Here is a 54,031-nt window from a genome sequence, read left to right on the forward strand (position 1 = left end):
GGGTCGGACGACCGGGCCATGGCACAGCCGGTCGCCGCCGGCTACGGCGAATACCCGGTCGGCGACGAGCCGCGGGGTTGGCCGCCGTTGCCGTCGGGGCGGCTCTGGCCTGCGTCGGAGTCTCAGCTCTGGAAACGGGCCCCGGGGAGGCGCCGGAACGCGTGGACCGAGGCAGTCTGCCGGTTCACCCCGGCTCCGGCCGAGCGGCGTCCTCCGAAAGCCGGACGCCCGCAGCGCCGATCCGCATCCGCATACCCGCCATCTCGCTCGACCAGCCACTGACCGGCCTGCGCGTCCAGCAGGACGGCCGCCTCGGCGTTCCTGACGAACCGGGAAACATAGGCTGGTGGAGCGACGGCCCCCGCCCGGGCGGCCCCGGCGCGACGGTCGTCGTCGGCCACGTGGACTCCACCACCGGCCCCGGAGCCTTCCACGGACTCTCCACGCTCGACCCGGGCGACGAAGTCACCATGGTCCAGGAAGACCGGTCCACCCTGACCTTCACCATCCGGGCACTACGCCAGTACGGGAAGCACGCCTTCCCCGACAGCCAGGTCTACACGACCACCGGACCGCCCGCCCTGCACCTGATCACCTGCTCGGGCGCATACGACCGCGGCCGCCGCGAGTACCGGGACAACCTCGTCGTCTACGCCACCCTCAACGGCGCGGGCGTGCCGAAAGGATGAACGCGAGTCCGACACCAGGGCCGGCAGCGGGCGGATCGGCTGGATCCGATCGCCCTGGGACCAATCCACCACGCGTTCTGTGGCGAATGCCCATTGTGCGGTCGCTCGGAAGGTAGGCCGCGCACTGCGGCACCATCGATGATGGACGCCGCGCCTGTTCCCCGCGGTGACGGCCTGTGAGGAACAGCTGCTGCGGGGCGCCACTCCTGGGGCGCCCCGCAGCAGCGATCGCCCTCCCACCCCGACAGCGAAGCGCGTCAGCTCTGGTCGGGAGGAAGGGACACGTCGGTGACCTGCGCGCGGAGGGCTGTCCATCTCTCAGGAGGGGGAAGACAGGTCGCCCCAGTCGAGGCGGAGCACGGCCAGGTCGTCGGAGTGCCGTCCGGCGTTCAGCCGGTGGGTTTCCTGGATGAGCCGGTCCACATGGGCGGCCGGGTCCGCCGGTGGCAGGCTCCCGATCAGTGTGAGGAGACCTTCCACGCCGAGTCGTTCATGGTCCGCGCCGCTGTGGCCTTCGGTCAGGCCGTCCGTATAGAGGGTGAGGGCTCCGTTGGGCGGTAGCGGGACGGTGGTGGAGGGCCAGGAGCGAAGCCCTGGGACGATCCCGAGCGCGATGCCGTGTGCCGCGGTCACTTCATGAGTCCCGTCCACCGTGGTCAGCAGGGGCTCGTGGTGGCCGGCCAGGTGGAGGGTGACCGTGGCGGCGCGCTGGTCCAGTGCGAGGAGGGTGCACGTGGCGAACAGGGAGTGGCTGCCTCGCTCGGCGATCAGGATGCGCTCCATCAGGTGGAGCAGATCCTCGCCGCGATGTCCGCCGAACACGAGAGAGCGCCAGGCGATCCGCAGGAAGACACCGAGCGCGGCGGCGTCGGGGCCGTGACCGCTCACATCGCCCACGACCGCGTGGAGCAGGCCGTCGTCGCCCTCCACCACGTCGAGGAAGTCCCCGCCCAGCAGTGCCATGGCGGCTCCGGGCAGGTAGCGGGAGGTCACGTGCACCGAGGAGGTGTCGAGGATGGGCTGCGGGAGCAGGCCGCGTTCCAGGCGGGCGTTCTCCTCCGCGCGCTGCCGGGCTGCCTGGGCTTCGGCGTTCGCGCGTTCGGTCTGGCTGCGGTAGACGGCGTAGCGCACCGTGCGGTGCAGGAGGTCCGCTTCGACCTTGCCTTTGACGAGGTAGTCCTGGGCGCCCGCAGCCATCGCCTCGGTGCCCGCCCGGGCTTCGGAGAGCCCGGTCAGGACGATCACGGCGGTGTGCGGGGCCAGCGCTCGAACGGCGGTGAGCGCGGCGATGCCCGACACGTCCGGCAGGTGCAGGTCGAGGAGGATGCAATCGGCCGGGCTGGTGGCCAGTTCGGCGCGGGCTTCGGCCAGGGTGGTGCGGGTGGTCAGCTCGAAGCGCAGCCCGGTGTCGTGGAGGAGTTCCTCGACGAGCAGAGCATCGCCCAGGTCGTCCTCGATGAGGAGGATGCGGTAGTGGGGCGGGCCCGAGGGTACGTCAGGAGTGTGCTCCACGGCTGCGGTCACAGCGTCGCCTCCGCGTTCGCGCGAGTGGCCTCCGGAAGTACGGACGGGACGGGACTCTCCGGCGGTTCGGGAGCCAGGGTGAACGTCATACGGGTGCCGTTGCGGTAGTCCGGGTCGACGGCGATGGTGCCGCCGTGGAATTCGACGATCTTCTTGCACATCGCCAGGCCGATGCCGCTGCCGCTGTAGGTGTCCTTGGTGTGCAGCCGCTGGAAGATGACGAAGATCTTCTCGGCGTACTCGGGAGGGATGCCGATGCCGTTGTCGGTGACGGTGAAACGCCACAGCCCGGGCTCCCGGGCCACGGTGATGTGAATCCTCGGGATCTCGCCCGGGCGACGGAACTTGACGGCGTTGCCGATCAGGTTCTGCCAGAGCATGACCATCTGGCTGGGGTCGGCGACCAGGTTGGGCAGGGGGTCGTGCGTGATCGTCGCCCCGGTCTCCTCGACGGCCACGCTGAGCGCCGACAGTGTCTCTTCCAGCACCGTGTCCAGGTCGATGCTCTGTTGGGCGTTGTGGACCCTGCCCACGCGGGAGAAGTTGAGCAGGTCGCTGATGAGGGTCTGCATGCGGTTCGCCCCGTCGACGGCGAAGTCGATGTACTGGTCCGCTCGTTCGTCGAGCTGACCTCCGTACCGCCGCTGGAGGAGCTGGGTGAAGCTGGACACCTTGCGCAGCGGTTCCTGGAGGTCGTGGGAGGCCACGTAGGCGAACTGCTCCAGTTCGGCGTTGGAGCGCTGGAGGTCCGCGGCCTGCGCGTCCAGCCGCAGCCGCGCCTCCTCGGTGAAGGCCAGTTCCCGTACCAGGCGTCGGCGCATGAAATCGATCTCCGCGCTCAGACGCCGCAGGTCGGCCGGGCCGGTCGGGGTGATGGGATGGCCGAAGTCACCCGCCGCGATGGTGCGGGCGTCGGTGCCCAGACGGTCCAGGGGCCGGTTGATGCCGCGGCGCAGCCCCTCGAAGACAAGAGCGGCGAGAGCGATCATGAGCAGCGCGATGGCGCCGAACACCCAGTTGCGCAGGGTCACCGTGGACTGCAGCTCCGCTCTGGCCTGAACGCGGTCCGCGCGCAGTCTCTCCTGCTGGCTCTCCAGGGCGACGCGAATTTCATCGAAGGCGGCTTTGCCCTCGGCCACCTGTTCCGCGGTCAGCGTGGGGGGCGAGCCGGGCGGTACGGCGGCGATCGGCCGGGCGGTCCTCTCCTGCCACCTGTCCACAGCGTCCCGTACCGCCCCCAGGTCCGTCAGCCGGGCGGAGTCGCCGCGGAGCAGCTCCTCCAGCGACCGGGTATGTGCCTTCTGGTCCGCGAGCCCCTGCCGGTAGGGGGCCAGGAAGTCCGGCATGCCGGTCAGGCCGTACCCGCGGATACCGGTCTCCTGGTTGACCAGGGCCGTTTCCAGCCGGAACGCGGTGGACAGGGAGGGGGACCGTACGTCCGTGAGGTTGTTGCTGATCGACTGGGTCCGCCCCATGACCAGGGCTCCCGCCACCCCGAGCAGGGTCAGCACCACCAGGGACGCGGCCACTCCCACGCGAAGCCAGCGCCGGGTCGTCCATGTGGACAGTCTCCGTGGGCGCGGTTGCCGTTCGTCGCCGGTCATCCTGGGAGCTCCTCGCTGTAGCAGCCGCCTTCGGTCGGCTGCGGCCAGCACACTCTAGACCCACCCGACAACGGATGTTGTCGCTGGGCCGTTCGGGGGCCTACAGTGCCGGGTATGCCAGGCAAGAACTTCGCATTGCGGACCACCCCCCAGGAGACAGCCGCCATCGCGGACGCGAGGATCAGCGATCTCGCGGAGCGCCTTGCCCACCAGCTGCGGGAGGACCCGGCATCTCCCGCATCCGGCGACCCGACCTATCCGCTGACCCTGCTCCACGTACTGGACCAGTTGCAGCAGGCCACTGAGAGGCTTCAGCGGCAAGCGGCCATGGACGCCGCCCGCGCGGGTGCCGGCTACCCGCAGATCGGCGCCGCCTGCGACATGACCCGCCAAGGCGCCCGGCGCCGCTGGCCGGGGCTCTTCCACCACTCGAACGAAAAACCCACGGAGCACCCGACGATGACCACTCCCGCCCGCCCCTTCGACGTTCTGCTCGTCGAGGACGACATCGCCGACGCCATGCTCATCGAAGAAGCCCTCTCCGAGCGAGGGACCCGCAACCTGGTCCAGGTCACCGACGGAGTCGCCGCTCTGGAGCACCTTCGCGCGCCCGACTCGGTCCGGCCCGACCTCATCGTCCTCGACCTGAACATGCCCCGCATGAACGGCCACGACCTGCTGAAGGTCCTCAAGACCGATGACGACCTGCAGAGCATCCCCGTCGTCGTTCTCACCACGTCGACCGCCCCGGACGACGTCACCGGCGCGTACACCAGCCACGCCAACGCCTACGTGACCAAGCCGGTCAACCTGGACGCCTTCGAGCAGGCCGTCCAGAGCATCGACGCCTTCTATCTCGACACCGCGACCCGGCCGCGCCCCTAGCCCGTAACCCACCGCATTCCTGCCGCAGTGGCTGACCTGGCCGGTCACCACGAGCCGCCGGGACCGGCGTAGCGAAGTTCCCGGGCGGGCGCCGTGACGGCGTGCCCGGGAACTCCGGCCGCCCGCCCGGGGCAAAACTTGTCGTGATCAGACCAATCCTTCCCGTCGATGGCGTCGAACCCATGACATCAGCGACTGCACGCGGATCCGGTCCCGATCGGAATCGCCGGAAGGGGATGTGTTCTTGTGATAGCCCGCCGTACAACTCGCCTGGCCGCACTGCTCGTTCTGCCCGCCGCACTCACCCTCGGGGTGTCCGTGCCCGCCCTGGCTCACGAAGGCCATCCCGCCTCCACCACGGACGCGGCCGACGGCGACACGTACCAGATCGACCTGGAGCAGCTGAACGACTCCGGCGCCAGTGGTGCCGCCCTGGTCAGCCTGGAGGGCGACAAGCTGACCGTGAAGATCGACGCGCAGGGTCTGGTGCCCGGTCAGCCGCACGCCCAGCACATCCACGGCTCCACGGACGGCCACGACTTCCGCTGCCCCGACAAGAGCGCCGACAAGGACGGCGACGGCATCGTCACCACCGCCGAGGGCCTGCCGCAGTACGGGGACATCAACATCTCCCTGACCACCAAGGGCGACACCTCCAAGGACAGCGGCCTCGCGGTGGACCGGATGCCTGTCGCGGACAAGGACGGCAAGCTGACGTACTCCCGCACGATCACCGTCTCCCAGGACGTGGCAGACCACCTCAAGGACCTGCACGTCGTGCAGCACGGCATCGACAAGAACGACGACGGGAAGTACGACTTCGGCGTGGGCAAGAGCGAGCTCGACCCGAAGCTGCCCCAGGAGGCCACCGCCCCGGCCAACTGCGGCATGGTCAAGGGCGCGGCCGTCGGCTCCATGCCGGCGGGCGGCGTCGAGACCGGCGGCGGAACCGCGGAGGGCGTCGAGTCGCCGGGCCTCCTCGCCGCGGGCGGCGCGGCCGTCCTGGCGGGCGGCGGGCTGTTCGCCGTACGCCGCCGCACGCGGACCTCGGACGTCCGGCACGAGAGCTGACGTCCGTTCCGGCACCGGGACGACTCGACAGCTCATCACGGCCGAACCGCAGGGACAGGTGAAGCGATGAACTCGACACCCGACACAGACGAGCCCCGCAGGGCGCTGCGGCCGCGGTACGTCACGCTCGTCGCAGCCACCGCCCTTCTGCTGACCGGTGGGCTGCTGCTGGCTCTGGGAACCAGCCGGCAGCAGCCCACCCCTGCGTCGGCGGCGGACAAGGGCGGGCCGGCCGCCACCGCCCCGGCCCAGCCCCCGACCGAACCGCCCTCTGCCGCACCGCACGCCGCCGCGCTCCCGCCTTCTCGGCCCGTCAGCGTCACGATCCCGTCCCTCAAGATCACCTCGGAACTCGAGGAACTCGGGCTCGGGAGAAAACGCGCGATGGAGACGCCGAAGGATCCGGCGAAGGCCGGCTGGTACCGCCCCGGCACCTCCCCCGGCGCGATCGGCCCCTCGGTGATCGCAGGACACGTCACCTGGGACGGAGTACCTGCCGTCTTCTTCAAACTCACCGAACTCGACCCCGGCGACCGCATCGACGTCCGACGCGCGGACGGCCGCACCGCCGAGTTCACCGTCGACCGGACCGCCGTCTACCCGAAGGACGAGTTCCCCACGGTCGAGGTCTACCGCAACCTCGATCACGCGGGCCTCCGCCTGATCACCTGCGGCGGCGACTACTCCGAGGCCGACCGCCGGTACGCCGACAATGTCGTCGTCTATGCGCGGCTGACCGGACAGGGCGCCTGATGGCGTGTTGTCCCACCCGTTGAGAAGCGGCTGTCCGCCCGGGGCGCTGGCTCAGCTCCGACGGAACGCTCCGAGCACGCCACGGGCAGGCCGGACGTCTGCAAGGACGTCAAGGACGTCAAGACCGACGACTGTGCCGGGATCGTCGTGGCCGTCGCCGCCGAGGTGGAGGGCTGGTTCGACGAGAACGGGGACGGAGCCCGCAGCTCCTCCCGTCTCCCCACGGAGGGCTTGGCGGCGGCCGGCGCGGTAGGCGATCCAGGCGGCGAGGATCATGGCGAGTACGGTGACGCCGGCCCAAGAACCTGCTCAGGTGCCTCCCTCCGGGTCGCAGGCCGGCGAGCAGCATGCCCCCATGAGCACGGGAGGCTCCTTCCGGGCTCTTGCCGCACGCCACCTTCGCGCCACATCACATCGATACCCTTCGAACGATGTCACTATTGCGGCGTGCGGCGCCGTCGTTCTGCTGGCTTGAGGCCCTGCTGGGCAGCGAAAGCACGGCCAGAAGACCACTGAACTTTGACTTTCTTCCCTTCCTGTCGCCGGTCTTCCGATTTCATTCGGAAGCATGTCAGCATGCAGCCAGCGCGAGTCCCACCCATGTGGCTTCAAGTGATGCCGTTTGATCACTCAGGTTTCGGTCACATCGCGCACTCGGACGGAAAAGACATGAAGTGGAGTGACATGAGCAAGGTTCGCACGATGTCGATGGCCCTCTGCGCGGGTGTGCTGCTGGTGCCCGCCGCTGTGGCGGTCGTCGGTTCCACGGCGGCGGCGGACACCACCGAGAAGCTGCACGTGGACTACGAGAGCGGAACCCTGGACTCGGGGGTGGACGGCCTGAGCACCAGCGCTGCGACAGCCCCGGATGCCTCCGTCGTCGCGCGGCCCGGGCACGAGGGCTCGTACGCGGTCCAGCACAAGGTGACGCTCGGCGACCCGGGCTACGAGTCCAACGGCGCGCCGCGCAGCGAGAGCGCGACCGATCTGCTTCCGGCCGGGCGGTTCGACGTGGGGGACGAGCAGCGCTACGAGTTCAGCGTGCTGCTCAAGGACTGGAAGACGTACGCGCCGGGAGACAGCGAAGCGGGCGACATCGTCTTCCAGGGCAAGCACTCGGGCGGCAACCCACCGGCGTTCTACCTCATGGCGCAGCGCAACGCGATCGCGTTCCGGTCTCCGCACCTCGACCGCCAGTCGACGGTCGTGGAGGACCTCCGTCCGTACGTGAACAGGTGGCTGAGCTTCCGCGTGGACGCGCGCTGGACGACTGACGGGACCGGCTACTTCAAGGTCTCCGTACGGCTTCCGGGACAGTCCGACTACCAGCCCGCCGTCGTGTACGAGGACGTGCCCACCTATCAGCCGGAGAATCCGGCCGAGCACGGCTACGTCAAGTGGGGGCTGTACCGCCCCTCGCAGTCGATCGAGAACGGCGACGAACTCACGCGGATCGTGCAGCACGACGACATCCGCGTGTCCGACCTGCCCTGACACTGCTCCGCGCACCCGACACCCGACACTCTCCAGGAGTACAGATGACCGACTCTCTTTCCCTGAGCAGGCGCCGACTGCTCCAGGCCGGCGGCGCGCTCGGGCTGGCCACGGCCACGGGTTCCGTTCTCGCCGCAGAGGCCGGCGCGGCGCCCGGTGCGACGCCCAAGACGACGGTGACGGACCTGGGTCCCGGCCTGGTCCAGTTCTCGCTGATGAGCGGGCTGCTGGTCGGTGACACCGTCTACATCGGCTCACGCAACATGAACCCCGCCAGCGTGATCGGGTTCCATCTGCCGAGCCGGAAGGTGGTGTCCGTGACCACCCTCGACGCGGGGCCCGAGCCGTCCATTCAGGCGCTCGCGGCCGACCCCACCGGCCGCTACCTCTACATCGGCCTGCTGGTGAAGGCCGACCAGGGCAAGCCGAATCTCTTCCGGTGGGACCTGACGACGTTCGACCGGCCCGCCGTGGCCATCGGCAGGACCGGGGACCGCGACATCCGTGATCTGGCGGTCGCCCCCGACGGGACGGTCTTCGCCGTGGGCGGCGTCCCGGCGAAGCCGCCCGTGCTGTGGCAGTACGACCCCGGCACCGGCGCCGTGACCGACCTGGGCGCCCCCGACCCGAAAGCGACGCTGGCCAGGGCGGTCGCGGCCACCGACACCACCGTCTTCTTCGGGGCGGGCAGCGTCCTGTCCGGCGGGAGCGGCGCGAGCAAGGCGTCCCTGTTCGCCTACGACCGGCAGAGCCGTGCGTTCACCTCGATCGTGCCCAAGGAGATGGAGAAGGACCCCAGCCTCCGGGAACTCGCCGTCCTGGACGGGAAGTTGATCGTCGGCACCTCGGGCGCGGTCGATCCCGCGAAACTCGCCGTGATCGATCTGGAGGACTTCTCCTCGTACACCGTGGTGAACAGCGAGGGGACGGTCATCAAGTCGTTCGCCGCCGACGCGGAGCGGATCTACTTCGCCTCCGAGTCGGGCGTGGAGGCCTACACGAAGGCGGACGGGACCATCTCCCCCGTGGAGTTCACCGGACCGGATCTCGGTGAGATCTGGGGCGTGGACCACAACGACGGGAAGCTGACGGTCGTCTCGGCCTACGGCTTCGTCGCCGAGATCGATGTGGCGGCCCGTACGTCGGTCGTCACCAACCTGCAGGAAGCGGGAGCGAAGGCGGGTCCGCAAGCGGGCATGGGGATCGCCGCCGGCCGCGGATACGTCTACCTCGGCGGCAACGGCGCCATCTCCCGGCGCGATCTGAAGACCGGCGAGGTCGTCAACCTGCTGGCGCCCGGCGAGGCCAAGGACGCCGAAGTGATCGGGGGTGTCCTGTACACCGGCCAGTACAACGCGCAGGGCATCTGGCGGTACGACCCCTCCCGGCGACGGCAGCCGCAGCAGGCCGCGAAGTTTCCCGGCGAGCAGAACCGCCCGCTGGACACCTCGTGGGATCCGGACAACAAGCTGCTCCTCGTCGGCGTGCAGTCCGACACCGAGGGCGGCGGCGCCCTGTGGACGTACTCCCCGAAGACCGGGAAGTCGGCCTCCTACGTCAATCCGATCGACGACGTCCAGCTCGTGCGGGCCGTAGCCAACCGCGACGGCATCGCCTATCTGGGCGGCGACAACGCGTCGAAGGAGGGGCCGCGCGCCACCGTCGTCGCCGTCGATCCCGTCGACGGCAAGGAGCGGTGGCGCGTCGATCCGGAGCAGGCGGCGGGCGTGGCGGCGCTGGCTGTGCAGGGCCGGAACCTCTACGGACTCACCACGAAGGGTGGTCTGTTCGTCGTCGACGTGCGGACCCGGAAGGTGGTGCACACCGCCGACGTCAGCGCTGTCAGCAGGGGCTTCGCCGCCCTGGTCAGCAACCGGGGCGCGGTCTACGGCGTCTCGGACACCACGCTCTTCCGCTTCCACCCGAAGACGTTCGCCGTCAGCACGGTCGTCGCCGACATCGACGGCTCCTGGTACAGCGGCCCGCACGTCAACGTGCACGACGGATTGCTCTATACGCTTCGCGGCTCCCACCTCGTCGCGGTCGACGACCGGCCGTCGCGCTGACGCGAGGGCTCTGAGATCAGGTGTCCCCGGCCAACGCCGACCTTTGATTGATATCTTTCGGTTGTCGAGTGAAAGTTGGTGAATCACTCGCTACTGAGAGGGGACCGGAAGGTGTTGGCAGACGAGCGCCGGGAAGCGATCCTGCGTGCTGTGGAGCGCCAGGGTTCGATCACCGTGAAGGCACTGGCCGAGGAGATGGGCGTCTCCGCCGTGACCTTGCGCCAGGACGTACGGGAGCTGGCCGGTCAGGGGCTGCTGACCAGGGTGCACGGCGGTGCCAGGGCCCTGGCACCGGGCCGGGCCCCGGCCGATAACGCTCCGGCCGAGGCGCCGGTCGCCTCCGCCCCGCCCGCGGCGCAGCCGCACGCCGTCGGTCTGGTGGTGCCTCCGGGCGGCTATTACTACGCGGAGGTGATCCGCGGCGTCCAGAACGCGGCCCGCTCGCGCGGGGTCCGCGTCGTGCTCGCCGTCTCCGGGGAGTCGCTGGCGGAGCATCAGGAACAGGTCCGCCAGCTCATGGCCGACGGTATCGACAGCCTGCTCCTGATGCTGCACCCCGGCCTGCGCCCGGCGGAGGAAACCGAGCAGTGGCTGAGCACCCTCGATGTGCCGACCGTGCTGGTGGAGCGCAGGGCGGGGATACGGGCCGGCCGGCTGGAGCAGGTGGCCTCCGACCACGCCTACGGGGCGGCCCTGGCGGTGCGGCACTTCGCCGGGCTCGGGTACGACCGGGTGGCGCTGGTGGCCCGGGTCGAGAGCCCCAACACGGCGCTGCTCAGCGCTGGTTACGCCGATGCCGTGGAGGCGTTGGGCCTCACGCCGGGGCCGGAGTACCCCATCGTGACCACGGGGGACGCCGCGCAGGCCGACGCACGCTTCGACGAGGTCGTCCAGGCCGTGGAGGCCGGTGAGATCCGGGCGGCGCTGGTGCACAACGACATCGATGCCATCGCCCTCGTCGGCATCCTGCAGACGCGGGGGCTGCGGGTGCCGGAGGACCTGGCCCTGGTCACGTACGACGACGAGGTCGCCGAGATGAGCAAGGTTCCCCTCACGGCGGTGGCTCCGCCCAAGCAGGCGGTCGGGGCCTGGGCCCTCGACCTCGCGGTCCGCAGACTGTCCGACCCCGCAACGCCGCTGGCGGAGATCCTGCTGCGCCCGGAACTGCGGGTCCGCGCCTCGTGCGGCGCCGCGCGCCCCGGGGCCGCCTGACCTCCCAACGTCATATGCTTTCGTTTTCCAAAATGTGAAAGCATATGCATTGACTCGCTGTCGTACGTAACGAATGATTACGGTGACACCCCAGTAAACGATCGGTGGCCCATCATGTTTCGTAGACGTCTGACAGCGCTGGTCTGTACCGTCGCAGGACTCAGCCTGCTCGCCACGGGATGCGGAGACTCCGACAGCGAGGGCTCCACGGCGGAGAAGGCGACCGGAGAGGTCACCTTCTGGTCCTTCGTCAAGGGCTCCGACGAGGTGGCCGAGGCTTTCAACCGGTCCCACCCCGACATCAAGGTGACCTTCGAGGCGGTGCCCTCGGGCCAGGAGTACTACTCCAAGCTCACCAACGCCGTGAAGGCCGGAACCGTCCCGGACGTCGCGGTCGCCGAGTTCGCCCAACTGCCCGAGTTCGCCGCTCAAGGCAAGCTGGAAGGTCTGGGAGATGAACTCGGGACCCTGGTCGAGGACCATTTCCCGCAGGCCACCAGGCAGTTGGTCGAACTGGGCGGCGAAACGTGGGGCGTCCCCCGCGACGCCGCGCCGCTGATGCTCTTCTACCGGAACGACTTCTTCAAGGACCACGGCATCGACGTCCCCACGACCTGGGACGATTACCGGGACATGACCGGCCAGGTGAAGAAGGCGGACCCGAAAGCCCGCGGCGGGGTCATGTACACCGATAACCCGGGACTGCTGAGCGCCCTTGCCTGGCAGGGCGGATCGCGGTGGTTCGGCACCGAGAAGGACGCCTGGAAGGTGTCGCTGACCGACGGTCCCTCCCGGAAGGTCGCCGACTACTGGGGAGACCTCGCCCGCGAGGACCTGGTCCACTCGCTCAGTTCGCTCGACCCGTTCTGGACGAGCGTCCAGCAGAACCGGACCGTCGCCTACGTCTGCGCGAGCTGGTGCGCGGGAGCCCAGCAGGCGACCGTCGCCGACCAGAAGGGCACGTGGTCGGTGGCCCCGGTCCCGACCTGGGACGGCAAGCCGGCCTCCGCCATGTACGGCGGCTCGTCCTTCGTCATTCCGAAGGGCGCCAGGAACAGCGCGGCAGCGGCCGAGTTCATCAAGTGGATCACCACGGACCCCGACGGCATGAAGGCGTGGGTCTCCTCCGGCACCAGCAGCATGTTCCCCGCCGATCCCCGGCTCGTGCCGGTCACCAAGGCCGCTTTCCCCACCGACTACTTCGGTGGTCAGGACGTGTACGCCGTGGGCAGCGAGTCGTACAAGGCGATCCGGCAGGGCTGGACGTGGGGGCCGGTCATGGGAACGACGAACACCGCGATCGTCGACCTGCTTCCGAAGGTCGCCGAGGGCACGGTGAAGCTGTCCGACGTCCTCACCGGCGCGCAGGAGGCCACCGTCAAGGACATGGAGCGTCGAGGAATGAAGGTGGCCCCCTAGTACGCGCCCGCCGGGTGTCCGATGCCCGCCCGTCGGGGCCGGCGTCGGCTCCTCCCCCTCAGTATTCCTTTCCCGCTCTCATCGAGAAAGGCCCGGTGTGACCAGCCCGTCAGCCCGCGCCCAGCGCCGCATATCCGTGCTGCTCCTGGCACCGTTCTTCATCACCTTCGCCGCCGTCACCATCGCCCCGCTGATCTACGCGGGCTGGATGAGCCTGTTCACCACCCGCACCTCCGGGCTCGGCTTCGGCGGCACGCAAGAGGTCTTCGCGGGACTCGACAACTACGTACAGGCCTTGTCGGATCCGGCCTTCCGCGACGGATTCCTCACCATCGCCGCGTACGTCGCCATCTACATCCCCGTGATGATCGGCGGCGCACTAGCCCTGGCCCTCCTGCTGGACACGGCGCTCGCCAAGGCGCGGGCCTTCTTCCAGCTGGCCCTGTTCCTCCCCCACGCGGTGCCCGGTCTCATCGCGGCCCTCATCTGGGTCTATCTGTACACGCCGGGGCTCAGTCCGGTGATCGGCTTCCTGCGCTCCGGCGGCCTCGACATCGACTTCCTGTCGGCGGGCAACGCGGTGTTCTCCGCGGCGAACATCGCCGTCTGGGAGTGGATCGGCTACAACATGGTCATCTTCTACGCCGCGCTCCAGGCGGTGCCCGGCGAGACGCTCGACGCGGCGAAGATCGACGGCGCGGGCGGTATGCGTACCGCGTTGTCCATCAAGGTGCCGATGATCCGCCCGGCCATCGCGCTCGCCGTGCTGTTCACCGTCATCGGATCGGTCCAGCTCTTCACCGAACCGAAGGTCATCTACAGCGCCTCCACCTCGATCGGCAGCAGTTGGACGCCCAACATGTTCGTCCAGACCGCCGCCTTCACCCACAACAACTTCGGCCTCGCGGCCGCCGCCTCGCTGCTTATCGCGGTGTTCGCCGCGGCCCTGTCCTTCCTCGTCACCCGTCTTTCGCGCAGCAGGAGCAAGCCGTGACCCAGACCACGACGCGCACGGTCCCGGCTGCCGCCACGGCCCCGGAGAAGAAGAACGGGGGCAGGCAGGCCCGGCGCAGGCCGGGGAACCGTCCCTCCGTGCTGCTGTCCAAGGCCGGCGTGACCGGGATGCTGGGCCTCGCCGCCCTCTACACCCTGCTGCCGATGCTCTGGCTGGTCCTGTCGTCCACCAAGAGCCGTCAGGACCTCTTCGCCACGAACGGCTTCGCACCGGGCGAGGACTTCGCGCTCTTCGACAACCTTCAGTACCTGTTCGAGGTCGACGACGGCATCTTCCTGCGCTGGTTGCTCAACACGATCCTGTACGCGGGCTTCGGCGCGCTGCTGGCCACGATCTTCAGCGTGGCCGCCGGTTACGCGTTCGACAAGCTGGACTTCCCCGGCAAGGAGAAGCTCTTCTCCCTCGTCCTGCTCGGCGTGATGGTGCCCGGAACCGCGATGGCGATCCCGCTGTATCTGATCGCGGCCGAGCTGGGGCTGGTGAACAGCTTCTGGGGCGTGTTCGTCCCCGGTCTCGTGTTCCCCTTCGGGGTGTATCTGGCCCGCGTCTTCAGCGCGTCCTACGTACCGGACGAGGTCCTCGAAGCGGCCCGGATGGACGGGGCCGGCGAGTTCACCACCTTCTGCCGGATCGCCCTGCCCATGGTCGCGCCCGGCTTCGTGACCATCTTCCTCTTCCAGTTCACCCAGATCTGGAACAGCTTCTTCCTGCCTCTGGTGATGCTGTCCGACAAGGAGCTCTTCCCCGTCAACCTAGGTCTGTACGTCTGGTACTCCTCCGCGCTCTCCCAGGGGCACCCGCAGGACTACCTCCTGGCGATCGTCGGATCGCTGGTGTCCGTGGCTCCCCTTGTCGTCCTCTTCCTGATGCTCCAGCGATTCTGGAAGTCCGGCATGACCGCCGGCGCCGTCAAGTAGGCCATCTCCGTGAGGATCCCCATGTCACCCGCACCTTCCCGCCCGCGCGCCCTGTTCGCCATGGGACGCCGGCACCGGGACGCCCTGTTCCCGCCGACCGTGACCGATCGGCTGACCCGGCACGTCGACATCGACCCGCTGGTCGTCGCCGAGTCCTTCCACCGGGTTCCGGGCCTGGCGGCCGTCGAAATCCTGATCACGTCCTGGGGCTGCCCGCCGCTCGACGACGCCGTTCTGGACCGGATGCCCGCGCTGAAGGCGGTCGTGCACGCGGCTGGGAGCGTCAAACACCATGTGACGGAGGCGTGCTGGGACCGCGGGCTCCTCATCTCCACCGCGGCCGCCGCCAACGCCGTGCCCGTCGCCGAGTACACGCTCGCCGCCATCCTCTTCGCCAACAAGCGGGTCCTGGAGATCGGCGGCCTCTACCGCGAACACCGCGGCGCCCTGGACTGGGCGGCGCACTACCCCGGCTTGGGCAACTACCGCAGGACGGTCGGTCTGGTGGGCGCGTCCCTCGTGGGGCGCCGAGTGCTGGAACTGCTGCGCCCCCACGACTTCGACGTCCTGCTGAGCGATCCCCACCTCGACGAGGCGGCGGCGCGTTCGATGGGCGCCCGGCTCGTGGAGCTCGACGATATGCTGGCCGTCTCCGACGTCGTCTCGCTCCACGCCCCCGCCCTGCCGGAGACCCACCATCTGCTGGATGCCCGCAGGCTGTCGCTCCTCCGGGACGGCGCCACCCTCGTCAATACGGGACGGGGCTCGCTCATCGACACCGAGGCGCTCACCGCCGAGGCACAGTCAGGACGTATCCACGCCGTCCTCGACGTCACCGAGCCCGAGGTGCTTCCGGCGGCGTCGCCGCTGTACTCGCTGCCGAATGTGCTTCTGACCCCGCACATCGCGGGATCGCTCGGCGGTGAGCTCGAGCGCATCACCCGCAGCGCTCTGGACGAGGTCGAACGCTACTGCGCCGGGCGGGAGTTCGCGTATCCCGTGACCCGCGCGGCCCTGACCACCTCGGCCTGAGCGCCTCGACCCGAGGGCCGATCACTGCGCCCGCCCCGCGCGTCGCAGATCCTGTGAAAACTCCCTCACGCCAAGAGCGCCCGCCGTACGGGGCGCGTGACGCCAGGCCGAATGAGTATCACCAGAAGGTCCACGCGGCCGGCGGAGCAGCTCAGCCGGCCGCACCCACCGCCGTCCTCACCAGTTCCCGGACCTGGCGCACGATGTCCGCGCGGTTGCGCTCGAAGTCCGGGTCGGTGACCGCGCCCGTCTGCGGGTTCGTGTTGTCCGTGCCGAACTGGAGGATCGGGGTGTGCAGATGGCCGCCCGGCAGCTTCGGCAGCCCCAGCCGGTCGCGCAGCAGGGTGACCCGGTAGGCGATCTCGTTGGAGAGGTAGTCGCCGCCGCCGCCGGCCCGCGACGCCGAGCCGGGTGTCGGGCCGTCGGGCCTGGTCACGGGCTGGGTGCCGCCCGCCGGGACCTCGGTGACCTCGGTGTTGTCGTACACCGGGAACCGGCCGGTCTCCGCTTCGGTGAGCTGCCGGTACGGGAGGGTGGTGGACGTCCACTGCGGCTGTGTGCCGGGGTCGGTGACCGGGACGAGTCCGGTGCTCGCCGCGTTCTCGTTGTCGGGGAAGCCGCCGCGCCAGGCGCCGTTGGTGCGCTCCACGTCGAAGCGGCCCTGGCGGCCCTGGCTGATGGTGGTGAACAGGTCGACGTGCGGCAGCTGCCGGGCGAGGGCCCGCTCGACGGTCCCCTCGGCGAAGTCCGCCCAGCGCACCGGGAAGACGACCGTCTCGATCCGGGCCGGCCCGTCGGCGGTCCGGACCAGGGTGCCGTCCAGGGCGAGCGCGCTCGCGCCCGAGGGGTTGCCGATCCGGACGTCCCTGTCCAGCGTGAACGGGTCGAAGCCGGTCACGAGGACCCGCTTCGTGCGGTGGCCCGGGTAGTGGATGTCGCTCTGGCCGCGCGAGGCGGTCTCCAGGGCGGTGTGCAGAGCCTTGCGCTGCTCGTCGTCGAGCTCGAACCGGGGTGTCCACGCGCGCAGTTCGCGGCTGAGCGCGAGCCGGGCCCAGTACAGCGGGCGGTCGTCGCCCCGGCTCAGGTCGCCGGTGGCGGGTCCATGTCCCTGGGCGCGGGCCACGGCACGCTTCCACAGCTCCGAGGCGTGGCGGGTCACCGTGCGTTCCGCCCGCGCGTAGCTGCGGGAACCGTGCAGGGCACGCTCGAAGCGCGGGGCGAAGGTGTCGAATCCGCTGCGCCGCAGGATCTCCTGCGGGGCGGCCCGGTCGAGGCGCTGCTCCTCCACGGTCGCCGCCGTGGGGGTGCGGGCGCTGTCCGCGGGGGCCGCGGTGGCGGGCAGGGTGGGGCCCGCAAGGACGAGCAGGAGCGCCATGCCGCCGAGACCGAGCCGGGCCGTTGCGGGGAGTTGGGGGGTCACACGGGTCCCTTTCGTTTCACCGGGTGGTCCCGCAGTATCGCCGCACCGCCCCGGGCGATGCCAGAGGGCGGGGGCTGCGCGATCCGCCCCTGCCCGGGCCCCGACCGGCCTGTACGCTGCGATCATGCAGCCGTCCGCCCCCTCTTCCCCGTCGGGGTCCGCGCGGCCGGGTCCGGTCGCGGACCCCGCCCGGCGCGGGCTCCTGACCGAGCGCATCGCCCGTGAGCTGGAGCACGACATCCGCTCCGGCGAGATCGCCGTCGGGACGAAGCTCCCCTCCGAGCGGGAGCTCGCCGCCCAGTTCGGCGCCAGCAGGAACGTCGTGCGTGAGGTGCTGCGGCGGCTGGAGGCCCAGCACCTGATCGAAGTGGCGCCGGGGCGTGGTTCCTTCGTCCGCGAGCAGTCCTCGGGGCAGGCCCGGGGGTACGACGCGCTGTACCGGGCGGGCCGGCCCACCGTGCGGCAGCTGATCGAGGCGCGGATCCCGCTGGAGGTCGAGATGGTCCGGCTGGCGACCGAGCGGGCCACGGACGAGGACATCGCGGCGATGCGGACCGCCCGGGACGCCCTGGAGTCGGCAACCGACGTCGTCGTCAAGGCTCAGGCGGACATGGACTTCCACGACGCCATCGCCGTGGCCAGCAAGAACCCGGTGCTGAGGATCATGCTGTCCTCGATCAGCGGGATGATGTTCGAGATGATGCTCCGCTCGAACTCCGACCCGTCGATCGGCGAGCCCGGCGTGCCGCACCACCCGGAGATCTTCGAGGCGGTCGAGGCGCGGGACGTGGACCTCGCCTGCGCGCGGATGCGGGAGCACCTGATGCTGGGCCTGCGGACGTACGGGGCCGATCTCGACGTCCAGGTCGACACGATGGCGCGCAATCACATCGAGACGCTGCTGGACCAGGCCGAGGGCCGCCGGACGTCTCCGGGGCGGTAGCCCCCGCCGAAACCGGGCCTCGGGCGGAGTGTGTCCGTCCGGCCCTCCCCCGGTCGGCCGCGTCGCGCCGGAACCGATCCGTCCGGTCCGTGGAATCTTCGCTTCAGGGTCTGGTCGGGGAGGTTTCCCTGCTGTTACGGTCCCGCGTAGACCAACTGGTCCTACCAGTTGGACCAGGTTGGTCGGCCCGGTCCGCCGGGGTCGGCAGGACCCGCCCGCGACACGTACGTACCGCAGAGAAACGAGGACGAGGATGTCCACGAGCAGCCAGCCCCTGAGCCGGCGTGCCTTCGGCAGGCTCGCCGCAGGGGCCGCGGTGGCCGCCGGGGCGGGCGCGCTGAGCGCCTGTTCGGGCGGGGGCGGCAAGCCCTCGGCCGACGCGCCCTTGAGGATCATGGCGATCAACCACGTCTGGTCCCAGGCGATCAAGCGCCGCACCGCGGAGTTCGAGGAGCGGATCGGCCGGCGGGTCTCCATGACGCTGCTCACCGCCGACCAGCTCGCCAGCAGCTACAACGTCAAGCTCAACGCGTCGGGCACCGATGTGGACGTGATGATGGTCCGCGCGCTCCAGGAGCAGTTGCTCTTCGGCCACAACGGCTGGCTCGCGGACCTCGGCGACCGGGTCGCGGACGACGCCCGGTTCGCCTGGGACGACTTCCAGGAGGCCCCGCGCCAGGCGTCGGTCACGGCCGGCAAGGTGCTGAGCGTCCCGGTGGTGACCGAGCGCCCCGCCCTCTACTACCGCAAGGACCTGGTGGAGGACCTGGGCGGCCCGCCGCGCACCCTGGAGGCCCTGATGGAGGGCGCACGGGAGCTGACCCGGCGGAAGGACGGCTTCTACGGGTACGTCGGCCGGGGCCAGCGCAGCGGCGCGGTCTCCCAGTGGTCGAGCTTCCTCTACTCGTACGGCGGCGACTTCGTCGTGGACGGGAAGTCCGGGATCGGCAGTGCCGAGGCCGTCGCCGCCTACGAGTACTACGGCCGCCTGCTGGCCGGTTCCGGGCCGCCCGGGGCCACCAACATGAGCCTCGAACAGGCGATGCCCATCTTCGCGCAGGGCAAGGCCGCCTTCTTCGTCGACGCCGACGCGATCTACAGCAGCTTCCTCGACCCGAAGGTGTCGCGCGTGCGCGAGACCGTCGGCTTCGCGCCCTTCCCCGCGGGGCCGGCCGGGGCGAAGCCGCACAACATCCCGTCGTGGAGCCTCGGTATCAACACCTTCTCCCGACTGCGCGACGACGCCTGGGAGTTCATCCGGTGGGCGGCCGGTCCCGAGATGTCGGCCGCGCTCCAGTCGGAGGGCATACCGGGGGCCCGCTCCTCGGTGTGGTCCGACCCGAAGACGCTGTCCGCCTTCCCGCCTGAGCTGGCCGGGGCCATGCGGCTCAACGCGGAGCGCGGCGTGGGCTACGACCGGCCGCGCGTCCTCCAGGTCGGGCGGGCCCGGGACATCGTCGGCCGCCCGCTGGTCGCGGGCATCCTCGGCCAGTCCGTCCGACCGGTCGTGCGCGACGCGGACGCGGAGTTCGCCGATTTCCTCGTCCGCGACAACCGCCACAAGGAGTCCTGATGCCCGCCATGGAGACCACAGAGGCCGGCGGGGTCGCGACGGCCGATCGGGGCGCCACCCCTCGTACGCGGGGCCCGAAGCCGCTCCGGGCCGGGCGGCGGCAGCGGACCTTCGAGCAGGCCAACCGGCGGCTCAAGTGGGCGATGCTCGCCCCGGCCGTGCTCTTCGTCGGCCTGATGATCGTCTTTCCGCTGGTCTTCACGCTCGACCTCAGCCTCACCGACGCCTTCGGCGCGGTGAACGCCGACAGCGCCCACGTCGGGCTGCGCAACTTCACCGACGCGCTGGGCGACACCCGCCGGTTCTGGCCCGCCGCCCGCCGCACCCTGGTCTTCACGGTCGGCGCGGTGGTGCTGGAGACGGTGCTCGGGCTCGCCCTGGCGATGCTGATGCGCAAACCGTTCCGGGGGATGCGCTGGGTGCGGACCGTGCTCATCGTTCCGCTGCTCGCCACGCCGGTCGCGATCGGCATCCTGTGGCTGCTGATCCTCGACCCCACCAACGGCATAGCCAACCACCTCCTGGAAGCGGTCGGCGTGCCCCGGCAGGAGTTCCTGGGATCGGTCGGGCAGTCGCTGCCGACGCTGATGCTGATCGACGTGTGGCAGTGGACGCCGATGATGACGCTGCTGCTCCTCGCGGGGCTGACCACGCTGCCCGAGGAGCCGGAGGAAGCCGCCCTGGTGGACGGGGCGAACGCCTGGCAGCGCTTCCGGTACGTCGTCCTGCCGATGCTCGGGCCGACGCTCGCCACCGCGCTGGTGCTGCGCGCCGTCGACGCGCTCAAGACCTTCGACATCCTCTACGCCACCAAGGGCGCGGGCGGCGGTTCGGACTTCGAGGTGGAGACCCTCAACGTCTATGCCTACGGGCTCACCTTCGACTACCAGGAGTACGGCCTGGCCGCCGCCGTCCTGGTCCTGTTCACGCTGTTCATCATCGGTGTCGTGGTGCTGCTGCGCCGCCGGGGCGGAAGGAAGAACGCATGAGTGCCACCCTCTCCCCCGCTCGGACCCGGCGCGGCCGGCGTTACGGTTCCTGGCTGCGGGGCGTCGCCATCACGCTCGTGACACTGGTCTTCGCGCTGCCGGTGGTGTGGATGTTCGCCGCCGCCTTCAAGACCAATGTGCAGGTCACCGATCCCTCGGTCGGGCTGTGGTTCACACCCACGCTGGACAACTTCCGCGCCGTCGTCGAGGCCGGGCAGATCGTGCGCTCGATGGGCAACTCCCTGCTGGTCGGGGTGGTTTCGACGCTGCTCTCCGCGGTGATCGCGGTGCCGGCCGCCTGGGCGGTGGGCCGGTTCTCCATGCACCGCACCGGCTCCGTGATCCTGGTCGCGCGCATCGTCCCGGCGATCTCGCTGCTGGTGCCCTGGTACTACCTGTTCGCGCGGATGGGTCTGGTCGGCTCCTACACGGTGCTGATCCTCAGCCATATGTTCGTCTCGGTCCCGCTGATCATGTGGATCATGATCAGCTTCTTCGCCGGGCTGCCGGTCGAGCTGGAGGAGGCCGCCCGTACCGACGGACTGAGCGCCTTCGGCGCGTTCTGGCGGATCTCGCTGCCGCTGGCCGCCCCCGGGACCGCGACCGCGTCGCTGCTGGCCTTCGTCTTCAGCTGGAACAACTTCATGTTCGCGCTGGTCTTCTCCGACGACCGGACCCAGACCGTGCCGGTCACCCTGTTCAACTTCATCTCCTACGCCAGCACGGACTGGGGCGGTCTGATGGCCGCCGCCTCCCTCATCACCGTGCCTGTCGTCCTGGCCGCCGTCCTCGGCCAGAAGTACCTGGTGGCCGGGTTGACCTCCGGCGCCTCCAAGGGCTGAACCCCACTCACCCGACCTCCGACCCCCACCCGCGGAAAGAGCACACACGCATGAAGATCGTCGACGCGAAGGTCGTCGTCACCAGCCCCGGCCGCAACTTCGTCACCCTGAAGCTGACGACCGACGAAGGGCTCACCGGCCTCGGCGACGCGACCCTCAACGGGCGGGAGCTGGCCGTCGTCAGCTATCTCACCGACCATGTCGCCCCGCTGCTGATCGGGCTCGACCCGCATCGCATCGAGGACACCTGGCAGTCGCTGTACCGGGGCGCGTACTGGCGGCGCGGCCCGGTGACGATGGCCGCCATCGCCGCCGTCGACGTGGCGCTGTGGGACATCAAGGCGAAGGCCGCCGGGCTGCCGCTGTACCAACTGCTGGGCGGCGCGAGCCGGGAGCGGATCGCGACGTACGGTCACGCGAACGGCCGGGACATACCCGAGCTGCTCGACTCCGTACGGGCCCGGCTCGCCGAGGGCTACCCCGCCGTCCGCGTCCAGTCCGGCATCCCCGGGCTCAAGGCGGTGTACGGGGTGTCGGACACCGACGACACCGGTGCGCCGGTCCTCCACCAGCAGGCCCGCCCCCTCGTGGAGGACTGGGACACGGCGGCGTATCTGCGCCACGTCCCGGCCGTGTTCGAGGCGGTGCGCGCGGAGTTCGGCGCCGAACTGCCGCTGCTCCACGACTCCCACCACCGTCTCACCCCGATCCAGGCCGGCCGGCTCGGGAAGGACCTGGAGCCCTACCGGCCGTTCTGGCTGGAGGACTGCACCCCGGCCGAGAACCAGGAGGCGCTGCGCCTGGTCCGCCGGTCCACCACCACGCCGTTGGCCGTGGGCGAGGTGTTCAACACGGTGTACGACTACCAGGCCCTGATCACCGAGCAGTTGATCGACTACGTGCGCTCGGCGGTGACCCACTTCGGCGGCGTCACCCCGCTGCGCAAGCTCTTCGACTTCGCCGCGCAGTACCAGATCAAGAGCGCCGTCCACGGCCCCGAGGACATCTCCCCGGTCGGGATGGCCGCCGCCGTCCATCTGGACCTGGCCGTGCACAACTTCGGCATCCAGGAGTACTCCGGCCACACCGCGCTCACCGACGAGGTGTTCCGGCACGCCTACACCTTCACCGACGGCCATCTGCACCCGGGCGAGGCACCCGGCATCGGGGTGGAGCTGGACGAGGAACTGGCCGCCGCCCACCCCTACGCGCCCGCGTATCTGCCGGTCAACCGGCTCCACGACGGGACCGTGCACGACTGGTGACCCCCGGTCCGGGGTCCGGCTCCGGCCGGGCCCCGTCCCACGGGCCGGGTGCCCACAGCGCACAGGCCGCCCGCGCACACGGCCCGCCCGCGTCAGGCCGAGGTCGCCCGGCCGGCCGGAGTCTCGCAGGCCACCGTCTCGCTGGTGCTGGGGGCCCGGAAGCAGGGCGTCATGGTCTCGGATGAGACCCGGCGGAAGGTGCTCGACGCGCTATGGGCCGGACCATGTACGGATCCGGCCGCCAGCCGGCTCGCGGCCGCTTCCGCGCAGGGCCGCCGCCGAGCAGATCGCGGTGCTGCGGCGGGCCTTCGGCGCCGACCCGGGCGGGCCTACCATCTGACGTCGAGCCGCCGCGGGCTGCGGGAGGTCGTCCCGGTCCGCCACGCGACGGCGTCCATCGGGGCGGCCAGGCGCAGGTCCGGGAGGCGGGCGGCCAGGCGGTGCAGGGCAAGCTGGAGTTCCGTACGGGCCAGCCAGGCGCCGAGGCAGTAGTGGGGTCCGGCGCCGAAGGAGAGCGTGGGGGCCGCCAGCGGGGCGAACAGGTCGTGGAGGGTGGCGGGCGGGAAGACCTCCGGGTCGCGGTTGGCCATCCCGCAGTCGGCGAGCACGATCGCCCCGGCCGGGATCGTCACCCCGCCGACCTCGACGTCCGTGGCGGCATGCCGGGTACTGCCCCGGTCGTCGCCCAGCGGGACGAGGTGGACGAGCCGGTCCGCGACACGCCCCGCTGCCTCCTCGTCGGCGCCGATGCGGGGCCAGGTCTCACGGCGCTCGCCCAGGAGGTAGAGCAAGGCGTTGCCGAGCATGGTCATGGTGCTGTCGTGGCCGCCGACGACCAGGCCGCACACCAGGCTCACCAACTGCGCCTCGGGGACACCGCCTTCGTCGTCGGCCGCCGCGACGAGACCGCTGATCAGGTCCTCGCCCGGGGCCCGGCGGCGCTTCGCGAGCAGGTCCGCGCCGAACGCGCTGAACTCCTTGCGGGCCGATGCCACCTGTTCGCCCGCGTGGGTGCCGTCGGAGAAGGCGTGTTCGCTCCAGTGCCGCAGCCGGTCCCACGCGGACTCGTCGAGTCCCATCAGCCGGCTGATCACCGCCACCGGCAGCGGGAGGGCGAACTCCGCTACCACGTCAGCTGGTTGCGGTAGCGACTCCAGCCGGTCGAGGAGTTCCTCGACGATCACGGCGATCCACGGCCGCCAGCGGCGAACGGCCCTCGGGGTGAACGCGCGCCGCAGGGTGCGGCGCAGCCGCAGATGGTCGGGGCCGTCCTGGTTGAACATCAGGTCGGGGTCGTTCACGAGATCCGGTACGCCGGAGAGCGACGGGGCCTCGGGGGCGTACAGCCCTGCCCGGCCGAAGCGGGGGTCGGAGAGCACCTGGCGGACGTCGGCGTACCGGCTGACCAGCCAGGCCGGGGCGCCGCCCGGCAGTTCGGCGGGACGGGGCGGCCCGGGTGTGTCGAAGTGCAGGCGGTGCATCGGGACCGGGTCGGGGTCCGTGGGATCGGTGGTGGTCAACGTGTCTCCTGGGGTTGGCTGTTCTGACACTTCCGGCGCCGCGGGTCAGAGTTTGACGAGGACCTTGCCGCGGTTGGCCGCCCGGTCGCCGTAGAGGCTGCCGTAGGCGGCGGGGATGCTGTCGAAGCCGTGGTGCAGGGTGTGGTCGCAGACGACCTCGCCGCGCCGGACCCGGCCGCCCAGCTCGGTGTGGAGGTCCTGCCAGTTCCGTTCGGTGAACCATTCCAGGGAGAAGATCCCGCGGACGGTGGCGCGCGGGAACATCAGGTACGGCAGGAGCCGGGGGCCGGTGTCCTCGCTGCCGACCTGGGTCGCCCACTGCCAGCACACCGCCACCTGGCTGCCGATGTTGAGCAGGGAGAACACCGCGTCGGTGACCGTGCCGCCGAGGTTGTCGAAGTACCGGTCGACGCCGTCGGGGGCGGCCCGGGCCAGCGCCTCGCGCACCGTGTCCGCGCGGTCCCCGTGGCGGTAGACGATCACCGCGTCGAAGCCGAGCCCGGTGAGGTAGTCCGCCTTCTCCGGAGACGAGGTGGTGCCGACGACCCTGGCCCCGGCGAGCGCGGCGAGCTGGCCGACGAGGCCGCCCACCGCGCCGGAGGCCCCGCTGATGACGAGGGTCTCGCCGGGGCTGATGGTCATGTACTTGGAGAGGGTCCCCCAGGCGGTCATGCCCGGTCCGCCCATCACGCTGAGGGCGGTCGGCAGGGGGAGCGCGTCGTCGTACCACCGGGGGTCGAGCCTGCGATAGGCGGGGAAGACCATGGGGAACGTGCCGGTCCGCCAGAGTTCGGCCGCGCCGGTGGAGACCACATGGGTGCGCCAGCCGCCGAAGCCCTGGACGAGGTCGCCGACGCGGTGGGCGGCGCGCGGCCCCGCCTCCACCACCTCCATGATCGAGTCGGCGCCCATGTGCCGGCCGATGGGGGTGTCGAGGGCGATGCCCTGGAGGTAGGGATCGACGGAGACGTACAGGGTGCGCAGGAGCATCTCGTCGGGGGCCAAGGTGACGTTGACGTTCTCGACGACCTTCTCGTAGACGCGGTCCACGTCGGGGACGCCCTCGATGTGTTCGCGGACCACCCATTGCGCGATCTTCATGGCTTCCTCTTCTGAGTCGGTGCGGTGCGGCGTACGGGCACGGGGATGACCCGGTGGGTCGGTGGGGGTGCGGTGAGGTCGAGCGACGCGGTGAAGGGCTTCCCGTCGTCGCGGCAGACGAACTGCATGACGTGGCGTCCGGAGGCGGCGGCCCGGATGAGGCCGCCGGTGGTGGCCCAGACGCCGGACTGGTAGAAGTCGCGCAGCCCGGGGAGGCCGGGGCCGTGCTTCTTGATCAGCTCTTCGAGCCGCTCCCCGCTCTCCACGAAGGGCTGCCAGCCCAGGACGGTCCCGTCGTGGTTGCCGGTGTACCGGACCTGGGTGAGGGGGCTGGAGACGTCCCGGACGACGATCGCGTCCCGCAGGCCGGGGTGGCGTTGGTCCAGGAATCCGATGAGCGCCTCGCGTGCCCGCCGTTTCGCCGCGTAGTAGCCGCGTCCGTGCCGTACGGGGAGGGTGTGCAGCTCCTGGCCGCCCCGGGTGCGGGTGACCTGTTCGGGGCCCTCGTCGAGGGCGCGCCAGGGGGCGATGTCGCTGAAGTAGGTGGCGTAGACGACGGTGGTGCCGTCCGGGGACAGCTCGGGGTAGTGGCGGCTGCGGAACTGGACGTTGACGCTGGGGTGGCGGATGCCGGTCAGCTCGGCCGCCAAGGACGCGTCGATGAGGTGCGTCGTGCACGGGTCGCCCTCGGGGAAGGGGCGGGAGAGGCCGAGGAACAGGGTGAAGTAGCCGGGGAAGACCATGCCGGGTTCGTGGATGGTCTCGGTGTAGAGCTTGCGGTAGTCCTCGCCCAGGTACGCGCCCTTCAGGAACTTCATGGTGGTGGTGTAGCCGTCGCAGGCCGATACGACGATGTCGGCGCGGAGTTCGCCGCCGTCGCTGAGCCGGACGCCGACCGCCCGGTCGTCCTCGACGATCACCGACTCGACCTTCGTGTTGTACGCGACCTCGCCGCCGAGCCGCCGGTAGCGGGCCTCGATGGACTCGGCGAGGCCGAGGGACCCGCCCTCGGGGACGCCGGCGGAGAGGTTGGCGTGCGAGGCGAGCTGGAAGTGGAACGGGAGGACGGGGAAGGCCGGGTGCTTCTCGTACAGGATGAAGTTGAACGCCTCCTGGAGGAGGGGGTCCTTGAACTTCTGGGAGAAGTCGGCCATCAGGACGGTGATCGTGGTGCGGACGGCGTTGAGGTACGGCAGGAACGAGGCGAGCATCCGCCAGCGCTCCCGGCGTCCCATCAGTCCGACGGGCTTGAGGAAGGGGTAGACGGCCAGCGCCTTGCGGAAGCTGCGCAGTTGCCCGCAGAACTTCCGTACGAGGCGGGCGTCGGCGGGTGAGATGTCGATGAGGTGGGCTTCGAGCCGGTCCGGGTCGGAGTAGAAGTGGACGGCCCGACCGTCGGTGCCGCACACGATGTTGAAGACGTCGAAGTGGCGGATCTCCTTGCCCTGAAGGGCGCCGAGCTCCAGCCAGATCTGGTGCATCTCGTTGCCGGGGCCGCTGCCGAGGAGCCAGCTGACGCAGGCGTCCAGGGTGAAGCCGCCGCGCTCCCAGGCGGTGCAGCAGCCGCCGGGGATCTCGTGCATCTCCAGGACGCGGGTGCGGTAGCCGTTCATCTGGGCGTAGCAGCCGGTGGAGAGGCCGCCGAGCCCGGCCCCGATGATGATCATCGTCTCGCGGGGCCGGGTGGGGCCCGGCCGGGTCCCCTTGCCGTGTCGGCTCATGTGCCCTCGCCCTCCCGTGCCGACCACCGGTCGAGCTGGGGCAGATGTCCCAGCTTCCCGGGGTGCCAGGGTTCGGCGCCCTTGCTCTCCCAGGCCCGGAACTCCAGGCCGAGTTCGCGGCAGAGGTACTGGACGGCGAAACGGCCGGTGGAGGCGGCGCGGATCAGGCCGCCCATGCCGACCCACTGCCCGGCCATGGAGAAGCCGCTCAGCCCGGGCAGCCGCATCCGGTCCTTGCCGACCAGGCGGGCCGCGACGTCGTCGGCGTCGGAGAAGGCCTTCCAGGCGAGGATGGAGCCGCCCAGGTTGCCGGTGTAGCGGTGGGTCGTGGCGGGTGTGGCGACCTCGACGATCTCGATGCGATCGGCGATGCCGGGGGTGCGGCGCTCCAGGAAGTCCCGGACGAAGTCGGCCACTTCACGCTTGCGCCGGCGATAGTCCTTGCGGTCCCTGGTGCGGAGGTCCTTCCAGTGGGCGTAGTCGCTGAAGTAGGTGCAGTGCAGCACCGAGCAGCCAGGGGGTGCGAAGCCTCCCGAGTAACGGGAGCGGGCCTGCACGACGAGGCTGTCCTGGAGTGCGCCGGGGAGGTGGGCCGCGTCGTCCGGGGCGAGGAGGTGCGTGGTGCTGTGCGCCTCGTCGGGGTCCAGGTCGCCGCGCAGACCGACGAAGGCGGAGACGACGGCGGGGAACAGGGTGCCGGGCCGGTGGAGGAGGTCGGTGTACAGCTTGTCGATGCGGGGTCCGGTGTACCGGCCGCCCAGAAGCCCGTAGACGGTGGTGTGGCCGTCGCAGGCGGAGACCACGTGTTCGGCGAAATACCGTCTGCCGTCGCGCAGTTCGATGCCGATCGCCCGGTCGTCCTCGACCAGGATCCGTTGGGTACGGGCCCGGTAGGTGACCGTGCCGCCGAGGCTCCGGTAGCGCTCCTCGATCGAGCGGGCGAGGCCGAGCGAACCGCCCTGCGGGAAGCCGGCGTTGCCGTGGTGGGCGGCGGCCATGTTGAAGAGGTAGGGCAGCAGCGGGAAGCCTCCCGGGTCCTGGAAGAAGATGTTGCGGAACGCCGTGCGCAGCAGCGGGTCCTGGAAGCGGTCGGCGAACACGTGCATCGGGGTGGCGGCGGTCCGCCAGAAGAGCCGGAAGGCGGGCAGCACCGTGCGCAGGGTCCGGGCTCTCTCCCGTACGGTCCGCAGGGCGGGCGCGGTCAGGAACGGGTACAGCTCGATGTCGATGAACCGCCGCAGGTCCCGGGTGAAGGCGCGGATGTGCGGGGCGTCGGCGGGTGAGAGGTCCAGGAGATGGGCCTCCAGGCGGTCGGGGTCGTTGTAGAACGTCACCGACCGGCCGTGTTCGTCCTCGACCTTGTTGAACAGCGCGAAGTTGGTGACGGTCTTGCCGTCGAACGCGCCGAGTTCGCTCCACACCCGGTGGGCGTCGTTGCCCGGGGCGGTGCCGACGAGCCATTCGATGCAGTAGTCGAAGAGGTATCCGTCGCGGGACCAGGCGGTGCAGCAGCCGCCGGGCAGGACGTGCTTCTCGAAGATGCGGGTCCTGGCCCCGCTCATCTGCGCGTAGCAGCCGGTGGAGAGGCCCGCCACGCCCGCGCCGACGACGATGACGCGGGGCGGGGCGCCCGGGGCGCGTTCCCTGGTGGTCCAGTCGGTGGAGTCGGTGGAGTCGTCATCCGCCATGGGACGCCTCCTCGGTGATGGTCGCTCGCACCAACTGGGCGTTGCGCGGCAGGTGTTTGGGGTCGAGCATGTCGGCGTGGACGCCGGAGCCGCGCAGGACGGCGGTGACGCCGGTGGAGCTGCCGTGCCAGGTGCCGTGCTCCCCGGCGGCGTAGAGCGCGGCCTTCTCCTCGTCGGTGATGACGGTGACCGTCGCGGCGACGGTGCCGGTGTTGGGGGTGCGCCCGCAGAACGCGAGGTATTCGGCGGCGTGCGCGAGGGTCTCTCGGGTGACGGCGTCGGATCCGGTGTGCTTGCTTACGTGGTCGGCGAGTTCGGCCTCGAAGGCGGCGATGCCGGACGCGTCGGGTTCATAGGCGGCGAGGATGCGCCGGGAGTCGAGGATGACGACGTGGGCGACGCGGCGCCCGCGCCGCTCCAGCTCCTTGGCCGTCTCGAAGGCCAGGTTGCCGCCGAGGGAGTAGCCGAGGAGCAGGCAGGGGCCGTCGGGCCGGTCGGCCTCGACCAGATCGGCGTACCGGGCAATCTTGTCGTCGCCGGGCAGGTAGTTGAAACCGATGACGGTGTGGTCGGGAAGCTGGGCGGCCAGGCCCCGGTAGACGAGCCCGTGGCCGCCGGCGGGCGGGAAGCAGAAGAGGGCGGGGGCCTGTCCGGCGTTGAAGGTCAGGCTGGGCAGCTCATCGGCGCTCGCCCCGAGGAGGATGTCCTCGACGGTGGCGGCCATCCCGTGCAGGGTGGTGACCTGGTAGAGCCGGCTGACGGGGAGGCCGACGCCGAACTCGGTGCGCAGGTGGTGGAGCAGTTCGATGAGCTTGATCGAGCTGCCGCCGAGTTCGAAGAAGTCGTCCTCCAGGCCGACCTGTTCGCGTCCCAGGAGCGTCTTCCAGTGCCGGGCGACGCTGATCTCGTACAGCGTCACGGGCTCCTCGTGCGGCCGGTCGCCGGCCTCGGCCCGGGGGGCGGGCAGCGCCGCCGTGTCGACCTTGCCGTTGGCGGTCAGCGGCAGGGCGGGCAGTTCGGTGAAGTGGGACGGGATCATGTACGAGGGCAGGGAGCGGGCCAGGTGGCGGCGCAGGGCCCGGACGTCGAGGGTCGCTCCGGCCTCCGGTACGCAGTAGGCGCAGAGGGCCGCGTCTCCCCCGGTGTCGGTGCGTACGGTGACGACGGCGCGGGCGAGCGGGGGCCACTGGGCGAGGTGGGCCTCGATCTCGCCGATCTCGATGCGGTGGCCGCGCAGTTTGACCTGGCCGTCGGTGCGGCCGAGCAGGTGGACCCGGCCATGCGCGTCCCAGCGGGCGATGTCGCCGGTGCGGTAGAGGCGTTCGGGGCGGGCGTCGGCGGCCCTGGAAAGCGTACGGGTCACGAAGCGCTCCTCGGTCTGCTCGGGGTCTCCGGCGTAGCCGAGGGCGACGCCCCGGCCGCCGATCCAGAGTTCGCCGGGCACGCCGGGCGGGACGGGTTCGCCGTGGGCGTCGAGGACGTGGAGGGTGCTGCCCGGCAGGGGCCGGCCGATCGGGACCATCGCGCCGGGTTCCAGGTCGTCGACGGGCCCTTCGAAGTACGCGCTGTCGATGGTGGCCTCGGTGAGGCCGTAGGAGTTGACGAGGCGGGTGCCGGGTCCGCACAGCTCGGCCAGCCTGCTGTACTCCCCCACGCTCCAGGCGTCCGAGCCGACCACCAGCAGCCGCAGGAAGTCCAGCCGCAGGCTTTCCCGTTCGCAGTGGTCCATCAGGCCGCGTACGACGGCGGGAACGAACTCGGCGCAGTCGACACGTTCCTGACGCATCGTGCGGTAGAGCCGGGTCGTGTCGAAGAGGAGGTCGCGGTCGGCCAGGACGAGCGTGCCGCCCGAGCACAGGGCGCGGACCAGGTCGCCGGTGAACACGTCGAAGGAGGGTTCGGCCATCTGGAGGTGCGTCGTCACGTCGGTCTCCAGCCGGTACGCCTGCCGCCACGCGGCCTGGGCGGAGGCGAGGTTGCGGTGGCTGACGCGGACGGCCTTGGGGCGGCCGGTGGAGCCGGAGGTGGTGATGATGTAGGCGGGCGCGTCCGGGGCGGTTTCGCCGGGCGTGCCGTCGGGGTGCGGTGCGGTGGCGGCGAGAGCGGCGAGGGTGAGTGTCGGGACGGCCAGGGCCCCGGTCCGCTCGGGCCGGGCGTCGTCCGCGACGATGACGAGTTCCGCGCCGGTGGCCGATACGAGGTGGGCGAGCCGGTCGGCGGGCTGGTCGGGCCGGAGCGGGAGGTAGGCGGCGCCGGCCCTGAGCACGGCCAGCAGGGCGACGATCAGCTCGGGCGACTTGTCCAGGCTCAGCACGACCACCGAGCCCTGGTCGACGCCGAGCGTACGCAGCCGGGCGGCGGTGGCGTCGGCGCGCCGGTCCAGCTCCGCGTAGGTCAGCCGGTGCGCCTCACCGTACGGGGAGGGCGTGGTGACGGCGACGGCGGCGGGGTGTTCGGCGGCGATGCGGGCGATCAGCGCGTGGACCGGGGTGAACGGTTCGTCGTCCTGGCGGCCGGGGGACGGCAGGGCCGGGCGGCTCCACTCCCCCACCAGCCGCTCCCGCTCCCGGTCGCCGATCATCTCCAGCCGGGATACGGGCTGTTCGCCGGGTTGGCGGGTCATCCGGTCGAGGAGGCGGGTGTAGTGGCCGGCCATGCGGCGCATGGTCTCGGGGAGGAAGAGGTCGGTGTTGTACTTGAACACGCAGTGGAAGCGTCCCTCCGCCTCGTCCTCGTAGGCGGACAGCGTTATGTCGAACTGCCCCTCTTCCTCCGGTAGTTCGATGTACTCCAGCCGGTAGCCGTACTGCTCGGCCGCCACCTTGTGGGTGAGGAGGATGAACATCGCCTGGAAGACGGCGGATCGGCTGGGATCGTGCTGGAGGCCCAGCTCCTCGACGAGGAGGACGAAGGGGTACTCCTGGTTGTCCAGGCCGCCGAGCACGGTGCGGCGGACCTGTCGCAGCAGTTCGGCGACGGTCGGGTCCTCGGACAGGTCGGCGTGCAGGGGCAGCGGGTTGACGAAGTAGCCGTAGACGGAGGCGAAGTCCTGCCGGGTGCGGCCGGTCACCGGGCTGCCGACGATGATGTGGTCCTGCCCGGAGTACCGGTGCAGCAGGAGGTAGTAGGCGCTGAGCAGCACCATGAACGGGGTGACGCCGTGCGCCCGGGCCAGGGCGTGGACGCGGGCGCTCAGCGCGTCGTCGAGGACGAAGAACTCCGAGGCCCCGTTGTGCGTCTGGACCGCCGGGCGCGGTTTGTCGACGGGCAGGTCCAGGAGGGGGACCTCGGCCGGCAGATGGGACCGCCAGTAGGCGAGCATGCCGGCCGCCCCGGGCCCGGCCAGGAAGGCGTTCTGCTGGTTGAGGAAGTCGAGGTAGCGGGCCTCGACCGGTGGCAGCTGGGGTTCCCGGTTGCGGCGCGACGCCTCGTAGATGCTGAGGAGTTCCTCGATGAAGGTGAACGTGGAGATGGCGTCGGAGACGATGTGGTGGACGGCCTTCATGATGATCCAGCGGTCCGGGCCCCGTTTGAAGAGGCGGAAGCGGACCAGGGGGTCGTGGGCGAGGTCGTAGGGCTTGCGGTACTCCTGGACGATCGTGGCGTGGACGGTCTCCCAGTCCTCGCCCTGGACGTCGAAGAGGGCGAGATCGGTCCTGGCGTCCTCGGAGACCCGCTGCACGGCCTGCCCGTCCGCCAGGAGGAAGTTGGTGCGCAGCGCCGGGTGGCGGGCGATGAGCCGGCGGACGGCCTCGAACATCAGGTCCGGTTCGAGGGCGACGTTCACCTCGACGGCCCCGCCGATGTTGTACGCGTAGCCGTCGGGGTTGAGGTGCTTGAGGAACCAGAGCGCTTTCTGGTTCTGTGTCAGCGGGTACTGCCTTTCGTCGGTGTGGAGTTCGACCGCGCCCGCCGCCCTGTCGCCTTCCTCCACCGAGGCCAGGGCGGTGAGGCCGTCGTGGAGCCGGGCGGTGAGCTCTCCGGCCGGGGTGCCGCTGAGCAGGGCGACCACGGGCAGGACGACGCCGAGTTCGGCGTGGATGCGGGCCCGTAGCTCCATGGCGAGGAGCGAGTCGAGCCCGAGTTCGCCGAGCCCGGTGGCGGTGTCGACGCGGTCGGCTCCGGTGCGCAGCACGGTGGCGGCGAGCGCGGCGAACCGCTCGGCGACCAGGGTGCGCCGGGTCTCCTCGTCGGCGGCGCGGAAGGTGTCGAGGAATCCGTTGCCGGAGGCGGTGTCCGTGGGCGGCGGCGCGGCCTCTGCGGCGAGGTCGGCGACCAGCGGCGGCGGGGACGGGTACCAGGCGAGGAAGACGGGCCAGTCGACGACGGTGGCGACGACGAGCTGCGCGTGGTCCTGGCCGATGACGCGTTCCAGGACGGCCATGCCCGCGTCCGGGGAGAGCGAGCTCATGCCCCGGCTGTGCAGGTAGTGCTCGGCCAGGCCGAGTTCCTCGATCATGCCGGTGGCCCAGGGACCCCAGTCCAGGCTGAGCGCGGGCAGGCCCCGGGCGCGGCGGTGGTGGGCCAGGGCGTCCAGGAAGGCGTTCCCGGCCGCGTAGTTGGTCTGGCCCGCCGTGGTCAGCAGCGAGGCGATCGAGGCGAAGAGCACGAAGTGGTCGAGGGGTTCGTCCCGCAGGTGCCGGTGCAGGAGGTGGGCGCCGACGGTCTTGGGGTCGTGGACGGCGTCGAAGGCGGCCCGGTCGAGGTCGGCGACGAGGGTGTCGCGGACCTGGCCGGCGAGATGGAACACCCCGCGTACGGGCGGCGCTCCGCTGCGCCGGTGGGCGTCGAGCCAGCCGGTCAGGGCATCCTCGTCGGTGATGTCGAGGGTCGCCGGGACGGGCTGTGCGCCGAGCGTCTCCAGTTCGCGGATCAGGGCCACGGCCCGGCCCTCGGCGGTGGCGGGGTCGGTCCCGGCCCATTTCTCCCTGGCCGGGACGGGGGTGCGCCCGACCAGGAGGATCCGGCGTGCTCCCCGGCGTACGAGGGTGCGGCACAGCAGTCGGCCGAGCGCGCCGAACGCTCCGGTGACCAGGTAGCTTCCGTCGGGCCGCAGGCGCAGCGGCAACGGCCGGGTCAGGTCCTCGGCGGGGCGGAGGCGGCTGGTGCGGCGGCCGCCGTCGCGCAGGGCGATCTCGTCCTCGTCGTCGCTCAGCGCCTCGGCCAGGAGCGCCGCGGCCTCGGTGCGGTCGCCGTCGGGGCCGGGCTGTCGGCGGGGGTCGAGGTCGATGAGCTTGCCGGGGTGTTCGGTCAGTTCCTGGTGCCGCAGCACGCGGCCGATGCCCCAGGCGGGTGCTCCGAGAGGTTCGGGGCCCTCGCCGGGCAGGGCGGGCTGGGCGCCTCGGGTGACGATGTGGAGGCGGCCGCCTCCGCCCCTGGCGGCCAGGAGGCGGGCGAGGGCGATCAGGGAGTACGCGCCCGCGCCGGTGTGGTCGTGGAGGGCGGCCCGGTCGCAGTCGGCGAGGGCGGGGGCGTCGAGGTTCCACAGGTGCAGGACGGTTCCCCGGAAGGGTCCGCCGTCGCGGTCGAGGTCGGCGAAGAGGCGCCGCAGGTCGGTGTCGGACGCGGGGTCGACCGTGTACGTCCGGCCGTCGGCGGAGGCGGTGCGGGCCGCGCCCCGGCGGACCAGTCGGCAGCGTTCGCCGCGGGCCGTGACCAGGGTGGCGAAAGCGTCCGCGACGCCTCCGGCGTCGGCGAGGAGGAGCCAGTCGTGGTCGCGTGCGGGGGCCGTGGGTCGCGGATCGCCCCCGCTCACCACCGGTTTTCCGGGTGTGACGGTGGTGCTCACGTCCCCCGGCAGGGCTCCGGCATCATCGACCGGCAGCGGAGGGCAGTCGGTCCAGACGGGTTCGGCGAGCCAGGAGTCGATCGTGGTGCGGGCGACGGCGGTGGCCGACTTCTCCACGTCGGCGGCGCAAAAGCCCTGGACGCGGCCGAGCGGTGTGCCGTCGTCGGCGTGCAGGGCGATGTTCCCGAGGGTGGTGTCGTCGTCGCCGGGGAGCAGGGTGGCATGGGCCCAGAACGGCTGGTCGCCGATGGGTTCGAGGGCGACCTCGTCGAGGGAGAGCGGCAGCCTGATCCCGGTGTCCGGTGCCCGGCCTTCGGGGTTCAGCGGGATCAGCGGAGTCAGGAGGGTCTGGAAGCAGGCGTCGAGGAGGACGGGGTGGAGGTGGTGGCCGGCGGCGTCGTCGCCGATCGCCCGGGGCGGGCGGATCCGGGCGAGGACCTCTCCGGCGCCGATCCAGACCTCCTCGATGGCCTGGAAGGCGGGGCCGTAGTGGTAGCCGAGGGCGGCCAGCGCGGTGTAGCAGTCGGGTCCTTCGAGGTGGCGGAGGGACCTGGCCCGGATCGCGGAGGCGTCGAGCGGCTGGGCGGTACGGCGGCGCTGGCCGGTGCGGACGATCCCGCTCGCGTGGACGGCCCGTTCGCCGTCCTCCCCCGTCGGCGAGGCGATGGTGAAGGCTGCGGTCTCCAGGGAGAGCGACACCTCCACGGTGCGGTCCTCGCCGTCGGGCAGGAAGAGCGCCTTGCGCAGGTCGATGTCGGCGAGGACGGCGGTGGTGCCGCCGGTGAGCCGCCGGACGGCCTGGGCGGCCATCTCCAGGTAGCCGGCGGCGGGGAAGACCACGGTGCCCTGGATGCGGTGGTCGGCGAGGTAGGGCAGGTCCTCGGTGTCCAGGCGGGCCTGCCAGGTGGGTTCGGTGGCCTCTGTGCGGCGGCCGAGGAGCGGGTGGTCGCGGTGGCCGAGCCGGACCTGGGCGACCGGTCGGGGCTCGGTCCAGTGGCGGTCGCGTCGGAAGGGGTGGCGGGGCAGGGTGACGGGCCGGCCGGTGGGCTGGAGCAGATCCCAGTCGATGGGGACGCCGAGGGTGTGGAGCGCGCCGAGGGAGGCGGCGAAGCGCTCGGTCTCGTTCTCCCGGCGGCGGATCGAGGGCAGGGTGTGCCCGGACGTCCCGGCGGCGTCGAGGCATTCGCGGATCGCGTGGCCGAGGACCGGGTGCGGGCCGATCTCCAGGAAGAGGTGGTGGCCGTCGTCGGCGATGCGGTCGATCGCCGACCGGAAGCGCACCCGGTCGCGGACGTTCTTCCACCAGTAGGCGGCGTCGAGTTCCTCGCCCCGGGCGGTTCCCTCGACACCCGTGAGATAGAGCGGCACCTGTGCCGGGCGAGGCTCCAACGGGGCCAGCTCCGCCAGCAGTTCGTCCTTGATTCGTTCCATGCCGACGCTGTGGTAGGGCACTTCGACGGTGAGGAACTTCGCGAACTGCTGCTCGGCCCGCAGTTCCTCGGCCAGCAGGGTCAGGGCCGCCTCGTCCCCGGCCAGGGTGATCGCGGTGGGGCTGTTGACGGCGGCGATGGAGACCCGGTCGCGGTAGGGGCGCACCCGGCGCTCCGCCTCGTCCTCGGACAGGCTGACGGCGAGCATGGTGCCCGTGCCGGCCAGGCTCTGCTGGAGGCGGCTGCGGTGCACGACGATCCTGGCCGCGTCCCGCAGGGAGTAGACGCCCGCCGCGTGGAAGGCGGCGATCTCCCCGGTGCTGTGACCGACCACGGCGTCGGGGCGCACCCCGTGGGACCGCCACAGGGCGGCGAGCCCGACCTGCACGGCGAAGTTCGCGGGCTGGGCGAGCCAGGTCTCGCTCATCCGGGAATCGGGCTCGTCGGCGGCCATCTCCTCGATGAGGGACCAGTCGGCGAACTCCCGGAGCGCTTGGTCGCACGCGGCGACGGCGTCGCGGAACACCGGTTCCTCCGAGAGCAGTTGGCGGCCCATGCCCCACCACTGGGGGCCCATGCCGGTGAAGACCTGGACCAGCTTCCGGTCGGCGGCGTCCCGGGCTCGGCCGTGGACGACGCGGGGGTGGGGCTCGCCGCGCTCGTGGGCGGCCAGGGCCTCGTCGAGGGAGGCGCGCGAGGAGTGGACGACGGACAGCCTCTCGGGCAGGTGCTGGCGGCGGTGGGCCAGGGTGTGGCCGAGGTCGTCGAGGGCCACGGCCGGGCCGTTGTCGCCGGCCAGTTCGGCCCGGATGCCTGCCGCCATTTCCCCCAAGGCGTCCGCGTTGCGGGCGCTGAGCGGCAGGAGGCTCCAGCGCCGTCCGGCGGATGCGGCGTTCCCGCGGTCCGCCGGATCCGGCGGGGCTTCCTCCAGGACGATGTGGGCGTTGGTGCCGCCGAACCCGAAGGAGTTGACGCCGGCGCGGGCAGGCCCTTCGTGGGCGGGCCAGGCGGTGGGCCGGGTGGGGATCTCGTAGGGCAGGGTCGCCGGGTCGATGGCGGGGTTGAGGTTCTCCAGGTTGATGTGCGGCGGGATGGTGCGGTGCTCGATGCTCAGGACGGTCTTGATCAGCCCGGCGATCCCGGCGGCGGATTCGGTGTGGCCGATGTTCGTCTTGACCGAGCCGACGTAGGCGCGGGCGCCCGGGGCCCGTCCGATGGCCAGCGCGCGGGCCAGGGCGTTCGCCTCGATCGGGTCGCCGACGGGGGTCGAGGTGCCGTGCGCCTCCATGTACTGGAGGTCTCCCGGGGTGATGCCCGCCTCGGCGCAGACCCGGCGGATGAGGTCGACCTGGGCGTCGCCGTTGGGCACGGTGATGCCGTTGGTGTGGCCGTCCTGGTTGACGCCGCTGCCGAGGACCACCGCGTGGATCCGGTCCCCGTCGCGTACGGCGTCCTCCAGCCGCTTCAGCGCGACCAGGCCGACGCCTTCGGCCCGTACGTAGCCGTCGGCGGCGGCGTCGAACGTACGGGAGCGGCCCTCGGGCGACAGGAAGCCGCCCTTCGTCTCGGCGACGGTGTACTGCGGGGCCATATGCAGCAGGGTGCCGCCGGCCAGCGCGAGATCACTCTCCCCGTTCCGCAGCGCCTGGCACGCGAGGTGGACGGCGACCAGGGAGGAGCTGCACGCGGTGTCGATGGACAGGCTGGGGCCCCGGAAGTCGAAGCAGTACGAGATGCGGTTCGAGACCATCGTCATCATGGTCCCGGTCGCGGTGTGGGCGGCCAGCGAGGTGAAGCCCAGGTCGGCGAACTGCAGGATCTTGTAGTCGAGGGTGAACGCGCCGACGTAGACGGCGACGTTCCCGCCGGCGAGGTCGGCGGGGCGCTGGCCACCGTCCTCCAGCGCCTCCCAGGCCACTTCGAGAAGCTTCCGCTGCTGCGGGTCCATGTGGTCGGCCTCGCGCGGGCTGATGCCGAAGAACGCGGGGTCGAACTCGTCGAAGCCGTCGATGTATCCGCCGCGGCCGCCGACGAGGCGCCCCGGTTTGCCGCGGAACCGGCTGCCGAGCGTACGGACGTCGTACCGGTCGGGCGGTGTGGGCGTGATGCAGTCCTTGCCCGCCACCAGATTGCGCCAGTACGTGCGGTGGTCCGAGGCGCCGCCGGGCAGGCGGCAGCCCATCCCGATGATCGCCACCTTGTTCCGTAACGCCCGGCTGTTCGCGTCGGCCATGTCGAACTCCTCAAGTCGTGGTGCGGCGAGTCGTGGTGCGGCGTCGGGGAGGGAGACCGGCGGCGGTCACTCCGGGTCGGGGGCCGGCGCGGGTCTGCGGCGCCAGGGGTGCAGGAGGGCGGCGAGGATCTCGCCGGTGCCGGGGAAGGAGGTGGGGTCCTGGAGGCCCACTGCGGCGGGTTCGCGGCCGGGGCGCCAGGTGAAGCTGCCGAAGAGGTGGTCCCAGCACGACAGATCGGAGCCGTAGTGGCCGGCTTCGGACAGCTCGGTGCTGTGGTGGAGACGGTGCTGCTCCGGGCCGGCCACCAGATGGTTGAGCGGCCCGATGCGGACGTCGATGTTGGCGTGGACGAAGTAGCCCTGCGCGGCGACGAAGAGTCCGACCACCAGCACCGCGGGGCGGGAGAAGCCGACGAGGGCCAGGGTCAGCTGGACGAGGCTCTGCGCCAGGACGATGTCCAGCACGTGGTTGACGCCGTTGTTGGCGACGTTGACCTTCTCCGGTACGTGGTGCACCCCGTGCAGCCGCCAGAGCAGGGCGTTGCGGTGGCCCAGTCGGTGCACGAGGTAGCTGACGAGCGATCCGGCAAGCAGGGCGCCCGGGATCTCGATCCCGAGGGGATACGTCGGCTCCTGCGGCGAGATCAGGCCGACGGCCAGCGCGACCAGCAGTTGCGCCAGTCCGCTTCCGGCCATGGTGAGCAGGAAGTAGATGCCGTACCAGCGCCATTCGTCCTTTCCGGGATGCCAGTTCCGGTCGTACGGAATCAGCCGCTCCAGGAGAGCCAGATAGGCGATGGCGCCGACCAGGAAAAGCGGGCTGACCCATGCCGGATCCCACCGCAGCCGCAATGCGGACACGCCCACGCACACGACCGCGAGGAGGAGAACGGGATAGGCGGCGGCACGAAGAATACGGGCAGCGCAATTCCCTCCCGCCCTCTTCCGGGAATCCGAATAGTCGGCCGAATGAATTTCGCCATCGGCGGCGCTCGCGCGCTCGTCCATAGGTGACCCCCACAAGGGAAACAACCGGGAGGTTGAAGCCAACTCTTCTCCATCAGCTCAGGCCGGAAGGGCTCTGGGAGTCTCGGTGAACTCTGGGGCGACCGTGGCCCCGCGCTGACGTCTTTCAGACACCCGGCTTCGATGAAATTCGGCCGTGGCGTGAACTGATGCCCCCGATCCCATCAGCCCAGATCATTTATTTCCCGATCGCGCGGCTTTAATCACGCCCGACTCGCAGAAATCGCCCGATGCCTTTATCCATGGGGCAATAGTTTGCGAGAGGAATCGCACAACCGAGGCGAGGTCATTTGTGCGAGCAATTCCTTCGTAGGATCATCTCGATGCCGGGGGACGGCGTATCCCCCTGCGCCGGGAGGCTATTTCCTGCGCTCAGGCGCACGTCCGGGCGGGGATCCGTGCGCCCCCGCGTAAACAGCGTGTGCGCGTGCTCCCCGAAAGCGCCTGCGGAGAGGCAGGACCGGGACGTCTTCCGCCGGAGGACACCGCCCTGCGATGATCGCGGCGAGATCCGGCAGCCCGTCCGAGATCCGGCAGCCCATCAGCGAATCGAGGATTCTCCTTGTCGTACGACGTCGGCGCGGTCCGCGCGCAGTTCCCCGCCCTGCGGTCCGGTACGGCGCATTTCGACGGTCCGGGCGGCACACAGACCCCGGCCTCCGTCGTGGCGGCGATCGGCGAGGCGATGAGCCGGCCCCTGTCGATCCGGGGCGCCGCCCTGCCCGGGGAGGTGAACGCGGAGGAGATCGTCCAGGGATTCCGGCAGGCGATGGCGGATCTGCTGGGCGCGGATCCGGGCGGGATCGTGTTCGGCCGGAGCGCCACCCAGCTCACCTACGATTTCTCGCGCACCCTGGCCGGGACCTGGAGCCCGGGGGACGAGGTCGTGGTGAGCCGGCTGGACCACGACGCCAACATCCGCCCGTGGGTGCGGGCGGCCGAGCGGGCGGGGGCGGTGGTGCGGTGGGCCGACTTCGACCCGGCGACCGGCGAGCTGCCCCCGGAGGCCGTCGGCGCGCGGATCACCGCCCGGACCCGGCTGGTCGCCGTGACCGGCGCTTCCAATCTGCTCGGCACCCGGCCCGACATCCCGGCCATCGCCGAACTCGCCCACCGGGCCGGCGCGCTACTGTACGTGGACGCGGTCCATCTCGCCGCGCACCACCCGGTGGACCTGGAGCGGCTCGGGGCGGACTTCCTCGTCTGCTCCCCGTACAAGTTCTTCGGCCCCCATCACGGTGTGCTCGCCGCCCGGCCGGAACGGCTCGACGCCCTCCGCCCGGACAAGCTGGCGCCGTCCACCGACGCCGTACCGGAACGCTTCGAACTCGGCACGCTGCCGTACGAGTTGATGGCCGGGACCCGCGCGGCGGTGGACTTCATCGCAACCCTGGGCACCGAGGCAGGCACCGAGGCGGTGAACGGGCGCGGCGGACGTCGCGAGCGGCTGGCGTCGGCGTACGCGGCGATCGACGCCCACGAGAGCGCGCTGCGGGAGAGCATCGAGAAGGGGCTGCGCGAACTGGACGGGGTGACAGTGCGCTCACGGGCCGCCGAGCGCACCCCCACCCTGCTGCTCACCTTCGAGGGCCGGGACGCGGCGGACGCCTACCGCGCCCTCGCCCGCTCCGGGGTGCACGCGCCCGCCGGGTCCTTCTACGCCCTGGAGGCCTCCCGGCACCTCGGGCTCGGCGAGAGCGGAGGCCTGCGCGTCGGGCTGTCCGCGTACAACGACGCGGACGACGTGGAGCGGCTCCTGACGGGACTGGCGGACTTCCTGCGGTGACGGCGAGGGGCCCGGGAGCCGGGAGGGCGCACCGAGCCCCGGCGTCAGGCGTACGGCGATGACGTACGGCGTCGGGCCACGTGTCCGGGCTAGAGCGTGGCCAGGGTGTCCACCGCGTCCGCCAGCCCGGACAGGTGCCGGATCCCCGTCGGCAGCCGCCCGGCCCAGCCGGGTCCGGCCACGCAGACGACGGGACGTCTGCGCGCACCCCGTACCCCCCACTCGATCGCGTCCAACCGGGCCACGAGCGAGCCGCTCGCCGTGGCGCGGGACTGCGCCCAGATCACCACCGCGGCGGGGCCGGTACGCCGTACCGCGTCCTCCAGCGCCGTGGCGGGCACGGCAGCGCCGAACATGCGGACCGGGAGCGACTGTTGGACGAGGGTCGCGGCGAGCGCCTCGAGGGCCAGCGAATGGGTCTCGCCGGGCGCACAGGCCAGCAGGGCGAGGCCCGCATCCGGATCGGGGGGCCGCTCGGCCGAGACCCCGCGCAGTGCGCCGGAGACGTGCCACGACAGCAGGTGCTCGACCTCGATGTACCGCTCCCCCGCCGTCTCCCACTTGCGCCCCACCACGTGGAGCGCCGGCATCATCACCTCGTCCCAGGCGGCCGGAAGCCCGTAACGGTCGAGCACGGTCGCGAGCAGCTCGTCCATGGCCGGCGCGTCCAGCCGAATCGCGGCCCGGGCCAGGCCACGGCACTCCTGGCGGGCCCGGCCGAGCGGAAGCGCCCCGGCGGCCCGGGGAGCGTGCCCGGACCGTGGCCGGTGCGCGGCGCCGCTCGCTTCGGCACGGGCCGCTCCGGTCCCGGTCGCTCCGCCACGAGGCGCTCCGGCCAGGACGGTGCGAGCGGCCTCGGCCGGGGGCAGGCCGGCGCTCGTCAGAGCGCACATGTTCCGCAGAGCGGCGATGTCCGCCTCCGTCCAGCGGCGATGCCGGCCGTCCTGACGTGCGGCCGGGCCGATGCCGTAGCGGCGGTCCCACGAACGCAGTGTCGTCGGCGCGACACCCAGGAGGCGGGCCACCGCACCCGTGGTCAGGCCGCCCTCGGCCGGGGCGCACGACGCCAGATCGACGGATACATCCATAAACTCACCATACGACGCAAAAACGATGCATGTTGCCCGGCGGATACACGCACGGTTCTCTTTTGATCACGGGGCGGCGAACGGCCGTGCGGCGTGAGGGAACAGGAGGCGGTCATGAAACTGAGCGACGAGTTGCCCACCGATCACCGGCTGGCGACGATCTACCGGATCGGCGCGGGCCTCTGCGGGGCGATCCTGGTGGTCTTCGGATCGCTGGGCTTCGCGGATCAGCTGAGCTTCTTCAACACCAGCGGCAGCCAGATCGCCGGGTTGTCGTCCAACGGACTTCTCAGCCTGATCTCCCTGCTCGTCGGAGCGCTGCTGATCGCCGGCGCGGCGGTGGGCGGCAATGTCGCCTCCACGGTGAACATGACCGTCGGCTCACTCTTCCTGATCAGCGGCTTCATCCACCTCTTCATCCTGGACCGGGCCGCGAACATCCTGGACTTCAGCATGCCGAACGTGATCTTCAGCTTCGTGATGGGGCTGCTGATCCTCACGTTCGGGATGTACGGGCGGGTGACCGGCGGTCTGCCGCACGACAACCCGTACTGGCGTCGCCGCCACCCGGAGCAGGCCGCGCGCGAAGCCGCCGCCCACAGCAGGGCGGCGGCGGGCGGCCAGCTGCCGGACGGGTCTGCTCAGACCTTGCGGTAGCGGGCGTTGAACCAGGAGAACACGCCGAAGGCGACCAGTCCGAGGGCGATCAGCACCAGCAGCCACGGGCCGACCGGAGTGTCGGCGAAGGAGCGCAGGGTGTCGTCCATCCCCTTGGACTTGTCGGGCTCGTGCTGGACGGCGGCGGCCAGGGCGAACGCGCCCGCCGCGGCGAAGACGCTGCCGCGCGCCGCCCCGCCGAACACACCCGTGACGTCGACGGCGCGGCGCACCCGGCGCGTCATCTGCGACATCTTCAGGTGCTTGTGGTACCTGCGCATGATGGCCCGGACCGCGATCCAGACGCCGGCGCCGGCCACCACCGCGCCGCCGATCCCGACGATCCACTGGCCGCCCGGCCAGCCGAGGGCCTTGGCCGTGATGTCCTGCGACTGCTGGTCGGACGAGCCGCCGCCGCTGCCGGATGAACCGGCGGCGAAGGACAGCACGGAGTAGGCGACGAAGGCGTAGAAGACGGCACGAGCGGCCGCCATGGCCCGCTTGCCGGGCTTGTGCTCGTCGGGTCCGGCCCCGCCGAACAGCGCCTCGGACAGTCGCCAGAGCGCCATGCCCGCCACGGCTGTGCCCAGCACCCACAGCAGCACCGTCCCGAAGGGCTTCTCGGCTATCTCCGCGACCGCACCGCCGCGGTCGGCCTGCTTCCCGTCGCCTCCGGGGAACGCGATCCGCAGGGCGAGGAAGCCCACGAGGACGTAGATCACCCCACGGGCCACGAACCCGGCACGGCCTGCGATCTCCATGGCGTTGCTGTTAGCGGCACGCCGTGCCTGGCCACGTCCCTGCGCTCCTACTGAACGGCTATTCATGTCATCCCGGTTGCCCCCGTACGGCGGATCAATGCGGTGAAGGTCTCGGATTGACGCCGTGAGAGTCCCGGGTCGATCCGGTGACCCCCCGGGAGCCGTTTCGACGCAGAAACGACGCGGCGGGCAGAACGAGCGGGGGCGGGGCAGCGTGGTAGTGACGGAGAAGACCCACCCCCGCTCGCCGGAGGAGACATCATGACGATCACCCGTCTTCAGCGCACAGCGGCGGCTGCCGCCGCACTCGCCTTTCCCGCCTCTCTGGCGTTCTTCGCTCCGCAGGCTCAGGCCGAAGCCCCCGCCGAACCGTACGGCCCCGCCTGCTCCTCCGTACCCGCCGAGGGCGCGGGCAGCCTGGAGGGCATGGCGAAGGACCCGGTCGCCACCGCCGCGTCCAACAACCCCGAACTCTCCACGCTCGTCAGCGCGGTGGAGAAGGCCGGCCTGGTCGACACCCTGAACAACGCGGAGAACATCACGGTCTTCGCGCCGACCAACGACGCCTTCGAGAAGATCCCGCAGGCGGACCTGGACGCACTCCTCAACGACAAGGCCGAGCTCACCAAGGTGCTGACGTACCACGTGGTGGGCGAGAAGGTCACGACGCAGCAGATGGAGGACGGCACCTTCAAGACGCTGGAGGGAAGCGACCTCACGACGAAGGGCTCCGGCACCGAGTTCACGGTGAACGACTCCTCGAAGATCGTCTGCGGCAATGTGCCGACGGCGAACGCCACGGTGAATCTGGTCGACACCGTGCTGATGCCGCCGTCGTAAGGGCGGGCGTGGTGCCGCCGTCGCAGTGACGACCTCGGCGCCGCCGCAGCGCACAGGGGGTCCCGTGCCCGGATCGCGTGACGGTCCGGGCACGGCCCCTGGGCGCCTGTTCTATACGCTGAGAGCGTGACCAGCGCCGATGACCGACCGACCCGGAAGGGTGCCTCCGAATCCGAGGCGCCGCTCGCCGACCTCCAGGCGTTCGCGGTCGAGCTGCGCCGGATGAACGGCGAGATCAACCGGGTGGCCCACGGTTTCGCGGTGAACCAGCAACTGCATCCCACGGACGTGAGCGCGCTCGGAGCCATCCTCGACGCCCCCTCGCCCCTGACGCCCGGGGCGCTGCGGGAGCATCTGGGCCTCACGTCCGGCGCGGTGACCGCCTGCCTGGACCGGCTGGAGCGGGCCGGGCACATCCGCCGGGCCCGGGAGAGCGCCGACCGCCGGGTGGTGCACGTGTACTACGAGGCAAGCGCCCGCACCGTCGCCCGTGACTACTTCATGCCGCTCGCCGAGGCCACGGCACGGGCCCGGGCACGCTTCAGCGAGGGAGAGCTGACGACCGTCCTGCGGTTCCTCGCCGCGATGAACGAAGAGCTGGCCGAGGTTCCCCCGGCGCATCGCTGAGGTTCCCCCGGCGCATCGCTGAGGTTCCCCCGGCGCGTCGCTGAGCTGCTCCCGGCGCGTCGCTGCGTTTTTCCCCGGCCGGGTGCGTCCATGGGAGGACGGACCGTCGGAACCACCCCCGTACGGATCCCGTGGGGAGCAGTCCCGTAATGTATTTCAACGATTGAGATTGTTCACCGATGAGATATCTCCACCCCCGGGAGAGACATGCCCACCCCTGCACGGTCGGTTCGCTGGCTGGTCCCCGTCGTCCTGCTGATCGCCTGGCTCGGCATCGGCGGCGGGCTCGGCCCGTACGCCGGAAAGCTCGGCGAGGTCGCCACCAACGACCAGGCCGCCTTCCTGCCCCAGAACGCCGAGTCCACCCAAGTCATCGACGCCCAGAAGGCGTTCCAGCAGAACGAGACCCTGCCGGTCATCCTCGTCTGGACCGCGGCGAAGAAGGACGCCCCGGTGAACGACGAGCAGCGGGAGGCCGCCACCGGCGCCCTCGCGTCGCTCGCCGGGAGCGACGGCGTCGTCGGCGAACCCTCCCCCGCCCTGCCCTCCGAGGACGGCCTCGCGCTCCAGGGCATCGTGCAGCTGAGCCCCGATCTCGGGGACGAGCTGCCGACGGTGCTGGAGGAGGTCGAGAAGGCGGGCGCGTCCGTGGACGGCACGACGCTCCAGCTGGCCGGCCCGGCCGCGAGCCAGGCCGATCTGTCCGACGCCTTCGCGGGCATCGACGGGCTGCTGCTCGGGGTCGCCCTGATCACGGTCCTCGTCATTCTGCTGCTGGTCTACCGCAGCGTGCTGCTGCCCTTCGTGATCATCCTCGGCGCCGTGTTCGCCCTCGCCCTGTCCTGTGCGATCGTCTACGTCCTCGCCGACCACGACATCGTGCGCGTGGACGGTCAGGTGCAGGGCATTCTGTCCATCCTGGTGATCGGTGCGGCGACGGACTACGCGCTGCTGCTCACCGCCCGGTTCCGGGAGGAACTCGCCGTCCACGGTGACCGGTTCACCGCGATGCGCGTCGCCCTGCGCGAGTCCTTCGGCCCGATCACGGCGAGCGCCGCGACGGTGGCGGCGGGCCTGCTCGCCCTGCTGCTGAGCGACCTCACCAACAACCGGGCCCTCGGCCCCGTGGGCGCGATCGGCATCGTCTGCTCGGTGCTGAGCGCCCTCACCTTCCTGCCCGCCGCGCTGGTACTGCTGGGCCGGAAGGCCTACTGGCCGGCGAAGCCCAAGCCCGCCGACGACAAGGTGTCCGGCGGCCACGGCATCTGGCACAAGGTCGCGTCCCTCGTCGACCGGTCGCCCCGCAAGGTCTGGGCGATCACCCTGGCGACCCTGATCGCCTGTGCCGCGTTCGCCCCGACGCTCACCTCCAAGGGCGTTCCCCTGGACGAGATCTTCGTCAACGACGCGCCGTCCGTGGCCGCCCAGGAGACGCTGGGCGAGCACTTCCCCGGCGGGTCCGGCAATCCGGCGGTGATCATCGCCGCGGCGGACCGCCTGCCCGAGGTGACCGAGGCCGCCGAGGGCACCGACGGGGTGGCCTCGGTCGCTCCGGTAGGCGAGAGCGGCCGGCCGGGCGGCGGCGAACCCCTCGTCGTCGACGGCAAGGTCCGCATCGACGCGACCCTCAAGGACGCGGCGGACAGCGACGGGGCCAAGGAGACCGTGGCCGCGCTGCGCACCGCGGTCCACGCGGTGCCCGGATCGGACGCCCTGGTCGGCGGTTACACCGCGCAGCAGTACGACACCCAGCGGACGGCGGAGGACGACCGCATGCTGATCGTGCCGGTGGTGCTGGCGATCATCCTGGTGATCCTGGTCTTCCTGCTGCGGTCGCTGCTGATGCCGGTGCTGCTCGTGGCGACCGTGGCGCTGAACTTCCTCGCCACGCTGGGCATCTCCTCGCTGGTCTTCACGCATGTGTTCGGCTTCAGCGGCACGGATTCGTCGGTGCCGCTGTACGGATTCGTGTTCCTGGTCGCCCTGGGCGTCGACTACAACATCTTCCTGATGTCCCGGGTCCGCGAGGAGTCCCTGCGGCACGGCACCCGGGAGGGCATCCTGCGCGGGCTGACCACGACCGGCGGGGTCATCACCTCGGCGGGCGTCGTCCTGGCGGCCACCTTCGCCGCGCTCGGTGTGATCCCGCTGGCGTTCCTGCTCCAGATCGCGTTCATCGTGGCCTTCGGCGTCCTGCTGGACACGCTGGTCGTCCGGTCGCTCCTCGTCCCGGCGCTGGTCCGGGACATCGGGCCGAAGGCGTGGTGGCCCGGGGCGCTGAGCCGGGAGACGTCCGACGGTCAGCCCGGCACGGAGTCCCGGGCCGGGGCCCGGTAGGCGGCGAGCGCCCAGATGACGAAGATGTCCAGGGCGATGACGATCACCGACCACAGGGGCGCGTACGGCAGGAAGAGGAAGTGCGCGAAGAGGTTCAGGGAGGCGAAGAGGATGCCGGTCACCCGGGCCCAGCCCGCCCCCTTGAGCAGCCCCGCCCCGGTGACGGCGACGCAGACGCCGAGCACCAGGTGGATCCAGCCCCAGCCGGTGAGGCTGATCCGGTAGAGGTACTCGCCGACATCGCCGTAGACGTCCCCGTCGGCCAGGGCCGCGATGCCCTCCAGGGCGGCCACGCCGCCCTGGCAGAGCATCAGCACCCCGGCGAAGAGCACACCTCCGGTCACCCATGGGCTGTCCGGATCGGGCGCGGGGGCGGCGGGGGCCGGGCCGTCGCCGCGCTGCCACGGCGTGTCGCCCTGGCCGGGCCCCGGCCGGGGCCCCTCGCCGAAGCCGGACGGCGGCGGGGCGTCGGGGCGGGGCGAGCCGGCCGGTTCCGTCGGGCCGGACGGGCCGGCGGCCCAGGAGGCGTCGTCGGCCCGTGAGGGGTCGTCGGCCCGTGAGGGGTCGGCGGCCCAGGAGGGCTCCTGCCGACTCATCAGGACTCCTCCTGCGGCCGCTCGGCCTGCCCCTTCGCACGCCTGCCGACCACGGCGGCGGCGGCGACCGCGCTGCCCGCGAAGGCCAGCGCGACCATCCAGGGGCGGTCGAAGACATGGCAGGTGGCGTGGTCCACGGAGTAGCGTCCGGGGCCGGTCAGACCGATGGCAGCGGCGGTGAACCCGAGGAACGCCGGGTACTCGTAACCGCCGCCCTGGGCGAAGAAGCCCGCCGGGGCGTGCACGGCCACCGCACCCGCCATCGCCCCGGCCGCCGCCGCGCCCGCCGCCGGGGTGGCGAGGCCGAGGGCCAGCAGTGCGCCGCCGCCCGCCTCACCGAGTCCGGCGGCCACAGCGCTGTGCTTGGGCGGGTGGAACCCCATCGCCTCCATCGCGGCCGTGGTGCCCTGGATCCCTCCGCCGCCGAACCAGCCGGCCAGCTTCTGGGCGCCGTGCGCGGCGAGCACCGCGCCGGTGCCGACGCGCAGGGCGAGCAGACCGAGATCACGCCGGTTGACGCAGACCATGAGGACTCCCGGGGTGGGGGGCTTCGGGTACGGATCCCACTCTCGTGGGCGGGTGGCGGGCGGGCGCGGCCGAGTACGCCGTACGGGGCTAGGGCGGGGCGCCGCAAGGCCCGGGGTGCGACGCAGATCATTGTGCAACTTGTTGCATAACCGGTTGGGGGTGGTCTACAACTGACGCGACGACCCGCTGCGGAGGAGACCCCGGATGAGCCCCTACCCGACCCTGCTGAGCCCGCTGGACCTCGGTTTCACCACCCTTCCCAACCGGGTCCTCATGGGATCGATGCACATCGGCCTGGAGGAGGCCGAGCGCGGCTTCGAGCGGATGGCGGCCTTCTACGCCGAGCGCGCCCGGGGCGGGGTCGGCCTGATGGTCACGGGTGGCATCGCCCCCAGCGAGCGGGCCTGCTCCTTCCCCGGCGGGGCCAAGATGACGACCGAGGCGGAGGCGGAGCAGCACCGGGAGATCACCTCGGCGGTGCACGGGGCCGGCGGGCGGATCGCGATGCAGATCCTGCACTTCGGCCGGTACGCGCACCACCCCGACCTGGTGGCTCCGAGCGCGCTCAAGGCCCCGATCAGCGGGTTCACCCCGAACGCGCTGACCGACGAGCAGGTCGAGGAGACCATCGAGGAGTTCGTCCGGGCGGCGGAGCTGGCGCGGCACGCCGGGTACGACGGGGTCGAGATCATGGGCTCCGAGGGCTATCTGATCAACGAGTTCATCGTCTCCGCGACCAACCACCGCACCGACCGCTGGGGCGGATCGTACGAGAACCGCATCCGCTTCCCGGTCGAGATCGTGCGCCGGGTCCGCGAGCGGGTCGGTGACGACTTCATCCTGATCTACCGGCTCTCCATGCTGGACCTGGTGCCGGGCGGCTCGACGCTGGAGGAGGTCGTGGCGCTCGCGAAGGAGATCGAGGCGGCGGGCGCGACGATCATCAACACCGGCATCGGCTGGCACGAGGCGCGGATCCCGACCATCGCCACCTCCGTGCCGCGCGGCGCGTTCAGCTGGGTGACCGAGAAGGTGCGCGGCGCGGTCTCCGTACCGCTGGTGACGAGCAACCGCATCAACACCCCCGAGGTCGCCGAGGAGATCCTCGCCTCCGGCCGGGCCGACATGGTCTCCATGGCCCGCCCGTTCCTCGCCGACCCGGAGTTCGTCGCGAAGGCGGCGGCGGGCCGGGCGGACGCGATCAACACCTGCATCGGCTGCAACCAGGCCTGCCTGGACCACATCTTCAGCCTCAAGATCACCTCCTGTCTGGTGAATCCGCGCGCCTGCCACGAGACCGAGCTGGTGCTCTCGCCCACCCGGACCCGCAAACGCGTCGCCGTGGTCGGGGCCGGTCCGGCGGGCCTCGCCTGCTCGGTGACGGCGGCCGAGCGGGGCCACGCGGTGACCCTGTTCGACACGGCGGACGAGATCGGCGGCCAGCTGAACGTGGCGCGCCGGGTGCCGGGCAAGGAGGAGTTCGACGAGACGCTGCGCTACTTCCGTACGCGGCTGGCGGAGCTGGACGTCGAGGTGCGGCTGTCCACCCGGGCCGAGACCGGGACCCTGGACGGTTTCGACGAGATCGTGCTGGCCACCGGCGTCGAGCCGCGTACCCCGGCGATCCCGGGCACGGACCGCCCGAACGTCGTGAGCTATCTGGACGTGCTGCGCGACGGGGCGCCGGTGGGCGACCGGGTCGCGATCGTCGGCGCGGGCGGGATCGGCTTCGACGTCGCGGAGTTCCTGACCGACGGCGGCGACGCGGCGAGCCTGGACGCGGACACCTTCTTCCGGCAGTGGGGCGTCGACACCGCCTACGCGGAGCGCGGCGGCCTGCGGGCCCCCGAGCGTCCCCAGTCGCCGCGCACGGTCCACCTGGTCCAGCGCAGGACGACCAAGGTCGGCGCGGGGCTCGGCAGGACGACGGGGTGGATCCACCGCACCGAACTGCGCCACCGGGGCGTCGAGATGATCGCGGGAGCCTCGTACGACCTCATCGACGACGAGGGCCTGCACCTCACCGTCGACGGTGAGCGGCGGGTACTGCCGGTCGACACGGTCGTGCTGTGCGCGGGTCAGGAACCGCGCCGCGAGCTGTACGAGCAGCTGAGCGCGGGCGCCGTCCCAGTCCATCTGATCGGCGGCGCGGACGTGGCGGCCGAGCTGGACGCGAAGCGGGCCATCCGCCAGGGCACGGAGCTGGCCGCCTCGCTCTGAGCCGCCTCCCCCGGGAGCCCGTACCGCTGTGCGCCCCCGTCCTTAGGATGCACCCCATGTCACTGCCGCACGCGATTCTCACCGCCCTGCTGGAGAAGCCGTCCTCGGGTCTGGAACTGACCCGCAGGTTCGACCGGTCGATCGGCTACTTCTGGTCGTCGACGCACCAGCAGATCTATCGCGAGCTGGGGAAACTGGAGGAGGCCGGGCGGATCAGGGCGCTGCCGACGGCGGTGCCGGCCCGGGGGCAGAAGAAGGAGTACGAGGTGCTGCCCGCGGGCCGCGAGGAGCTGACGGCCTGGGTGGCGCTCCCCGAGGATCCCCGGCCGGTCCGGGATCCGCTGCTGCTGCGGATGCGGGCGGCGGCCGTCGTCGGGGCGGACGGCATGGGCGCGGAGCTGCGCCGCCATCTGGTTCTGCACGAGAGCCAGTTGGCGGAGTACCGGGAGATCGAGGAGCGGAATTTCACCCCCGCGCCGACGACCGACGAGGACCGGCTGCGGTATCTGGTGCTGCGGGGCGGCATCGACCTGGAGACGTTCTGGATCGGCTGGCTGACCCGGGCCATCGCCGACCTGGACGCCTGACCGTACGGAGCGTCACGGGAGGGGCCCGGCGTCACGGGTGCGGCGCGCCGACCGCCCTCACGGCCACGGATTCCGGGGCGGCCGCGAGTCGGGGGCTGCCGATCACGACCCGGGAGGGCACCGGATCCGCCGGCGCGGGCCCCTCGGCGGCATCGCCCGCCGGCTCCGTGTTCCGCGCCTGGGCCCGGCTGAGGAGGATCACCCCGCGCACGGCCGCCGCCGTACCGAGGAGCGCGAGCACCAGGCTGACCGGCCCGCCCTGGAGGCGCTCGCCGAGCAGGGCCAGGCCGATCGCGGCGGCGGCGACCGGGTTGGCGAGGGTGACCACGGCGAGCGGTGCGCCGAGACCGCCCCGGTACGCGGTCTGGGACAGCAGCAGGCCGCCCATGGCGAAGGCGGAGACGAGGAGCGCCACCGTCAGCAGCCGCCAGCTGAACAGCGGGCCGCCCGAGTGGTCGGTGACGGCGACCGTGAGGGTCTGGGTGAGCGCGGAAGCGACACCGGAGGTGATCCCGGAGGCCGCCGCGTGCCGCAGTCCCGGGCGGGCACCCGGCCGGCTGAGCCCGGCGACGACCGCCATGGTGGCCGCGCCCACGCCGAGCGCCTCGGGAAGGCTGAGGGTCTCGTGCGGGGCGGAACCGCCCGCGGTCAGGAGCAGCGCGCCGAGGCCGAGCAGGGTCAGGGCCGTGCCCCGCCACTCGACGCGGCCGACCCGGCGTCCGGCCGCGCGTGCCCCGAGCGGGACGGCGACGACGAGGGTCAGCGCGCCGAGGGGCTGGACCAGCGTCAGCGGGCCGTAGTTGAGCGCGGCGACGTGCAGCAGCGCGCCCGCGGCGTTGAGGCCGACCGCCGACCACCAGGCGCCCCGGCCCAGCATCCGCAGGACTCCGGTGGCGGGATCGGTACGCCCGGCGAGCCGGGACTGGGCGACGGCGGCGGCCGCGTAGGCGCCGGCGGAGACGAGGGAGAGCGCGACGGCGAGGAGGGTGGCGTTCATCGGATACCACCCGCGTACGTCCCGGAGGTCGCAGGCCGCGCGCCACCCGCGTACGCCGGTACGGGAGGCCCCTCGCCGCTCCCCCACACGCCCGGCCCGGGCGGCTGCGCGGGGACCGTCCGGGCGGAGAGCGGCAGCCGGAACGCGGCGAGGGCGACGGCGAGCAGCGCCACGACGACGATCGCGTCGAGCCAGTAGTGGTTCGCCGTGCCCACGACGACGACCAGGGTGAGCGCCGGGTGCAGGAGCCACAGCCCGCGCCACCGGGAGCGGGTCGCGGCGATCAGCCCGACGGCGACCATCGCGGCCCAGCCGACGTGCAGCGAGGGCATCGCGGCGAACTGGTTCGCCATCGTGTCCGTCGCGGGCGTGTGCCCGTACACCGTCGGCCCGTAGACCTGGCCGGTGTCGACGAGTCCGGCGACCGCGAGCATCCGGGGCGGGGCCAGCGGGAAGAGCAGGTGCAGCACCAGGGCGGCGGCGGTGAGCGCGGCGAGCACGCGGCGCGACCGGACGTAGTGACGGGGGCGGCGCCAGTAGAGCCAGACCAGGAAGAGGGCCGTGGCCGGGAAGTGCACGGCGGCGTAGTAGGTGTTCGCCGCGTGGATCAGGGGCTCGCTGTGCAGCAGCATCCCCTGGACGGCTCCCTCGCCGGGGAGGTGCAGGGCACGTTCGAGGTCCCAGACGTTCCCCGCGTTGCGGAACGCCTCCTCGACGTGGCCGTTGGCGGCCCGGCGGCCGAATGTGTAGGCCAGGAAGAGTCCGGCCACGAGAAGGAACTCGCGGACGAGGGGCGGTCGGGCACGTATGTCCGGCTCCTGGTCCGTGGGCTCGATGCGGGCGAGTCTCACCCGTGCCCCCTTGGATGCGAAGCGGTAGCAGGACGGCCCGGTCACATCGATCCACGCCGTATCGATACGCCAGTGTACCGATACGTTGGCGTATCGGTACACGCACGTATCGGTACACTGGCGTATCGAGAACCTCACCGCACCGCCGCTGGAGGTACAGCCCATGCCGTCGCCCGATTCCGCACCGGAGTCAGCACTCTCGTCCCCCCGGTCGAAGATCACACCGGAGCGGGCGCAGGAGCTGTACGCGGCGGTGCTGGAGCTGTTGCGGGAGAGCGGTTACGAGTCGCTGACGATGGAGGGCGTCGCCTCCCGCACCCGCTGCGGGAAGTCGACGCTCTACCGGCAGTGGGGCTCCAAGCCGGAGCTGGTCGTGGCCGCGCTGCACGGCACCCGGCGGATGCGGCTCCCGCACATCGACACCGGGACGCTGGCCGGGGACCTGCTGGAGGCCGCGCGGGCGATCGGCGAGGCCTCGGGGAGAGACACCCCGCTGATGCACGCCCTCAGCCATGCCGCACTCCAGAGTCCGGAGCTGCTGTGCGCGCTGCGCGAGGCGCTGATCCTGCCGGAGATCGCGGCGATCGACGCGATGGTCCGGCGGGGCCAGGAGCGCGGCGAGATCGCGGCGGACCTCCCGGGGGCCGAGTTCGTGGCGACCCAGCTGCTCGGCGTGATGCGCGCCCGCCCGCTGCTGGAGGGGCGTTACGCCGACGCCGCGTATCTGACCCGGTTCGTGGAGATGGCGATCCTCCCGAGCCTCGGACTCACGGCGGGAGCGCCGGAGTCCTGACAGACGTGGACCGCCCGTCCCGGCGGATGGGGACGGTCCACCCGCGCCGCACCGTGGGGACGGGGGCGGCGCACCGCCCGGCCGGGGGGGGGCGGGGGCGGGGGGCAACCCGCCCCCCCGGGTGCGCCCCCCACACGGGCCCC

General features: G+C 71.4%; 40 protein-coding genes and 1 pseudogene. 25 read left to right on the forward strand and 16 right to left on the reverse strand.

Features of this window, described 5'->3' with window-relative positions; genetic code table 11:
* The first annotated feature begins 161 nt into the window (after positions 1-161).
* Entirely contained in the window at positions 162-689 is a 528-nt protein-coding gene (locus tag ACFWRV_RS24295; RefSeq protein ID WP_384337843.1) for a class F sortase, read from the forward strand.
* A gap of 318 nt (positions 690-1,007) precedes the next feature.
* On the opposite strand, the gene ACFWRV_RS24300 is transcribed toward ACFWRV_RS24295, so the two are convergent.
* On the reverse strand, positions 1,008-2,213 hold the full coding sequence (locus tag ACFWRV_RS24300; RefSeq protein ID WP_384337844.1) for a PP2C family protein-serine/threonine phosphatase: 1,206 nt from the start codon (positions 2,211-2,213) through the stop codon (positions 1,008-1,010).
* A complete protein-coding gene (locus ACFWRV_RS24305; RefSeq protein WP_384337845.1) occupies positions 2,210-3,817 on the reverse strand; it encodes an ATP-binding protein in 1,608 nt (535 codons plus the stop codon). The genes ACFWRV_RS24300 and ACFWRV_RS24305 overlap by 4 nt, the downstream gene beginning before the upstream one ends.
* A 114-nt stretch (positions 3,818-3,931) precedes the next feature.
* Here ACFWRV_RS24305 and ACFWRV_RS24310 point away from each other — a divergent pair, with 114 nt between their 5' ends.
* The 3 genes from ACFWRV_RS24310 (at position 3,932) to ACFWRV_RS24320 (ending at position 6,526) form a co-directional block, all read left to right on the forward strand.
* Positions 3,932-4,702, forward strand: a complete 771-nt coding sequence (locus ACFWRV_RS24310; protein ID WP_384337846.1) for a response regulator — start codon at positions 3,932-3,934, stop codon at positions 4,700-4,702.
* A 246-nt stretch (positions 4,703-4,948) separates the two neighbouring features.
* Positions 4,949-5,773, forward strand: a complete 825-nt coding sequence (locus ACFWRV_RS24315; protein ID WP_384337847.1) for a hypothetical protein — start codon at positions 4,949-4,951, stop codon at positions 5,771-5,773.
* A gap of 66 nt (positions 5,774-5,839) precedes the next feature.
* A complete protein-coding gene (locus tag ACFWRV_RS24320; RefSeq protein WP_384337848.1) occupies positions 5,840-6,526 on the forward strand; it encodes a class F sortase in 687 nt (228 codons plus the stop codon).
* 51 nt (positions 6,527-6,577) lie between these two features.
* On the opposite strand, the gene ACFWRV_RS24325 is transcribed toward ACFWRV_RS24320, so the two are convergent.
* Positions 6,578-6,802: a hypothetical protein gene (locus ACFWRV_RS24325; protein ID WP_384337849.1), complete on the reverse strand. Its 225-nt coding sequence runs from the start codon at positions 6,800-6,802 to the stop codon at positions 6,578-6,580.
* 408 nt (positions 6,803-7,210) lie between these two features.
* Between ACFWRV_RS24325 and ACFWRV_RS24330 the strand changes: the two genes are divergently transcribed.
* The 7 genes from ACFWRV_RS24330 (at position 7,211) to ACFWRV_RS24360 (ending at position 15,681) form a co-directional block, all read left to right on the forward strand.
* Positions 7,211-8,020: a heparin lyase I family protein gene (locus ACFWRV_RS24330; RefSeq protein ID WP_384337850.1), complete on the forward strand. Its 810-nt coding sequence runs from the start codon at positions 7,211-7,213 to the stop codon at positions 8,018-8,020.
* Positions 8,021-8,064: 44 nt separating this feature from the next.
* Entirely contained in the window at positions 8,065-10,086 is a 2,022-nt protein-coding gene (locus ACFWRV_RS24335) for a hypothetical protein (RefSeq protein ID WP_384337851.1), read from the forward strand.
* A gap of 111 nt (positions 10,087-10,197) precedes the next feature.
* The gene (locus tag ACFWRV_RS24340) at positions 10,198-11,298 is read left to right on the forward strand and encodes a substrate-binding domain-containing protein (protein WP_384337852.1); all 1,101 of its coding nucleotides are present in this window, start codon (positions 10,198-10,200) and stop codon (positions 11,296-11,298) included.
* Between the two features lie 114 nt (positions 11,299-11,412).
* Positions 11,413-12,717, forward strand: coding sequence for an ABC transporter substrate-binding protein (locus tag ACFWRV_RS24345; RefSeq protein WP_384337853.1), 1,305 nt, complete (start codon positions 11,413-11,415; stop codon positions 12,715-12,717).
* A gap of 97 nt (positions 12,718-12,814) precedes the next feature.
* A complete protein-coding gene (locus ACFWRV_RS24350; protein WP_384337854.1) occupies positions 12,815-13,711 on the forward strand; it encodes a carbohydrate ABC transporter permease in 897 nt (298 codons plus the stop codon).
* On the forward strand, positions 13,708-14,649 hold the full coding sequence (locus tag ACFWRV_RS24355) for a carbohydrate ABC transporter permease (protein WP_384337855.1): 942 nt from the start codon (positions 13,708-13,710) through the stop codon (positions 14,647-14,649). The genes ACFWRV_RS24350 and ACFWRV_RS24355 overlap by 4 nt, the downstream gene beginning before the upstream one ends.
* A 21-nt stretch (positions 14,650-14,670) precedes the next feature.
* A complete protein-coding gene (locus ACFWRV_RS24360) occupies positions 14,671-15,681 on the forward strand; it encodes a hydroxyacid dehydrogenase (protein WP_384337856.1) in 1,011 nt (336 codons plus the stop codon).
* Positions 15,682-15,832: 151 nt separating this feature from the next.
* On the opposite strand, the gene ACFWRV_RS24365 is transcribed toward ACFWRV_RS24360, so the two are convergent.
* Positions 15,833-17,101, reverse strand: a complete 1,269-nt coding sequence (locus tag ACFWRV_RS24365) for a pyroglutamyl peptidase (protein WP_384337857.1) — start codon at positions 17,099-17,101, stop codon at positions 15,833-15,835.
* 124 nt (positions 17,102-17,225) lie between these two features.
* Between ACFWRV_RS24365 and ACFWRV_RS24370 the strand changes: the two genes are divergently transcribed.
* The 6 genes and pseudogenes from ACFWRV_RS24370 to ACFWRV_RS24395 form a co-directional block, all read left to right on the forward strand.
* Positions 17,226-18,044 carry a FadR/GntR family transcriptional regulator gene (locus tag ACFWRV_RS24370; protein ID WP_384337858.1) on the forward strand — a complete coding sequence of 273 codons (819 nt, stop codon included), beginning with the start codon at positions 17,226-17,228 and terminating at the stop codon, positions 18,042-18,044.
* Positions 18,045-18,297: 253 nt separating this feature from the next.
* The gene (locus ACFWRV_RS24375) at positions 18,298-19,617 is read left to right on the forward strand and encodes an ABC transporter substrate-binding protein (RefSeq protein ID WP_384337859.1); all 1,320 of its coding nucleotides are present in this window, start codon (positions 18,298-18,300) and stop codon (positions 19,615-19,617) included.
* Positions 19,617-20,606, forward strand: coding sequence for a carbohydrate ABC transporter permease (locus tag ACFWRV_RS24380; RefSeq protein WP_384337860.1), 990 nt, complete (start codon positions 19,617-19,619; stop codon positions 20,604-20,606). The genes ACFWRV_RS24375 and ACFWRV_RS24380 overlap by 1 nt, the downstream gene beginning before the upstream one ends.
* Complete coding sequence (locus tag ACFWRV_RS24385) at positions 20,603-21,448, forward strand: carbohydrate ABC transporter permease (RefSeq protein ID WP_384337861.1); 846 nt, start codon at positions 20,603-20,605, stop codon at positions 21,446-21,448. Before ACFWRV_RS24380 ends, ACFWRV_RS24385 begins: the two co-directional genes overlap by 4 nt.
* Positions 21,449-21,498: 50 nt before the next feature.
* On the forward strand, positions 21,499-22,713 hold the full coding sequence (gene manD, locus ACFWRV_RS24390; RefSeq protein WP_384337862.1) for a D-mannonate dehydratase ManD: 1,215 nt from the start codon (positions 21,499-21,501) through the stop codon (positions 22,711-22,713).
* Positions 22,714-22,761: 48 nt separating this feature from the next.
* Positions 22,762-22,974: pseudogene (locus ACFWRV_RS24395) on the forward strand (LacI family DNA-binding transcriptional regulator); the annotation flags it as partial.
* A 68-nt stretch (positions 22,975-23,042) separates the two neighbouring features.
* Here ACFWRV_RS24395 and ACFWRV_RS24400 read toward each other — a convergent pair.
* The 6 genes from ACFWRV_RS24400 to ACFWRV_RS24425 all read right to left on the reverse strand — a co-directional run bounded on the left by ACFWRV_RS24400 (position 23,043) and on the right by ACFWRV_RS24425 (position 39,202).
* Complete coding sequence (locus ACFWRV_RS24400) at positions 23,043-24,233, reverse strand: cytochrome P450 (RefSeq protein ID WP_384337863.1); 1,191 nt, start codon at positions 24,231-24,233, stop codon at positions 23,043-23,045.
* A 45-nt stretch (positions 24,234-24,278) separates the two neighbouring features.
* Complete coding sequence (locus tag ACFWRV_RS24405; protein WP_384337864.1) at positions 24,279-25,334, reverse strand: MDR family NADP-dependent oxidoreductase; 1,056 nt, start codon at positions 25,332-25,334, stop codon at positions 24,279-24,281.
* Positions 25,331-27,055, reverse strand: a complete 1,725-nt coding sequence (locus ACFWRV_RS24410; RefSeq protein ID WP_384337865.1) for a phytoene desaturase family protein — start codon at positions 27,053-27,055, stop codon at positions 25,331-25,333. Before ACFWRV_RS24410 ends, ACFWRV_RS24405 begins: the two co-directional genes overlap by 4 nt.
* On the reverse strand, positions 27,052-28,743 hold the full coding sequence (locus tag ACFWRV_RS24415) for a phytoene desaturase family protein (protein WP_384337866.1): 1,692 nt from the start codon (positions 28,741-28,743) through the stop codon (positions 27,052-27,054). The genes ACFWRV_RS24410 and ACFWRV_RS24415 overlap by 4 nt, the downstream gene beginning before the upstream one ends.
* Positions 28,733-38,194 carry an amino acid adenylation domain-containing protein gene (locus tag ACFWRV_RS24420; protein ID WP_384337867.1) on the reverse strand — a complete coding sequence of 3,154 codons (9,462 nt, stop codon included), beginning with the start codon at positions 38,192-38,194 and terminating at the stop codon, positions 28,733-28,735. The genes ACFWRV_RS24415 and ACFWRV_RS24420 overlap by 11 nt, the downstream gene beginning before the upstream one ends.
* Before the next feature lie 66 nt (positions 38,195-38,260).
* Positions 38,261-39,202, reverse strand: coding sequence for a sterol desaturase family protein (locus tag ACFWRV_RS24425; RefSeq protein WP_384337868.1), 942 nt, complete (start codon positions 39,200-39,202; stop codon positions 38,261-38,263).
* A gap of 580 nt (positions 39,203-39,782) precedes the next feature.
* On the opposite strand from ACFWRV_RS24425, the gene ACFWRV_RS24430 reads away from it, so the two are divergent.
* Entirely contained in the window at positions 39,783-41,006 is a 1,224-nt protein-coding gene (locus tag ACFWRV_RS24430) for a cysteine desulfurase-like protein (protein ID WP_384337869.1), read from the forward strand.
* An 89-nt stretch (positions 41,007-41,095) separates the two neighbouring features.
* On the opposite strand, the gene ACFWRV_RS24435 is transcribed toward ACFWRV_RS24430, so the two are convergent.
* Positions 41,096-42,094: a MerR family transcriptional regulator gene (locus ACFWRV_RS24435; protein ID WP_384337870.1), complete on the reverse strand. Its 999-nt coding sequence runs from the start codon at positions 42,092-42,094 to the stop codon at positions 41,096-41,098.
* Positions 42,095-42,208: 114 nt separating this feature from the next.
* Here ACFWRV_RS24435 and ACFWRV_RS24440 point away from each other — a divergent pair, with 114 nt between their 5' ends.
* Positions 42,209-42,751 (forward strand): DUF4383 domain-containing protein, encoded by a 543-nt coding sequence (locus ACFWRV_RS24440; protein WP_384337871.1) that lies wholly within the window; start codon positions 42,209-42,211, stop codon positions 42,749-42,751.
* Here ACFWRV_RS24440 and ACFWRV_RS24445 read toward each other — a convergent pair.
* Complete coding sequence (locus tag ACFWRV_RS24445; RefSeq protein ID WP_384337872.1) at positions 42,736-43,578, reverse strand: DUF1206 domain-containing protein; 843 nt, start codon at positions 43,576-43,578, stop codon at positions 42,736-42,738. The genes ACFWRV_RS24440 and ACFWRV_RS24445 overlap by 16 nt on opposite strands.
* 195 nt (positions 43,579-43,773) lie before the next feature.
* On the opposite strand from ACFWRV_RS24445, the gene ACFWRV_RS24450 reads away from it, so the two are divergent.
* From ACFWRV_RS24450 to ACFWRV_RS24460, 3 genes are all read left to right on the forward strand, one after another.
* Positions 43,774-44,352 carry a fasciclin domain-containing protein gene (locus ACFWRV_RS24450; RefSeq protein WP_384337873.1) on the forward strand — a complete coding sequence of 193 codons (579 nt, stop codon included), beginning with the start codon at positions 43,774-43,776 and terminating at the stop codon, positions 44,350-44,352.
* A 126-nt stretch (positions 44,353-44,478) separates the two neighbouring features.
* On the forward strand, positions 44,479-44,979 hold the full coding sequence (locus tag ACFWRV_RS24455) for a MarR family winged helix-turn-helix transcriptional regulator (RefSeq protein ID WP_384337874.1): 501 nt from the start codon (positions 44,479-44,481) through the stop codon (positions 44,977-44,979).
* Between the two features lie 207 nt (positions 44,980-45,186).
* The gene (locus tag ACFWRV_RS24460) at positions 45,187-47,316 is read left to right on the forward strand and encodes an MMPL family transporter (protein WP_384337875.1); all 2,130 of its coding nucleotides are present in this window, start codon (positions 45,187-45,189) and stop codon (positions 47,314-47,316) included.
* Here ACFWRV_RS24460 and ACFWRV_RS24465 read toward each other — a convergent pair.
* Together ACFWRV_RS24465 and ACFWRV_RS24470 are read right to left on the reverse strand one after the other, a co-directional pair.
* Positions 47,280-47,912, reverse strand: coding sequence for a hypothetical protein (locus ACFWRV_RS24465; RefSeq protein WP_384337876.1), 633 nt, complete (start codon positions 47,910-47,912; stop codon positions 47,280-47,282). The two genes, ACFWRV_RS24460 and ACFWRV_RS24465, sit on opposite strands and share 37 nt — an antisense overlap.
* On the reverse strand, positions 47,912-48,439 hold the full coding sequence (locus ACFWRV_RS24470) for a DoxX family protein (protein WP_384337877.1): 528 nt from the start codon (positions 48,437-48,439) through the stop codon (positions 47,912-47,914). The genes ACFWRV_RS24465 and ACFWRV_RS24470 overlap by 1 nt, the downstream gene beginning before the upstream one ends.
* A gap of 205 nt (positions 48,440-48,644) precedes the next feature.
* Between ACFWRV_RS24470 and ACFWRV_RS24475 the strand changes: the two genes are divergently transcribed.
* Positions 48,645-50,660, forward strand: a complete 2,016-nt coding sequence (locus tag ACFWRV_RS24475) for an FAD-dependent oxidoreductase (protein WP_384337878.1) — start codon at positions 48,645-48,647, stop codon at positions 50,658-50,660.
* A 56-nt stretch (positions 50,661-50,716) separates the two neighbouring features.
* Positions 50,717-51,247, forward strand: coding sequence for a PadR family transcriptional regulator (locus ACFWRV_RS24480; protein WP_384337879.1), 531 nt, complete (start codon positions 50,717-50,719; stop codon positions 51,245-51,247).
* A 31-nt stretch (positions 51,248-51,278) separates the two neighbouring features.
* Here the strand turns inward: ACFWRV_RS24480 and ACFWRV_RS24485 are convergent, their stop codons facing one another.
* Both ACFWRV_RS24485 and ACFWRV_RS24490 read right to left on the reverse strand, forming a co-directional pair.
* Positions 51,279-52,244 carry a hypothetical protein gene (locus ACFWRV_RS24485; protein ID WP_384337880.1) on the reverse strand — a complete coding sequence of 322 codons (966 nt, stop codon included), beginning with the start codon at positions 52,242-52,244 and terminating at the stop codon, positions 51,279-51,281.
* Positions 52,241-53,095 (reverse strand): phosphatase PAP2 family protein, encoded by an 855-nt coding sequence (locus tag ACFWRV_RS24490; protein ID WP_384337881.1) that lies wholly within the window; start codon positions 53,093-53,095, stop codon positions 52,241-52,243. The genes ACFWRV_RS24485 and ACFWRV_RS24490 overlap by 4 nt, the downstream gene beginning before the upstream one ends.
* 163 nt (positions 53,096-53,258) lie before the next feature.
* On the opposite strand from ACFWRV_RS24490, the gene ACFWRV_RS24495 reads away from it, so the two are divergent.
* Positions 53,259-53,888: a TetR/AcrR family transcriptional regulator gene (locus tag ACFWRV_RS24495; protein WP_384337882.1), complete on the forward strand. Its 630-nt coding sequence runs from the start codon at positions 53,259-53,261 to the stop codon at positions 53,886-53,888.
* The last annotated feature ends 143 nt before the right edge of the window (positions 53,889-54,031 follow it).

This window comes from Streptomyces sp. NPDC058576 (assembly GCF_042718715.1).
Lineage (GTDB): Bacteria > Actinomycetota > Actinomycetes > Streptomycetales > Streptomycetaceae > Streptomyces.

Excerpts from the sequence above, each read along its gene's own strand:
- ACFWRV_RS24345 (WP_384337853.1), top strand. The coding sequence starts at position 11,413 with ATGTTTCGTAGACGTCTGACAGCGCTGGTCTGTACCGTCGCAGGACTC.
- ACFWRV_RS24460 (WP_384337875.1), top strand. The coding sequence starts at position 45,187 with ATGCCCACCCCTGCACGGTCGGTTCGCTGGCTGGTCCCCGTCGTCCTG.
- ACFWRV_RS24405 (WP_384337864.1), bottom strand. The coding sequence starts at position 25,334 with ATGAAGATCGCGCAATGGGTGGTCCGCGAACACATCGAGGGCGTCCCC.
- ACFWRV_RS24470 (WP_384337877.1), bottom strand. The coding sequence starts at position 48,439 with ATGGTCTGCGTCAACCGGCGTGATCTCGGTCTGCTCGCCCTGCGCGTC.
- ACFWRV_RS24385 (WP_384337861.1), top strand. The coding sequence starts at position 20,603 with ATGAGTGCCACCCTCTCCCCCGCTCGGACCCGGCGCGGCCGGCGTTAC.
- ACFWRV_RS24320 (WP_384337848.1), top strand. The coding sequence starts at position 5,840 with ATGAACTCGACACCCGACACAGACGAGCCCCGCAGGGCGCTGCGGCCG.
- ACFWRV_RS24425 (WP_384337868.1), bottom strand. The coding sequence starts at position 39,202 with ATGGACGAGCGCGCGAGCGCCGCCGATGGCGAAATTCATTCGGCCGAC.
- ACFWRV_RS24370 (WP_384337858.1), top strand. The coding sequence starts at position 17,226 with ATGCAGCCGTCCGCCCCCTCTTCCCCGTCGGGGTCCGCGCGGCCGGGT.
- ACFWRV_RS24410 (WP_384337865.1), bottom strand. The coding sequence starts at position 27,055 with ATGAGCCGACACGGCAAGGGGACCCGGCCGGGCCCCACCCGGCCCCGC.
- ACFWRV_RS24325 (WP_384337849.1), bottom strand. The coding sequence starts at position 6,802 with ATGATCCTCGCCGCCTGGATCGCCTACCGCGCCGGCCGCCGCCAAGCC.
- ACFWRV_RS24450 (WP_384337873.1), top strand. The coding sequence starts at position 43,774 with ATGACGATCACCCGTCTTCAGCGCACAGCGGCGGCTGCCGCCGCACTC.
- ACFWRV_RS24380 (WP_384337860.1), top strand. The coding sequence starts at position 19,617 with ATGCCCGCCATGGAGACCACAGAGGCCGGCGGGGTCGCGACGGCCGAT.
- ACFWRV_RS24465 (WP_384337876.1), bottom strand. The coding sequence starts at position 47,912 with ATGAGTCGGCAGGAGCCCTCCTGGGCCGCCGACCCCTCACGGGCCGAC.
- manD (WP_384337862.1), top strand. The coding sequence starts at position 21,499 with ATGAAGATCGTCGACGCGAAGGTCGTCGTCACCAGCCCCGGCCGCAAC.
- ACFWRV_RS24420 (WP_384337867.1), bottom strand. The coding sequence starts at position 38,194 with ATGGCCGACGCGAACAGCCGGGCGTTACGGAACAAGGTGGCGATCATC.
- ACFWRV_RS24485 (WP_384337880.1), bottom strand. The coding sequence starts at position 52,244 with ATGAACGCCACCCTCCTCGCCGTCGCGCTCTCCCTCGTCTCCGCCGGC.
- ACFWRV_RS24480 (WP_384337879.1), top strand. The coding sequence starts at position 50,717 with ATGTCACTGCCGCACGCGATTCTCACCGCCCTGCTGGAGAAGCCGTCC.
- ACFWRV_RS24495 (WP_384337882.1), top strand. The coding sequence starts at position 53,259 with ATGCCGTCGCCCGATTCCGCACCGGAGTCAGCACTCTCGTCCCCCCGG.
- ACFWRV_RS24435 (WP_384337870.1), bottom strand. The coding sequence starts at position 42,094 with ATGGATGTATCCGTCGATCTGGCGTCGTGCGCCCCGGCCGAGGGCGGC.
- ACFWRV_RS24310 (WP_384337846.1), top strand. The coding sequence starts at position 3,932 with ATGCCAGGCAAGAACTTCGCATTGCGGACCACCCCCCAGGAGACAGCC.
- ACFWRV_RS24305 (WP_384337845.1), bottom strand. The coding sequence starts at position 3,817 with ATGACCGGCGACGAACGGCAACCGCGCCCACGGAGACTGTCCACATGG.
- ACFWRV_RS24415 (WP_384337866.1), bottom strand. The coding sequence starts at position 28,743 with ATGGCGGATGACGACTCCACCGACTCCACCGACTGGACCACCAGGGAA.
- ACFWRV_RS24335 (WP_384337851.1), top strand. The coding sequence starts at position 8,065 with ATGACCGACTCTCTTTCCCTGAGCAGGCGCCGACTGCTCCAGGCCGGC.
- ACFWRV_RS24330 (WP_384337850.1), top strand. The coding sequence starts at position 7,211 with ATGAGCAAGGTTCGCACGATGTCGATGGCCCTCTGCGCGGGTGTGCTG.
- ACFWRV_RS24360 (WP_384337856.1), top strand. The coding sequence starts at position 14,671 with ATGTCACCCGCACCTTCCCGCCCGCGCGCCCTGTTCGCCATGGGACGC.
- ACFWRV_RS24375 (WP_384337859.1), top strand. The coding sequence starts at position 18,298 with ATGTCCACGAGCAGCCAGCCCCTGAGCCGGCGTGCCTTCGGCAGGCTC.
- ACFWRV_RS24440 (WP_384337871.1), top strand. The coding sequence starts at position 42,209 with ATGAAACTGAGCGACGAGTTGCCCACCGATCACCGGCTGGCGACGATC.
- ACFWRV_RS24445 (WP_384337872.1), bottom strand. The coding sequence starts at position 43,578 with ATGAATAGCCGTTCAGTAGGAGCGCAGGGACGTGGCCAGGCACGGCGT.
- ACFWRV_RS24475 (WP_384337878.1), top strand. The coding sequence starts at position 48,645 with ATGAGCCCCTACCCGACCCTGCTGAGCCCGCTGGACCTCGGTTTCACC.